Origin of the sequence: Streptomyces sp. NRRL WC-3626, assembly GCF_000718785.1 — a bacterium.
GTDB lineage: Bacteria > Actinomycetota > Actinomycetes > Streptomycetales > Streptomycetaceae > Streptomyces > Streptomyces edwardsiae.
In genome coordinates, this window is the sequence record NZ_JOCA01000006.1 from 459,303 (window position 1) to 516,973 (window position 57,671).

Consider the following 57,671-nt stretch of genomic DNA (forward strand, 5'->3'; position numbering starts at 1 on the left):
CCTCGCAGTGCACCACGTCCACGTGGTCGGCGCTGGTGTGCAGGGCGAAGCCGTGGGAGAGCGTCGCCAGCACGCCGGGTCCCAGGGCGTCGCGCAGCCGGGACGCCGTCACGCCCAGGACCGCCATGGCGTTGTCCGGTTCGTCGGGGGCGCTCCACATGCCTCGTCTGAGGTCGTCGTGCGTCACGGTACGGCCGTGCTTGAGCAGCAGCACGGCCAGCATGGCGCGCTCGTGCGGTCCCAGTGCGGGGAAGCGGCCGGCCAGTTCGACGCGGAACGGGCCGAGGGCGTGGTAGCGGCGCCGTTCCTCGTACGTCGCTTCGGCGAGGCGCGGCAGTTCCGGGTCGAGGAGCAGGTCCCGGCCCCGGGTCTGTGCCTCGGCGGAGGGGGACATCAGCAGTTCGAGTGCGCGCGCGTACTTCTCCCGCAGGTCCTGCGGGAGATGGCCGAGGTTGCGCGGATCGAGGGGAACCGTCAGCCGCGCGGTCCCCCACGCCAGCATCAGCAGCATCTCGCACAGGGCCCTCAGGTCCTCCGACCGTCCCGCCGGGCCCGAGGTCCGGCCGGGTTCGAAGAGGCTGAGCCGCACCGTTCCGTCGGGCAGCAGCACCACCCGGGACAGACCGAGCCCGCCGTGCGTCAGGCCCGCCGCGTGCATCGCTGTGAGGGCGTGCGCGAGCTGGGCGCCGACCGACACCAGCAGGGGAGCGGGCAGGCGGTAACCGTTGGGTGCGGCGAGGGAGTTGAGGGCCACGCCGTCCAGGTGCTCCATGACGACGTACGGAATGTCGCCGTCGAAGCCGGCCGCGTGGACCCGCACCACGTTCGGGTGGCCGAGCCCGGCCAGCAGGCGGGCGTCACGCCGGAACGCCCCACGCCACATGGGGTCGGTGGTCCTGCCGTGCAGCCGCAGGACCACCGTCCTGCCCTCCTCCGTGTCCTCGGCCTGCCACACCGTCCCGGTCGGTGTGATCCGTCGCACCAGCCGGTACCGGCCGCCCACCACCCGCGGGGGCCCTTCGGAGCCGGGCGGCGACGCCGCCACGTCCCCGCCCGTCAGCCGCCGTGCGCTGTCCGCGCTGACCGACGCGATCTCCTCGCCGCCCACGGCGGTCCCGGTGCCGGACCGGGCCGGTACCGACGCCCGGAAGTCTCCCGGTGCCCGGCCCGCCCGGTCGTCGATCAGGGCGCCGACGCGGTGCAGCAGGGCGCTGGTGTCGTGCCGGGCCGAGCGGGGCAGGCCGCGCAGCAGGAGCTCCCGTACGCCGGGACGGAAGGTGTAGGAACCGGGTGGCCCGGGGACGGTGGTGAGCATGCCGCTGAGGATCACCTCGGCGAGGTGCTGGGGGCGCGGGTCCGGGTCGGTGGCGGCCTGTACCAGACGCATGACCGGCAGATCGGGACGGCTCAGGGCCAGATGACCGGCCAGGCGGAAGGCCTCGGGGGAGGCGCTGCCGCGGAAGCGGAGGACCAGCTCCTCCGGGGGAAGGCGGCCCAGGTCCGTGCGGCCGTCGACGTCCTCCGGGAAGGGCGGGCACAGGTCGGCCACTGCCGCCGGGACCTCCGTGCCGCCCGGGGCGGCGATCAGCCGTGCCCAGTTCGCCAGCCAGCCCGGAGCCGGTTCCAGCACGGGCAGCGGCAGCGTCTCGTCCGGTGCGGGCCGCACCGTCGTGCCGGGGGTGTCGTAGGGCGCGAACGTGAGCGTGGCGGAGGGCGCGGCGGGGCGCGGGGCCGAAAGCCGGCCCGGGACGGTGGGCAGGGCGGTGTCCCGCCACAGGTGTTCCGGGAGCGGCTGGACGATGGCCAGGGGCATGCGGTGGGCCCAGCGGCGGAGGACGCCGTACCACCGCTCGCCGCCGGGGCCCGGGCGCCACTGCGGGCCCATGCAGTCGCTGATCACCAGGGTGACGCAGCGGCCGTCGGACGGGGCGTGCGCGCCGGGGCCGCGCACCGTGCCGTCGGGGCCGACGGAGAGCGTGCCCACCGTGCGGAAGATGCCCGACTGGGCGAGTGCGGTGTGCAGTTCGCGGATCAGCGGGCGCCACACCGGCATCGTCGGGCCGGTGTCGTGCACCAGGTTCAGCCGCAGCCAGCGTTCCCGGGCGGGCCGCATGACGGGCAGCCACCAGTCGGGAGCGGCGCCGAGACGGGCGATGCGGTCGGCGGTCGCCCTCTCGTCCAGTTCCCTGCCCACGGGTGCGTCCACCCGGCGTTTGAGCGGACGCAGGGACCGCTGCAGTGCCAGGGGGCGGCGCAGCATCGGAGGCGCCGGGGCCAACAGGGCGGCGTGGGGCTCGCCCGGCATGTCGCGCGAGGGGGCCGGGGACGGCAGACGGAGGGGGGTGCGCGAAGACCCGGAGGGAGAAGCGGGCGGCGTGGACGCGGGCGGAGGCGGCGGGGGAGGCACGGACGACGGCGAGGGCCCGGCGGGCCGTGCGGGGGCGGCGGGCTCCGGCGCGTGCGGGCCGGTGCCGGGCTCCCGGTCCATGGTCCGCGCCAGCCACAGCAGTTCGGCCAGTTCCCGCGGGGCCGGGCGTGGGCCCCCGGCCGCCTCGGCCAGTACGTCGGCCAGGCGGGCCAGGGCGTCCGGAGACCCGGAGCCCTCCGGAGACCGGTCAGAAGGCATCGGCCGACGGGGTCTGCCCCAGGTACGGCATCAACTGCTCCGCCAGGTCGTCGAGGGACTCCGCGCCGAGTCCGGAGGCGCCGGCCAGGTAGATCGCGTTGAGGAGCTGGTCCGTGGCCAGGTCCCCGGTGCCCGCCCGTGCCAGGAAGCGCTCGATCAGGCCCTGCGCGTACGCGTCGGGCTCCCCGAGGTGCGCGCGGACGATGTCGGCGAGTTGCCGGTCGTCCGGCTGCCGCAGGCGGAGCGTGACACAGCGGCGCAGAAAGGCGGGCGGGAACTCGCGTTCGCCGTTGCTGGTGAGGACGACGAAGGGGAAGGACCGGCAGCGGACGCGGCCGTGCTCGACCGGCACCCGTTCCCCGGTGCCGTCGACCATCACCTCAGCCCTCCCGTGGCGGCGGTGCCGGGCGGTGCGCACCAGCTCGGGAATCTCGTACTGGCCCTCCTCCAGCACGTTCAGCAGGTCGTTGGGCAGGTCGAGGTCGCTCTTGTCGATCTCGTCGATGAGCAGGGCGCGCGGGCGGGCGTAGGGGAGGAGCGCGGTGCCCAGGGGACCGAGGCGCAGATGGTTCTCCACCCCCGACTCGTCGCCGGCTCCCTCACCGGAGGAATCGCCGCGTGCCCCCTCGGGCCCCTCGGCGGGGAGTTGGGCCGTCCGCCGTGCCGCGTACAGACGGGAGAGCGGGTCGTATTGGTAGAGGCCGTCGTGCAGCGTGCTGCGGCTGGTGATGTTCCAGCGCAGCACCGGGCCGAGGCGCAGCTCGCGGGCGACCGCGTAGGCGAGCGAGGATTTGCCGGTGCCGGGCGGGCCGGTGACCAGCAGCGGGCGGCGCAGATACAGGGCCGCGTTGACCAGCTGGACCGTCCGCGGCGTCGCCCGGTAGGTCGCCGCGCGGTGACTGCGGTCGGGGGAGACGGCGGCGGCGTCGGCGTCCTCGTCGGGCGGGTCGAGCGCGGGACGGCCGTCGAAGGCCCGCCAGGGCGGGGGCGGCGGCAACCGGGTGATGCCGTCGTGCGGCTCCTCGGTGCCGGTGTAGACGGGCCACAGGGGCATGGGCTCTTCTCCGTGGGGCTCGGCGGGCGGATCAGGCGACGGGGGAGTGCAGGGGCGCGGCGGTCTCGGGGAAGCAGCGCGGGTCGTCCCACAGCAGCTGTACGTCCCTCGCCCAGTGCCGGTCCGCCTCGTCGGCGGCGTCCGCGGTCAGGCGTAACGACAGGACGTGGTGCGGAAGATCGGCGGGCGGGACACCGGCGACGGACTCGGTGAGCTCGTCGAGGAACGCCTCGCCCGAGCAGGGGCCCTCGTGGCCGGCCTCCGGGCAGCCCGTGCGGGACCACAGCAGTACGGGAACGGGGACGGTCAGGCCGACCTCGAAGTGCTGTCGTGCGGCCGCGGGGGACGCGGCGAAGCCGATCAGGTCCGCGCCGTCGTCCCACAGCCGCTTGCGCAGACTCTGCGGCCGTTCCGGCGTGCCGCACCCGATGCGGTGCACGGCCGCCGCCGCACCCCCGTCCAGCTTCCGCCACTTCTTGTGGAGCTGGTGGCGCAGCCGGCCACCGCGGTGGCGGATGTGGTCCGTCACCACCAGCGGGTAGGCGCAGCCGAGCGGAGTAGGGTCGTCCGCGCCGCATTCCCAGCGCGCCACCGGTTCGTTCAGTCGGCCGCGCGGCAGGACGAAGGTGAGCAGCTCGTCGGCTCCGGGGGCGAGCTGCGTGACGGCCTCGTCGATGTGCTCCTGCACATAGGCCCGCACCCCGGACCACGGCAGCCGGCGGGCGCCCACGGGGCGGCGCCGTCCGTCGCGGTACGCGGACACCTCGACGGTGACCTGGTCGGGGCCGGCCCCGCTGTGCTCGATGTCCACGACGATGGGCGACCAGGCGACGGGCCGTCCGGGCGATCCGTCCGGGGCCGCGTCACCCGGGCCGCCCCGCTCGCCGGGGCCGTCCAGCAGCTCCCGCACTCGCGCGGTGAACCGGGAGAGCGCCTCCGGCGCGGACACCTCCCACTGCACGTACGCCGCCGCCGACGCCAGGGAGCCGAACCCGCCCTTCGGCAGGGCGGGGCCGAAGGCACCCACGGCGTCGACGTACAGCCGGTCGTGGTCGAGCGTCCGCCCGTTTTGCTCGGCCCGCCGCACGAGGCCGTACAGCTCCCTCAGCTCGTCCGGGGTGTGGCCCGGGGTCGGCACCAGCTCGCCCAGACCGCTCCAGTAACGGGCCATGACCTCGGTGGGCAGCATGCGGCCCGCGCGTACGTCCCGGCCACCCGCGACGGCCGTGACCATGCCGACCACGGCACCGTCGGCCAGCGTCACCGCCGCCCCGCTGAATCCGTCGGCCAGCGGCTGTCCGTGCCCGGAGGCCGCCTCCAACTGCACCCATTCGCCGGCGATCAGGGGGCCGGGCACCGCTCGGTACAGCGCGAGGGCGCCCTCGTCGTAGCCCCGGGGGAAGCCGTACGCGACCAGCTCGGGCGAGGGGATGTCGCGCTCCGCGCCGGGCGACGCGAAGACGGCCGGGGCGAGCGGCACCTCCCGCTCCAGCTCCAGTACGGCCACGTCGCCGGGGTCGGTGCCGCCGCCGCGCCAGCCGCCGTGGACCGCCACCGTCGCGGCGACCACGCCCAGTTCGGCGCGGTTGGGAAAGCTCACGGACACCGCCGACGTGCCGCTCCCCGCTACGACGTGGGCGCAGGTGAGTACCTGACGCGCCGAGACGAGGAAGCCCGCGCCGACCGCGTTCCCGCACTCGATCCGGGTGTGCCAGGCAGCGCTGCTCATCGACGGCCGGCGACCTCGTGGTCCGGCTCGGGCACCCAGCTCAGCTTGACGACCAGATGCCCCTCCGCCGAGCCCTTGGCGATGACGGCACCGGCTTCCGCGGTCAGTTTCACTCCGAACTCCAGTTCCACCGCGTCCGGTCTGAGGGAGCCGTCGCGGAACACCCGCAGCGCGGACTCGGCCGCCGCCCGTACGCCCTCCAGGGAGCCCTCGAAGGTGCGCGCCGCCTGCGCCGGGCCGTTGCCGCGCGAGACGAGCCGGGCCCCGGACGCGTCCTGCACCCCCTCCACCACGACCATCGCGCCGCTTTCGGTCGTGAACTGCATCAATCCGTCCATGGCGCGACGCCCCCCGTGGTGTGCGACTGTGGTGAACTCCTATGCTACGCGCGGTGGTTGCCGTGTCACGAGGTCAGTCGGCCGGTTGCTCCTCCGTGCGGACCGCCGCTCCCGCCACTCCCCGGACCACCCCCAGCTCCACCAGATCCTGTGGGCGGACGCGGAGCCGGTCCGCCGTGCTTTCCACCTCCTCCGCGGGTCGTTTCAGGATGGCCGCGGCGAGTTCCGGGGCGATCACCGAGAAGTAGCTGTCGGGGGTGGCCCAGGTGTTGCCGGGGGCCGCCAGGGCGAGGGCGCCGCCGGAGCCGCCCTCGCCGATGACCAGTGTGGTGAGCGGTGTGCGGGCCTCGGCCACCGCGGTGAACAGGTCGGCGATGGCGGCGCCCGCGCCCTGGCGTTCCGCCTCCGCGTCGTTCGCCGCGCCCGGGGTGTCCACCAGCGTCAGCACCGGGATGCCCAGCCGGTCCGCGAGCCGGATCAGCCGGGCAGCGGTGCGGTACCCGGCGGGACGGGTGGCCGCCCCGGTCTGCGCCGCGTAGGCGACCGTACGGCCCTCGTGCTCGCCGAAGCCGCACAGCATGCCGTCGGGATCCGTGCCGCCGCGGCGGTCGCCGGAGATGCTGAGGCGGGAGGTGAGAAACGCGTCCAAGTAGGCCCCGGCGCGCGGCCGTTCGGGTGCGCGGGCGCGGCGGACCGCGTCCCGGCCGGTGGCCGGGAGGTCCGCCCTGCCCAGCGCGGGCGGTGGCGGGACCGGGGCCGTGGACGGGCGGGTCAGCAGCCGCAGCCAGCGGCCCAGTGTCTCCCGCAGCTCCTCCGGCCGCACCAGCGCGTCCGCCGCGCCCGCCGCCACCTGCGCCTCGGCCGTGTACGCCGCCGGGTCCGCGTCCGCCGGACGGACCCGGGAGCCGGCGAAACCTACCTGCGCGCCGGGCAGGGCGAGGACGATGTCGGCGCCCGCGCCCAGGGTGGCCCAGCCGCCCCCGGTCGTCGGGTCGCGCACCACCGCGACCTGCGCCAGTCCGGCCCGGCGGGTGAGCGCCGACTCGCGGGCCACCCGCTGGAGTTGGGTGAGCGCGAGCATGCCCTCCTGCATCCTGCTCCCGCCCGTGGCGACCAGCGGCACCACCGGCAGCCGGTGCACCCGCGCATGCGCGTACGCCGCCTCCAGCCGGTCGCCGGTGCGTTCGCCGAGCGAGCCGCCGAGGAACCCGAACTCGAACACGACGAGCACGGCCCGTGTCCCCCCGACGCACGCGGTGCCGCAGATCACCGACTCCCGCTCCCCGGTGCGCTCGGCGGCGCGGGCGTGGGCGGCGCCGTAACCCGGCCAGCCGAGCGGGCCGTCGGGGGCGGACTCCCGTGACGGGTACGGGAGTTCGGTGAAGGTGCCGGGGTCCGCGAGGAGGGCGACGACCTCCCGCGCGGACAGCCGGTCAGCCATGTCCCAGCGCCCGCTTCATGATCTTGCCCATGTCGTTGCGGGGCAGCGCGTCCAGATGGTGCAGCACGCGCGGCCGCTTGTGCGGGGCGAGCCGCCCGGCGACGTGCCCGGCCAGCTCCTCCAGACCGGGCGGTGACTGCGGATCCGCCGGCACCACCCACGCCACGATCCGCTCGCCCAGATCGGCGTCCGGCTCCCCGGTGACCGCGGCCTCCCGCACCCCCGGATGCTCCAGCAGCGCGTTCTCGATCTCCCCCGCCCCGATCTTGTACCCGCCGCTCTTGATCAGGTCGGTGGCCTTGCGGCCGACGATCCGGACACAGCCGTCGGCGTCCCGCACCGCCATGTCCCCGGTGCGGAACCAGCCGTCGGCGGTGAACGCGGAGGCCGTGGCGTCCGGCCGGTTGAGGTACTCCGTGAACAGGTTCGGCCCGCGCACCTGGATCTCACCGACCGTCTCGCCGTCGTACGACGTCACCGGCGACCCGTCCTCCTCCACCAGCCGCAGCTCCACCCCCGGCAGCGGCACCCCCACCGTGCCCGGACGGGCCTCGCCGTCCGCGCGGACGCCGGACCGTGGGTCCGGGGGTGTCCACCGGGACGAGCACAGCATCAGCGTCTCCGTCATGCCGTACCGCTCGATGACCCGGCGTCCGGTCGCCGCCCCGATCCGCTCGTGGTCGTGCACCGGGAGGGCGGCGGAGCCGGACACCAGCAGGCGCGCCCCGGCCAGCGCCCTCACCAGTTCGGGTTCGGCGGGCAGGGCCTCCGCGAGGCGGTGGTACATCGTCGGCACCCCGAACAGCATGGTCGCGCCGCCGTTCAGCTCGCGCGCCACACCCTCCGTGGTGAGCCTGCCCAGGTGCCGGACGGAGCCGCCGCGCCGCAGCGGGCCGAGCGTGCCGAGCACGAGACCGTGCACGTGGAACAGCGGCAGCCCGTGCACCAGCACGTCGTCGCCGGTCCACCCCCAGGCGTCGGCGAGGGCGTCCAGGGTGGAGGCGATCGCACGGCGCGGGATGACGGCGCCCTTGGGCGGTCCGGTCGTACCGGAGGTGTAGACGATCAGCGCGGGGTCCTCCGGGCCGCGCGCGCGGTCGTCCGGGAGCGCGCCGCGGGCCGCCGGGTCCACGTCGAGGCGGGGCAACCCGGCAAGCGGGCCGGGGAGTTGTGAGCCGGGCGCGGTGAGCACCAGGTCCGGGGCGCTGTCGGTCAGGATGTGGCCGAGTTCTTGCCCGCCCGACTTCGGGTTGAGCGGTACGACGGTCACCCCGGCGACCAGCGCCGCCGTGACCGCCACCGCCGTCTCCAGCGCCGGCGCGGCCCACACCGCGACCCGGCGCGCCCCCTTCAGTTCCCCGGCCACCGCTCCGGCCGCCGGGGCGAGCTCCCCGTACGTCAGTGAGCGCTCGCCGAAGCGCAGGGCGGGCCGGTCGGCGGCAGGGCCGTCGGTCAGGGCCGGGAAGAGAGAGGACACGCGTCGTACTCCTTAACCATCCGTCGTGCTTGCCAGGCTGCCAGGTACTCGTCCCGCCCGGGACCTACCCCCACCCGGGCACGACCATCACCAGCCACACCACCGCCGGCACCGTCGCGACCACGATCCCGCCGTACGCCATCAGCTGCCGGAAGAAGCGCTCGCGGTCGACGTCCGGCGCGGCGGCCAGCACCAGTGCGCCGTTCGTGGAGAACGGGCTCACGTCCACCACCGTCGCGGACACCGCCAGCGCGGTCACCATGCCCACCGCCCCGATCTCGCCCTGTGCCAGGAACGGCACCGCCAGCGGGATCAGCGCGCCCATGATGCCGACGGAGGAGGCGAACGCGGACACGATCCCGCCGATGTAGCAGAGCAGCACCGCCGCGAGCAGCGGGACCCCGATGCCGCCGACGCCCTCACCGGCCCAGGTGATGGTGCCCATCTCGTCCAGGACACCGACATAGGTCAGCACACCGCAGATCAGCAGGACCGTGGGCCAGGCGATCTCGGAGACCGCCCTGCGGCTGTCGTCCGGCCAGGCGGTGCTCAGGACGACCGCGAGGGTGATCGCGGTGAGACCGGCGTCCAGGTCGAAGCCGAGGACGGCGACGACGAGGGCGGTCAGGGAGACGAGGGTGGCGATGACGGGAGGGGTGAGCCGTACGCCGTCGGGCCGGGTGGTGACGGCGGTGGGGGCGGGGGCGGTACGGGTGGTGCCACCGCCCTCGCCGCCCTTGACGCCCTCGCCGGTCGTGCCGGTCGGGGCACCGGAGACGTCGCCCCCGTCGCCGTCCTCCGTCACCGCCCCCTGGCGCCACAGCTTCAGCCCGCCGCAGACGACGAACACCACCCCCGCGATCACGAGGTTCACCAGCAGCGAGCCGAGGAACAGCGTGATCTCGCTGCCCGGGAGCTTCTCCCGCTCGACGATGCCGTTGACGATCGAGCCGTAGATGCTGATCGGGGAGAAGCCGCCGGCCTGGGCGCCGTGCACCACCATCGCCCCCATCAGCAGCGGGCTGATGCGGTACCGGGCGGCGAAGCTCAGCGCGATCGGCGCGACGATCGCGACCGCCGCGGGGCTGACCGCGCCGATCGCGGTGAGCGCGCCGGTGAGGGCGAACATCACCCAGGGGATCAGCGCGACCCGCCCCCGCACCAGCCGTACGGCCGCGTGCACCAGCCAGTCGGTGGTGCCGTTGGCGCGGGCGATGGCGAACAGATACGTGACGCCGACCAGGACGACGAAGAGATCGCCGGGGAATCCGGCGAAGACGCCGTCCGCGTCGAGGTCGGCGACGAGGGTGCCGACCCCGAAGGCGGCGGCGAAGGCCAGCGCGCCCATGTTGACGGAGCGGGTGGTGGCGATGACGAACACCACCGCCAGGACGAGGATCGAGATGAGTTCGGGGGACATGCGAGGGCTCCCGAGTGGCTGAGTGGCTGAACCACTTGTCCACTGGAGTGGCGTGGTCCGTTTGGTCGGACAGCGTGCGGCCCCGGACGGGAGCCGTCAAGGGGTCGCACAGGAATTGGCTCAGCCACTCGTCCACCGTGCGGGCGCCGGTGCTAGTCTCCCGACGAGAGGGGGACCTTCGTGACCGACGCCCTGCGCCCCATGACGAAACAGCGCCTGTACGAACAGGTGCTGGACCGCTTGCGCCAGTACGTCACCGAGGGCGGCCTGCGATCCGGTGACCGTCTCCCGCCCGAGCGGGACCTGGCCCAGCGGCTCGGTGTCAGCCGCGCCTCGGTCAAGCAGGCGATCGTGGTCCTGGAGGTCCAGGGCCTGGTGGAGGCCCGCCACGGGGGCGGCACCTACCTCGTACGGGACAGCCTCGACGTCGAGCCGGTCGAGCGGATGGTGGAACGCCGCCGGCGCCTGCCCGACGTACTGGAGGCGCGGGAGGCGCTGGAGACGAAGCTCGCCGAACTGGCCGCCGAACGCCGCACCGACGACGACCTCGCGGCGATGCGGTCGGCGCTCGCCCACATGGCCGAGGAGATCGAGGCGGGTGGCGGGGGAGTGGAGGGCGACCGGCTGTTCCACGCGGCGGTGACGGCGGCCGCCCACAGCGGTCTGCTCGCGGAGTTCATGCGCTCCATCGCCGAGCAGATCGCCGAGAGCCGCACCGAGTCCCTGCGCCAGCCCGGCCGCCCGCACCGCTCCCTGGCCCAGCATCAGGCCATCCTCGACGCCATCGCCGACGGTCTCCCGCGTCAGGCGGCCACCGCGATGCGCCGCCATGTCCGTACGGTCGCCAAGGTCCGCCTCCTGGACTGGGACCCGGAGGCGGACCGCTGACCCGTCAGGCCGCCGCCTTTACGACGTCCGCCGTCACACAGGCGATGTTGTCCGGGCCGCCGGCCTCGTTCGCCGCGGCGATCAGGGCGAGGACCGCCTCGTCCGGGGTCGGTGAGACGGTGAGGACCTCCTTGATCGTGCCGTCGTCGACGACGGCCGGCAGGCCGTCGGAGCAGAGCAGATAGCGGTCGCCCGGGTGGGCGTCGTGCAGGCGGAGGTCGGGGGCGGACGTCGTGGCCGCGGTGCCGGTCAGCGCCTTCAGCAGCAGGGTGCGCTCGGGGTGCGAGGCCGCCTCCTCGGGGGTCAGCCGGCCCTCGTCGAGCATCGACTGGACCACCGTGTGGTCGTGCGTGATGCGGAACAGCTCGCCGTCGCGCAGCAGATACGCGCGGGAGTCCCCGATGTGCACCAGCGCCAGCCGGGAGCCCGTCCAGAGCAGGGCGGTCAGCGTGGTGCCCGCCTCCTCCGCCCCGCCCGCCGCGTCCCGTACCGCCCGCGTCGCCCCCTGCACCGCCTCCTCCAGCACATTGAGCACCCCGCCCGCCGGTATCTCCCGCGTGTCCAGGAACCGCAGCGCCTCCACCGCCGCGCTGCTCGCCGGCGCGCCCGCCGGACCGAACCCGTCGGCCACGGCCAGCAGCCGCCCGCCCGCGTACGCCGTGTCCTGGTTGGCGGGGCGGACGCGGCCCCGGTCGGAGTGGGCGCAGTAACGCAGCTCCAGCGTGTTCATGGTGGTGTCCCTTCCCGGTTCTTCCGTGAGGTGATCGACAAGGAACGCGGCGAGGTCCCGACGAAGCGCCGTCTCCGCCTCCACCCGGGCCCAGTACGCCCGGATCTCCACGGCGGCCGCGGCGGCGTCGAGGGAGCACACCCGGCGGATGCCGGCCAGCGGCATGCCCACCCGCCGCAGCCACGCCACCAGCCGGGCCCGCTCCAACTGCTCCGCCGCGTAGTAGCGGTACCCCGTGTGCGGGTCCACCCGGGCGGGGCGCAGCAGGTCCAGCTCGTCGTACAGACGCAGTGCCTTCGGCGACAGCCGGCACGCCTTCGCGAAGGCGCCGATCGTCAGCATGTCCATCTCCCGCTCCCTTCCGCGTTCCGCCACCGATGCTGAGGCTTCACCGAAGGTGAAGGTCAAGCGGCCTGTCGCGGTTCCCGACCGGGTTGTTAGCCTGCTCATCGCTCAGCTGTTCGTGCGAGAGGTGAGACATCGTGCCCCGAATCGCCCTGGTGACCTGCCGGCCCGGCCCCGACATCTCCGAGGACCGGGATCTGCCGGGGCTGGTGCGCGCGCTCCGGGAGGCGGGGGCGCAGGCGTCCGCCGAGGTGTGGGACGACGACGGCGTCGACTGGGCCCGCTTCGACCTCGTCGTGATCCGCTCCACCTGGGACTACAGCTGGCGGTCGGCGGAGTTCACCGCCTGGGCCGAGCGGTGCGGCGCGCTCACCCGGCTGGCCAATCCGGCGGACGTGGTGCGCTGGAACACCGACAAACGGTATCTGGGGGACCTCGCGAAGGCCGGGGTGCCGGTGGTGGACACCCGGTACATCGCGGCGGGCGACCCGCTCGACCTCCCCGGCGACCGCGAGTACGTCGTCAAGCCCACCTCCGGCGCCGGCGCCCGGTTCGCCGCCCGCTACACCCCCGACGAGCACGACACGGCCGTACGGCAGCTGCGGCGGATGCACGCGGAGGGGTTCACCGCGATGGTGCAGCCGTACATGCGGGGCATCGAGACGGCCGGTGAGCGGGCGCTGCAGTTCTTCGGGGGGAATCTTCTGCACGCGAGCCGCAAGGGTCCGGTCCTCGCGCCCGGCACGCCGTACGACCAGCGCAAGGTGGCCCATCCCGGGCTGACCGACTGGACCCCGTCCCTCGCCGACACCGCCCTCGCGAGAAGGGCCCTCGCCTCCGTGCCGGGGCGGCCCGAGCTGCTGTACGCGCGCGTCGACGTCGTGGACGACGAGGACGGGCAGCCGCGCGTGATGGAGCTGGAACTGGTCGAGCCGAACCTGTTCCTGTGGCTGCACCCGGAGTCGGTGCCGCGCGTGGTGGAGGAACTCCTCAAGAACGCGGCCGGCTGACCTCAGGCGGCGTGGAAGCCGTCCCCGTACCCCGATACGCAGACCGGGCGGAAGCCCAGGGCGTTCAGTTCGTCGAAGGTCTGCTGGTACGCCGCCGCGTCCAGGCCGTGCCGGGCGTGCCAGGGGCCGCCCTCCGCCCGGTGCCACAGGGCGGCGTAGCGGGCGATGCCGGTGTCGCTGTAGCCGCTGACCCAGGCGAGCCGGTGCCCGGCGTTCACCAACTCGTCGAACGTCTTCTGGTATCCGCCGCCGGTGAGGCCGTGCCGGGCCTCGAAGGCGACACCGCCCTGCTTCTCCCAGAGGGCGGCGAACCGGACGTCCACGTTGACCCGGTAGCCACTGACCTGCCGCAGGACGAAACCCTGTGCGGTGAGCTCGTCGAACGTCCGCTGGTACTCCACCCGGGACAGGCCGTGCCGGGCCTGCCACTCGGGGCCCTCGCGCTGCTCCCAGATCGCCGCGTACCGTGCCTCGCCGTCGATCGCGTAGCCGCTCACGGTCCGCAGCCGGAAGCCGCGTGCCGTGAGGTCGTCGAAGACGGCCTGGTACTCGGCGCCGGTCAGGCCGTGCCGGGCCTCCCAGGGAGGTCCGTCGGTCTGCTCCCAGACCGCGTTGTAGCGGGCGCCGCGGCCCTCGCTGTACCCGTTGACCGAGGTGAGGCGGAATCCCTGCGCCGTCAGCTCGTCGAAGGTGCGCTGATAGGTCTCCCCGTCGATCCCGTGCCGGGCCTGCCAGGCGCCGCCGCCGTCGCGGTGTTCGAACAGGGCGGCGAACCGGGTCCGGAAGCGTGACATCGTCACGGGAGTGCCGCCGGCGAGCGCCCCGGCGGCGTTGTAGATGTCGGTGAAGTCGAGGTGCACGTCGATCTGGGTGCCGACGGTGGCGCCGGCCGGGGTCGGGGCCGGCCCCGGTGCCACGAACAGCCGCAGGTGGCCGCCGCCGTCCAGGAACATGCCGTTCACGTCGTGCCGTCCGTCGGAGAGGTAGGCCGAGCCGAGGCGGGTCGGCTGCCCCGGCCGGACGAAGTCCTCGCTGCGGCGCAGCAGTACGCGGAACGTGTTGCCCCGGACGTCCATCCACCAGTTCCCCAGCCAGCACGCCTCGTTCTGCACGAACGCCGGGTCGACGACGTCCGTGATGTACCAGGCGGAGGCGATCCGCCAGGTCGGGTCGTTCTCGTACCGGATCTCGATGAAGTGGTTCTCGCCCCAGTGGTTCTTCGCGAGGAACACCCGGCGGGTGCGGTCGTAGCCGATCAGCAGCAGGACATGGCCGCCCTGCGGGGGCGGGAGATGGGTGACGTCGCAGACGACTTCGCGCCCGGACGCGAGCGTGTTCTCGATGGCCTCGACGGTCGGGTCGGTGTTGAACCAGCCCGCGGCCCGGTACCTGGCGTTCACGCGGGCGAGGAGCGGGATGTGCTGTTCGCAGAACTCCAGTGCGTCGAAGTCCTCCTGGCCGGCCAGCGCCTGCTCGCCGGGCAGGCCGAGCACGGGGAGGATGTCGAGCAGTGCCTGCTGACTGGGCAGGTACGGCGCGGCGCCCTCGGGCGGAGCGGCGTTCTCCGTCAGTTTCTTGACGATGTCACCGCTGCCCTGGAAGCCGGTCAGCGACGAGTTGTTCTCGACCGGCTGGGCGACGTTGCCCTGCTCGTCGCGGCTGAGCGCGAACGCCTTGCCCATGTGGAAGACGTACTCCTCGGACACGTCGACGGACGTGCCGAACTTGCGCCGGTAGGCGGCCTCCAGCGCGGCCGCGCCCGCGAACGCCCAGCAGGTTCCCCGGTCGTTCTGCTGTTTGAACGGGGACTGGAACTCCGCCAGCGAGACGACGTCCGGAGTCGGCGCGGGCGGGGTGGGCCCAAGTGGCTCGACCCGGTCGAGACGTGCCGCCAGGTCCCGGGTCCTGGCCATGAGGGTGGCGTGGGCATCGAGGGGCAGTACGGGAGACCTCAGCAGAGGCGATCGCGGCGGTTCGGTGGCCAGCGAGAGTTCATCGGTGCGAGGCATGGGGAACCCCTCGTGGTGGTGCGGGAGATGACGAGTGCCGACGAGTCGTTGTCCGCCGGACGCGTCCGCGGAGTGCGCGCGTGCACGATGGGCCGCCTCCATCATCTCCCCTGCTACGGCGCGCTGCCACTCGGTCCCCGGCGCTCAACGGTGGAGACCGCCGCCCCCGCGCCGGGTCATGCCACCGTCGTACGCTGCAGCAGTCCCCAGGTGAACTCCGCGACCACCTCGTGGTGTGCGCCGGTCGTGTCCGGGGCGGTGAAGGCCAGTCCCCAGCGGGTCGGGGCCGTGCCCTCCAGGGGGCGGGCGGGGGCGAAGGCGCGGGCCGCCTCGTCGACCGTGCAGGACCAGGGGGTGAGGTCCTCCAGCGTGCGGAGGGCGGGGGGTTCGGCGTTCGGCGCGCGGACCAGCCACTCGTTCCACACCGCCCCACCCGCCGCCGGAGTCAGTACCTCGAAGCGCAGATCGGGCCAGAGCGGGACCGGCCACCGCCACGCCTCGCAGTCCAGGTCACCGATCCGGCGCGGGGTGCGGGACTCCGGCTCGCCGAGGACGGAACGGTACCGGGCCAGGGCCGGGCGGGGACGCGGCGAGCGGACCATCGCCTGCCAGCGCCGGTTGGCCTCCCGCATCCGGGCGAGGGAGACGCCCAGCCGGTGCCGTGCCTCCTCCACCGGGCCGGGATTGTGATCGGCCATGCGGCGCAGCAGCACGAGCTGGAAGTCGAGCGGGGTGAAGGGGGACGGGGTGGTGGAGGGCACGCCGTCCATCATCGGGCCTTCCGGCCGGTGAGGAAGCGAAACCCCTGCGGGGCGGGGTACGGAGCATCACCGCCGGAGGGCGCGGGGGCGAGGCCGCCGCGTCAGGGTCCCGCGGGCGGCGTCGACGGTGTCAGGGCGCTGGTGACCGCGTTCCCGGTGGAGGCGTCGAGGGTGCCGTGGTGCGGTATGCCGAGGCTGTCGGCGAGGTCCGTACCGTGCAGGCGCACCGTGGCGTCGAGGAGCCGCGCGTAGGTCGCCGCTGTCGTCCGGCCGCGGTGCCGGGCGGCCGCGGCGAGGCACGCCGCGAGGAGGAAGGCCGGCCAGGACAGGATCCCGGCAAGGGCGTAGAGGACGCTCCAGCCCGCCAGGCGGGCGGCGCCGGACAGCTCGCTCCTGACGGCGACGATCTCCGTGCGCGCCGTCTCGGGCAGGACGACCCACAGATACGGCCAGGCCAGGTCCAGGTCGAGGCCGTGCTCGCGCCGTGCGCGCACCGCCACCGCGTTGACCCGGTCACCGATCCAGGTCGGTGTGGCCGGGTGTTCCGGTGCGATGCGGAGCAGTCTCCGGTGGGCCGCGTCCAGGCCGTCGGGGTCGCGCGGCCGCCCGTACCGCACCGCGTCCACCTCGCGGTCGTGCGCCCGCTGGAAGTTCCGGCGTCGTTCCTCCCACGTACGGCGCCGGTGGCCGACGCGTCCTCGCACCAGCCTCCTGAGCGGACCGAGCCGGGTCCGCCGGCCGTCGGCGAACCAGAACGACTCGACGAGCGCGGCGATCACCCCGACGGCCATGCCGATCACGGCCGCAGCGGCGGTGGCGGCCGCCAGGAGGATGACGAGCCCGCCCGTCGAGCGCAGCCGGCGGGACTCGGACCAGGCTGTGAGCCGGCCGTCCAGCCGGTCGAAACCGAAGGGGTGGCTCCATCCCCAGGTGTGCGCCACGGCCAGGGCCACCAGATACAGGGCGCCGGGGACCACCAGCAGCTCGAACCAGCGTCCGGCGACCCGTTTGGCGAACTCACTCAGCACACTGCCCAAGTCAGTACAGCCTTTCCTGCTTCAGCCGCACGCCGAAGACGGCGCAGTCGGGGACCGGGCCGTCACCGTCGTGCGGGAGCCAGAGGCGGGAGCAACGGCCCTGTGGGCAGAGGTGGACCACGGAGGCGGGCCGGGGGTCGTCCCCGCCGGGGAGCCTGCCGTTGTCCACCCCGCGGACGGCGCCGTAGATGCCGCGGCCCTCGTGGGCCAGGACCGTGCGGTGAATGGTGAGGACGTCGTCGGCGACCGCCTCCTCGCCGTCGCGCAGACGCTCCGTCAGCCGGTTCAGGGACTCGGTGTCTCCGTACCGCCGCAGCCTGTCCCTCAGGTCGTCGAGCCGTTCGCAGACGTGTGCCAGACCGTCCCGGACCTGGTCACCGGACGGCCGTGTACGGCGGGCGGACGGGGAACGGCCGTCGCCGCGCAGGGGCGGAGTGCTCACGGCGCCTCCTGATATGGATCGGGCAATACCGATCGGAATACCCAAAGCATCCTGTTTTCATGTGAGTTGAGGGATGGGCAGGGGAAGTGATGAGTGTGGTGATCCGCGACGGGGAGGAGCATCATGATCGAGGACGGCACGTCCGATGTGGCCGAAAGGCTGAGGGGGATCCTCACGAGCGGGGATCCGGCCGGAGCGCCGGGCCCGGAGGCTCTCGCGGACGCCGAGTGGCTGGAGGGCCGCCTCCGCGAACTCGACGGTGAAACGCTCGAGGCCTGTGCGGACGCGCTCCTGCCGTATTTCCTGAGGGGGGACGGGAACATCCCCGGGCCCTTGCTCCCCCTGCTGGCCGACGCGGCGGAGCCGGTGGCGCGGGAGTGGCTGGCACAGGCCGGGAGCACGAAGGACCCGGTCCTCCACGGGCGGGTGGCCGATGTGTGGCAGCGCGTCGTGGCGGCCACCGGCGCCGGCCATCCGCGGTGTCCGGAGCGTCGTGTGCTCCTGGCCCTGGCCCGGTGGGGGCTCTACGGCGCCACGCGGTCGGGCGATGCGCTGGACGGCAGTGTGGAGGCCGCCCGGCAGGCGTTGGAGGTGCTGCCGGAACCGGGGGAAGGACGAGCGGCGATGCTGTCCCTCCTGCGCATGGCGCTGTGGGACCGCCACCGTTCGGCGAGGGGCGCCGGGGGGCAGTGGGCCGCCGGGTCCCGCGCGGACCTCGACGAGGTGATCGAGACGGGACGGCAGGTCCTGGACCTCGCCGACGCCCTGGATGCCTCCTCCGCCCATGTCCGGGCGCTGCTGGCGGATCAGTGGGAAGTGCTGCGGACGCGTTACGGCGCGACCGGGACCGCGGCGGACCTGGCCGAACTGACGGCCGTGGCCCGGCGGCTGGCCGAACTGACCGCCCCCGGCACCCCGGAACACGCCGATCGGCTGGCGGACCTCGGGGTCTGCCTGCGCATCCGCCTCCTGCGCACCGGGGAGCCCGGCGTGCTGGACGAATCCATCGAGGTCGACCGCCGGGCCGCCCGGTCCACCGCGGACGGGAGCCCGCGACGGGCCCACCGGTTCTCCTATCTCGGCATCTCGTTGTTCACCCGCTTCGAGAACGGGGGCGAGGTGCGTGACCTCGAGGAGGCGGTGGACGCGAGCCGGACCGCCCTGGCCGCGCTGCCCGCCGCGCACGCGGAGCGCCCCGTCTTCCGGGAGAACCTGCTGGTCGCCCTGCGGGCGCGCTCCGCACGGTCGTCCGGCACGGCCGACCACGACGAGATCATCGGCCTCCTGCGGCAGGGGGCGGACGAGGAGAGCGCGGGACCCGGCCGGACGCACGCCGCCCGCGCCGGGGAAACACACGGGCAGTTGGCGGAGCTCCTCCTGGCGCGTCATCTCCGTACCGGCGCGGTCGACGACCTCGCCCGCTCGATTACCGACGGCCGTGAGGCGCTCCGGTGGCTTCCCGGGGACCACGCCGGCCGCCCGGTCGCGGCGCACGTCCTGGCCCGGGCGCTGACCGCCCAAGCCTGGCTCTCCGGGGAACTGGTCCTTCTCGACGAGGCCGTCGGGATCTACCGGCACCTCTCCGGACTGCCCACCGCCACCGACGGTTTCCGCCGGACGGCCCAGGCGTCGCTGGCGGCGGTCCTGTGGACCCGCCACGACTGGACCGGCGACCGGGCGGACCTCGACGAGGCCGTCACCCTGTGGGAGGAGGTCACCCGGGAGCGGATACGGCCGGTCGTCGGGGACGAACTCTTCGCCGAGTGGCTGTCCGCCTTCGCCGAACCCCTGCGCAAGCGCTTCGAGCGATACGGCGCCGACACGGACCTGACCAGGGCGATCGCCCTGGACGAACGCGCGCTGGACATCATGCCCGCCGGGAGCACGCGGCGCCCCGGCGTCCTGGTCTCCCTCGGCGCCTCCCTGCGGGCGCGTTTCGAGCGTACGGGGCGGACCGCCGACCTGGACCGGGCGCTCGCCCTCGGCCGGGAAGGTGTACGGGACTCCACACCGGCCGGGCCGTCCGACCGCGCCGGTGCTCTGGGGGAACTCGGCATCACCCACCAGGTCAGGTTCCGCCGGTTCGGCGACCTGGGGGATCTCGACGCGAGCGTCGAGCGGCTGCGGGCCGCCCTCGCGGCCGACGAGGACGCCCCGCGGCGCAGACCCCTCCTGTTCTCCGCCCTCTCTACAGCCCTGAGCACCCGCTACGCCCACACAGGGTCGACGGCGGACCTGGACGACGCCATCGACGCCGGACACCGGGCGGTGCGGGCACTGCCGGAAGGCCACCCCAGCCGCGGCATCCGGCTGAGCCATCTGGGCGTCGCCCTGCAGGAGCACTCCGAGCGCCACGACCGGGTCGCCGGGCTGGAGGCGGCCGTGGCCCTGCAGCGGCAGGCCGTCGAGGAACTGACCGAAGGGCATCCCGGCGCGCCGGGAGTGCTCTCCAACCACGGCACCGCCCTGCTGGCGCTCCACCAGCGCACCGGGGCGGTCGCCGACCTGGACGAAGCCGTCACGGTCTACCGGCGTTCACTGGACCGGGCACCGGAGGACGACCCCGGGCGGGCGGGCACGCTCTCCAACCTGGGCGGAGCCCTGCGTGCCCGGTACGCCCTGACCGCCGTCCCGCGGGACCTGGACGACGCGGTCTCCGTGCAGCGAGAGGCGCTCGCTCTGACCCCCGAGAACCACTACGAGCGCGTGACCCGTCTGCACAACCTCGCCCACCCGCTGCTCGAACGCCACGCGCGCACCCGCGATCCGCGGGATCTGGGTGAGGCCGTCGGCCTGTTCGTGGACATGGTGTCCTTGCGGACCGCCCCCGCGGCGGTCCGGATACGCGCCGCGTGGACGGCGGCCGCGATGACGTCCCGCTGGAGCAGGCGCCACGCCGCGCGTCTCCTGGAGGCCGCGGTGCGGCTGCTGCCCGAGGTGGCACCCCGACGCCTGGACCGCGACGACCAGCAGCACGGACTCGGGCAGTTCGCCGGGCTGGCCGCCGACGCCGCGGCGCTTGTGCTGGGCGGACCGGGCAGCGACCTCATGGCCTCCCTGGGCGTCGGGAACGGAGAACCGGCCCTGATCACCTTCGCCGGTCGCAGTCCCCTGATCCTGGCGGGAACGGACGGGAGCGACGAGGGCGAGGGCACCGACGGGCAACGACGCGCGGCCCGGGCACTGGGGCTCCTGGAACTCGGCCGGGGTGTTCTCCTGGGCCAGGCCCTCGACACCCGGGACGACGCCCTGACCCTGCTGTACGCCCGCAAGCGCGGACTGGCCAGGAGGTACGTGGCGCTGCGCGGCGCCCTCGGGCGCGAGCCCATACGGCGCGAGGGCCCCACCGGGCTGTTCGCCGGCCCCGTGCGCCACGAACCGCCGCGCCGCGAAGAGGCGGCCGCGGCCTCCCCCGACCGGCAGGAACTGGCGCGGGCGTTCGCGGCGGTCCAGGACCGGATCCGTGCTCTCGGAGGGGAATTCGAGCGGTTCGGACTGCCCCCTACCGAGGAGCGGTTGAGGGACGCGGCCCGTCACGGACCGGTGGTGATCGTGAACGTCAGCCGGTTCGGCAGCCACGCGCTGCTGTTGACCGGCGGCGACGTCAGGAGCCTGCCGCTGACCGGGCTGACGCCCGAGGCGGTCACCGACCGGGCCACGGCCTTCCACCAGGCCCTGAGCGATGTCGGCGATCCGGACCACCCGGATCCGGTCGCGGCGCAGGCGGTGCTGCACCGGACCCTGGAGTGGCTGTGGGACACCGTGGCCGAACCCGTGCTCGACGACCTCGGGATCATCGGGGGATCCGGTGACGTCCCGCCGCCGGCCGGCGAACTGCCGCGCGTCTGGTGGGTACCCGGTGGAGCCCTTAGCCGGCTGCCGCTGCACGCGGCGGGACATCACCGGGACCGGGCGGACGGCACGACGCCGCGCACCGTGATGGACCGGACCGTCAGTTCCTACACACCGACCGTGCGGGCACTGCACCACGCGCTCGGGCGAGCCGAAGCGCCGCCCGTCCCCGAGCCGCGCACGCTCGTCGTCGCGGTGCCGGGGCAGCCGGGACCGCGGTATCTGTCCACCGCGGACGACGAGGCCGCCCTGGTGGCGGAGCACGCGCCGGGGACCACGCTGCTGACCGGCCGGGACGCACCGGCCGGCGAACCCGCGGCTCTCCCCACCGTGGCCAACGTCCTGCGCCGGCTGCCCGAGGCCACGGTCGCGCACTTCGCCTGTCACGGCCTGACCGATTCCCGCAATCCCTCGCACAGCCACCTCGTGCTGCGGGAGGACCCTCCGGGCACGTCCGGCGCGTTCACCGTCGCGGACCTTGCCGCCGTCGACCTCTCCCGCGCGCGCCTGGCCTACCTTTCCGCGTGCCGGACCGCCGTCGTCGACATCGCCGGACTCCAGGACGAGTCGATCCATCTGACCTCGGCTTTCCTCATAGCGGGCTTCCCGCACGTGATCGGGACGCTCTGGCAGGTCCAGGACGACGTCGCGTACGACATGGCGGACACCTTCTACCGGGAGCTACGGGTCCGGACGGCGTCCGGCCTCGCGCTCCCCGAGTCCGCACGCGCTCTGCGTGCCGCCGCCGTGGCGGCGCGGGACTCCCTGCAGGCCCCCTCCCTGTGGGCGGCGCACATCCACACGGGAGCCTGAGCCCGGCCTGCCGGGGCGCTGTCCGCATTCATGCCGTTGCCCACGGCGACCCGGATGGCTAGCCTGTGTGTTCGCCATTCCGATCGCCTGTTGAAATCTCGAACGACCGCAGGCGCCTGAGACACATTAGGGAGGGGGCCGGTCGTGGGACGCCTCGTACCAGCCGTGACCCGGGCTCTCGACATTCTCGAGCTCTTCCTCGACGGGGACGGCACGCTCTCCGCCCCCGACATCGTGCGCCGGCTCCAGCTGCCGCGCACCACCGTGCACGAGCTGGTGACCACGCTCGCCGCCCGGAAGTACATCGTCCCGGTGGCGGGCCAGCCCGGCCGCTACCGGCTCGGCGTACGCCCGTACCAGCTCGGCGCCCGCTACGCCGAACACCTCGACCTCGCCGCCGAGGGCCAGCAGGTCGCCCGCTCGGTCGCCGAGACCTGCGACGAGACGGTGCACGTGGCGATACTGGAGGACACCGACGTCATCTACATCGCCAAGGTGGACTCCACCCACGCGGTGCGGATGGTGTCGGCGGCCGGCCGCAGACTGCCCGCCCACTGCACCTCCGTCGGCAAGATGCTCCTGGCCTCCCTTCCCGAGCACGAACTCACCGCGCGCATCCCCGGCGACGCCGAGCTGGAAGCGATGACCCCCAACAGCATCACCGACGTGGCCGCCCTGCGCGAGACCCTTGCGGAGATCCGCGCCCGGGGCGTCGCCGTGGAGAGCCGCGAGTCCAATCCGGACGTGTCCTGCGTCGCCGCCCCGGTGCGCGACCGCACGGGGCAGGTGGTGGCCGCGCTGTCCATCTCCGTACCGATGATCCGCTGGAGCGACGAGCGGCTGGGCGAGCTGGAGCAACTGGCCGTCAAGGGCGCCGCCGAACTGTCCGAGCGGCTGGGCCACAGGAGCGTGGCATGACACACACCTTCGACGTCGCCGTCCGCGCGGAGGCGGCCCTCGGCGAGGGCCCCACCTGGGACCCGGCCACCGGCCGCCTGCTGTGGATCGACATCCTCGGCTCCCGCGTCCACACCTACGACCCCGCCACCGGCCGGCGCACCGTGCTCCGCACCGACCAGCACGTGGGCGCGGTCAAGCCCCGCGCGGGCGGCGGACTCGTCCTCAACCTGCGGGACGGCGTCGGGCTGCTCGACCCGGACGGCACCTTCCGCTGGCTGCACCGGGAGGTCGTTCCCGGCCGCCGCGCGAACGACGCGGCGGTCGCGCCGGACGGGAGCCTGTTCGCGGGCACGATGCGGTACGACGAGGCGCCCGGCGGGGGCACGCTGTCCCGTGTCGCGGGGGACGGCGCGGTGCATGTCCTGCTGGACGACGTGGCCGTCAGCAACGGGACGGGCTGGAGTCCGGACGGGCGGCTGATGTACTACATCGACTCGCCGACCCGCCGTATCGACGTCTTCGACGTGGGGGCGGCGGACGGCCGTATCACGAACCGGCGTTCGTTCGCCGCGATCGAGGAGGGGGCGGGGTTTCCCGACGGGCTGTGCGTCGACGCGGACGGCTGTGTGTGGGTGGCGCTGTGGGACGGTGGCGCGGTGCGCCGGTACACCCCGGCCGGGGAGCTGGAGCGGGTCGTGCCGCTGCCGGTTCCGTTGGTCACGGCGTGTGCGTTCGGGGGGCCGGATCTGACGGATCTGTACATCACCACGGCTCGCGTGGGCCTCGAGTCCCCGCATCCCCTTTCGGGGTCCCTGCTGGTGGTCCGGGGCGCCGGCAAGGGTGTGGCCCAGCCTTCGTTCCGGGGCTGACTTTCGCCCCCGCCGCCCCTTCCCGTTCCCGTCCCCCGGGGGCGCTGCCCCCGGACCCCCGCTCCTCAAACGCCGGAGGGGCTGACACATGGCCCCTCCGGAGGGAACTGCCGGTTCACACCCCCGTGCGGTCCAGGCGCCGCAGGACCTCGCGTTCGCCCTCCGTCAGCGGGGGGTCGGCCGACGGGGGGAGGGGGGAGCCCGCCGCGGCCGCCACCAGCGCCGTCGGGTGGAACACGCGGGCCGGCGACGCGCGCAGACTGCTGATCGACCAGATCACCGACGCCGCCGCGTACGACCCCGTCGCCACGCGGGTCAGCCGACGGGTGTAGGCCGTCAGCGCGCGGTCGGCGAGGGGCGGCGGGGCGGCGCCCCGGGTGCCCGGGTAGCGGGCGTCCTGGCTCACCGCCAGGGTCCACGCCGGGTCCGCCGCCCGCGCGGCGGACCGGACCACCCGGCGGCCCAGTCCCGGCGCGCCCGGGCCGCCCCGCGCCAGTTCCCGGCTGAGGGCCCGCGCTCCGAACGCCGCCACCGACATCCCGTGGCCGTACGCCGGGTTGAACGTGGCGAGCGCGTCGCCGAGGACGGTGAAGCCCTCCGGCCAGTGCGGCAGGCGTTCCAGACGGCGGCGTACGTTGCTGGTCGAGCGGCTCAGATGGACGTCGGAGAGGGGTTCGGCGCCGGAGATCAGGCGGCCGACGATCGGGTCCGGGAGGCCGAGGGTGTAGCGCAGGAAGCCGTCCGGGTCCGCCGGGGGTTCGCCGCCGCGGGACCCGCCGCAGCTGACCAGCCAGCGGCCGCCCTCGATCGGCATGACCATCGCGCTGCGGGCCGGGCGGGACAGGTACGGGTTGGCCTGCACGATCGTCAGGGGGAACCGTTCGGCACCGGGCGGGACCCGGTACAGGCGTGACGCGTTGACCAGGCCCGAGTCGACCGCCTGCTCCTGGACGCCGGTCAGTCCGAGACCGTTCAGCCAGCCGGTGACCCGCGTTCCGCGGCCGCTGGCGTCGACGACCAGGTCCGCGTCGAGGTCCGTGTCGCCGCCGGGCGTCGCCACGCGTACCCCGCGCACCCGCGCCGCCGTGCCCGTCAGGCCCACCACCGTCGCCCTGCGGATCTCCAGCGGCACCTGTTCCCGTACGGCCGTACGCACCACCCAGTCCAGCAGCGCCCGGCTGCAGGTGAACATCGCCGGGCCCTCGCGCCGCCACCGCCGCAGCCAGCCCTCGGACGTGAGCGCCAGCATGCCCGAGGTGAGCGGGATCTCGTGCGCCCCGGCGGCCAGCAGCCGGGCCCGCAGTCCGGCGCCCGGCAGCAGTTCCTCCATGGCGTCCATGCCGCCCGCCATCAGCAGATGCGCGTGCCGCCCCTGCGGAAGTCCCTTGCGGTGCTCGGGGCCGTCCGGCAGTTCGTCGCGGTCCAGGACGATCACCTCGTCCACTCCCGCGCGGGACAGCACCGCCGCGGCCAGCAGACCCGCCAGACCGGCACCGATGACGACAGCTCTACGCGACATGGGGCTCCTCGGGTTCGGTCACGGTTCGGGTCAGGGAGGACGGTGCGCCGTGCAGGGCCCGCGCCAGCTCCACCAGCCCGCTGGTGCCGGAGACCTCGGTGGCGTGCAGCCGGTAGCCGCCGTCGGTGTCGGGCGGTTCCTCGCGGGCGGCGGCCCGGCGCGCCGCGTCGGCCAGCATGGCCGCCTCCGCGGCGAGCCGCGCCTCGTGCGGGGAGCGGCCCGCGCGCAGGGCCGTGTCCCGGGCCCGCTCACGGACCCGGCGGTCGAAGTACGGTGCCAGCGCGAGCAGCCCGTCGTGGATGGACACCTCGCGCCACTGGAGCCGCGCCTGCGGCAGCTGCCACCAGGACGCCCCCGGCCGGGGCGCGGTCGACGCCGGCCGCACCAGATACCACAGCGGGCCCAGCCGCCGGTAGTCGCCGAACCCCCGCCACTGCGCGCGGGCGGCCGGCAGCAGCCTCGGCAGCGCGAACCCCGCCGAGCAGAGCAGCGCGGCCAGTGACGCCATCGGCGGGGCCACCGTGGTGGACAGGAAGTCCAGATCGTGACCGTACCAACGGGCCACGACCGCCGTGTACTTGGTGAGCTGGAACCCCACCACGTCGAGGAGTGCCCCCACGAGGATCAGCCGCAGCCCGACCCGCAGCAGACCCCGGACCTCGCGCCCCCACTTGACGCAGACGGCGCACATCACCAGCATCGCCGCGCTGTGCCCGACCAGGTAGAGCAGGATCATCTCCCGCATGAACGGGGTGTTGGCGTAGTAGGTGTCGAGGTCGGTGAGCCGTTCGGTGTCCGCGTCGGCGAGCAGGAACAGGACGACGATGACGGCCACCAGCAGCCCGTAGGCGGCGACACTGCGCAGCACCATGCGCCGCACCCGCTCCCGGGACCCGCCCCGCCAGTTGATCAGCAGCACCAGCACCGCGCAGCTGTACGCGCAGAGCATTCCGTAGGTGAGCGGGGCCCCGAAGTTGGGGACACCGGTGAGGGAGTTGACGGTGGCCAGGGTGGCCGGGGCGGCGCATACGAGCACGAGGGCGCCCAGGATGATCGCCGCGCAGGTGGACAGCGTCAGCGGGTCCGCGAGGGTGGCCCTGCGCGGGCGGCGGAACAGCAGCACGGACGTCATGCCGAACACGAAGGCGGCCAGGTAGACGACGAGACTCACAGCGGCCGGGTCCTCTCGTCCGGGGCCCGGTTCACGCGGTCCGCGCCGTGGTCGTGACCGAGGCGGCCGCCGGTGCCGGGGCGGCCAGCGCGTCGGCGATCCGGACCAGGGCGGCCGGGTCCGGCACCCGGTCCGGGAGACGGCCGCCGTCGCCGCGCGCCGGCATCCGGGCCGGGTCCGCCTCGTCGCGCACCGCCCCGCGGATCACCGCCGCCCAGGCGGCCGCCTCCGCCAGCTCCGGGTCCCCCGTCGCCTCCCGCACTTCGGCACGGGTGCGGTCGTACAGATCCCGGTCGACGTACGGCTCGAGGTGGCTCAGCGCGTTGTGGACGCTGGTCTGCCGCCACATCAGCCGGGTCGTGGCGGAGGCGACCCTGGGCCGGGGCAGCCGCAGCGCCCGGCGGGTGAGGAGGTCGTCCAGCGTCCGCTCCAGCGGTTCGAGACGGGCGTACGTCCGCCGCGCCCGCCGCCACTCGGCGATCCGGGGCGCCGCCAGCGGTACCAGCACCCCGACGACCGTCAGCAGGGCGCCCAGTCCGGCGGCGGCCGGGGAGACGGTGGTGCCGAGCCCCGACCAGTCCCGTCCGGTCCAGCGCGCGCCCACCGCGGCCAGCTTGGCCACGCTGTACCCGCCCCCGCACAGCGACCCGGCGCCGAGCAGGATCAGCCCCGCCCGCAGCCCGCCCCGCACCCGGCGTGCCCAGTGCAGCGCCATGACGGAGGTGACGGTCACGGCGGTGAGGTGCGCCAGCAGGTACAGCACGATCATCTGGGCGATGAACGGGGTCGTCGCGTAGTAGGTGTCCAGGTCGGTACGGCGCTCCACGGGCGCCTCGCCGAGGACGAACATCACCGCGATGCCGAGGACGACGACGGCGTAGGCGAGCATCCAGCGGCGGGCGGTGCGCCGCACCCGGGGTCCGCCGCGCCAGTGCACGACCAGGACCTGGGACGCCGCGCAGTATCCGGTGATCGCCGCGTAGGTGACGGGCGCCGCGAGGTTCGGCACCCCGCTGACGTCGTTGACGGCGCCGACCGTGGGCGGCGCCCCCAGGAAGAAGCACAGCCCCGCGAGGCCCAGCACCGCGCAGAGCGACCGCAGATACGGGTCGCGCCGGTGCCGCAGCAGATCGGGCGCCCTGACCAGCAGTCCGAGCCACAGCGCCCCGCAGCTGACGTAGTTGAGCAGACCGCTCACCCTTTCGTCCCGCGGTAGTTGAGGGCGGCCCCGATCCGTCCGGCGAGGTCCCGCGGATGGCCGGGGTCGCCGCCCTCCGCGGCGTACACGGAGTCGGTGGAGGCCTCCAGCCAGGTGCGCAGCCGGCGGCCCATCAGCATGGCGAAGCGGTCGGCCTCCTGTTCCTCCAGCAGGCTGAAGTCGGTGCGGGCGGCGACCGGTCCCGGCCGTCCGGCGCCGGCGTCCGCGGCGCGGCGGTTCATGTGCCACACCTCGTGGCAGAGGATCACGATCTGGTGCCATACGGCGGCCCGTTCGTCGACCACCACGTCGTCATGGCTCTCGCGCTCCAGCCACAGCCCGCTCGCGGTGTGCGGCGGGAACGCCGCCCGGTGGACCCGTACGTCCCGTCCGCGCCATGCGCCGACGGAGGCGACGAGCGCCTCGAACAGCACCTCGGGTTCGGCCGGCACCGCCACCCGGATGGGGTCGATGAGGGCGTCAGCGAGACGACGCATCTCCTTCCTGGTCCGCACCGCTGTCTCCCTGTTCCCCTGGGTGTTGCCCGGTCACCAGTGCAATATGCCAAGTCCGGGGCCGTCCCGGCCAGTTCCCTGTGCGACACATTCACTCGGTGACGGCGGTCCCTCCCCCCGACCGGCACCGGACGGGGAGGTCCCGCTGTGAGTTCTTGTGCGAACCATTGACGCGTCCGCTCATCACCCTTACCTTCCGTTCGAAGTTACGGGCGTTATTCGATATATCGAACGACAGATGGGGCAGGGCATGGGACGACCTGGCCTGGATCGCAGGCAACTTCTCGCCGCACTGGGCGGGTTGACCGTCGCCGGAAGCTTCGGCTTCGCGGCGCTCGGAACCGGGGCCGACGCGCTCGCCTCCGGCGCGGACACCCGGGTGCGCTACTGGAACCTCTTCAGCGGCGGCGACGGCTACAACATGATCGCGATGCTGGACTCCTTCCGGAAGGACAACCCCGGCATCGATGTGAAGGACTCCACCCTCCAGTGGGGCAGCCCCTTCTACACCAAGCTCGCCATGGCGGCCGCGGGCAACCGCGCCCCCGAGCTCGGTGTCATGCACCTGGGCCGCGTCACCGGCTTCTCACCGGGCCGCCTCCTCGACCCGTGGGACGTCGAACTGCTCGCCGGATACGGCGTGAAGGAAGCCGACTTCAACCCCGAGCTGTGGAAACGCGCCGTCGTCGACGGCAGGCTCTACGCCCTCCCGCTCGACATCCACGTCCAGCTCTGCTTCTACCGCAAGGACGTGCTGAAGAAGGCCCGACTGCTCGACGACGACGGCCGGATGGTGCCCGTGACGTCCACCGACGAGTGGTTCGACGTGCTGAAGGAGGCCAAGAAGGCCACCGGCAAGGGCCTGCAGACCATCGGCCTGTGGCACAACGACCAGAACTTCCAGTGGTGGTTCTTCGTCGCCTTCTACACCCAGCTCGGCGGCACCTGGTTCGACGACACCCGCACCGAGGTCACCTTCGACACCGAGAAGGCCACCCAGGTACTGGAGTTCCTGCGCCGGCACATCACCGACGGGTACGCCGACCCGAACTTCGGCGGCGGCGCGGGCGCCGAACAGTTCGTCAACGGCGCACCGTTCGTCTGGGAGGGCAACTGGTCGGTGCCGGTCTTCGACGCCGCGAAGATCGAGTACGGGGCCACACCCCTGCCGCCCGTCTTCGGCAGGCCGGCCACCCACGCCGAGTCGCACGCCTTCGTGCTCCCGCACCAGTCGGGCCGCGGCGGCGCCGCCAACGAGGGCGCCCATCGACTCGCCGCGTACATCGTCCGGCACGCCCGGCAGTGGGCCGCCGGCGGACACATCCCCGCCTACACACCCACCCTGTCCACGGACGCGTACCGGAGGATGCGGCCGCAGAGCGAGTACGTCTCCGCCATGGACCACCAGGCCACCGAGCCCAAGGTGTGGTTCGCCGGCTCCACCGGCATCCTCGCCCAGCGCATCGGACCCGTCGTGGTCTCCTCCACCACCGGCTCCGCCGGGCCCGACGCCGTCGCCCGCCGGATGAAGAGCGAACTCGGCCGGCTCCTCGCCTCGAAGAACCCCATGGACGGCCGCACCGCCGCGCAGGGAGGTGCCGTCGCATGACGACGACCAGCGCGGAGACCGTCCTCCGCCCGGCCCGCGTCCGCGCCGCCGCCGACAGCGCGGTCCCGCGCCGCGGACAGGGCTTCCAGCACGGCGGCTGGTTCGTCGCCCCGTTCCTCGCCCTGTTCGCGCTCTTCATCGTCTGGCCGCTGCTGCGCGGCCTCTACCTCAGCTTCACCGACGCCAACATCTCCGGCGACGGCGCGAGCTTCATCGGCCTCGACAACTACCGCGAGGCCCTGGACGACCCCCTGGTATGGGAATCCCTGGGCCACAGCGCCTGGTTCACGCTCCTCGTCGTCCCCTGCATCACCGTCCTCGCGTTCCTCCTCGCGATGCTCGCCCATCACATCGAGCGCGGGAAGTGGCTGTGGCGGCTCTGCTTCTTCATGCCGTTCCTGCTGCCGTCCACCGTCGCCGCCAACCTCTGGCAGTGGCTGTTCAACCCCGGCACCGGCATGGTCAATCACGTCCTCGGAATCGACACACCCTGGCTGACCGACAAGTCGTACGCGATGCTCGCCATCGTCATCGCCACCCTGTGGTGGACGGTCGGCTTCAGCTTTTTGCTTTACCTCGCCGCCCTCCAGGGCATCCCCGCCCACCTCTACGAGGCCGCCAAGCTCGACGGCGCGAACGCCTGGCACCGCATGGCCCACATCACCCTGCCGATGCTGCGCAACATCACCGGCCTGGTGATCGCCCTGCAGATCCTCGCCTCGCTCCAGGTCTTCGACCAGGCCGTCGTCATGCAGGACTTCCTCCCCGGCCCGGAGGGCTCGACCCGCACCTTCGTGCAGTACACCCTCGAACAGGGCTTCACCAGCTACCGCGTGGGCTACGCCTCCGCCATCTCCATCATCTTCTTCGTGCTCATCGCGGCCGTCGCCCTCGCCCGGATGTGGCTGCTGCGCAACCGTGAGGAGGGCGGCCGATGACCACCGCCGCACAGCAGCGCACACGGAGCGGGCCGCCGCGCCGCGCCTGGACACCCAGCCAGATCGTGCTCACCCTCCTCGGCGCCGCCGTCTCCGTGGTGTTCCTCGCCCCGCTCGCCTGGGCCCTGTTCACCTCCCTCAAGTCGGAGACCGAGGCCGTCGAGGTACCGACGCACTGGCTGCCGAAGGAGTGGACCGGGCAGGCCTGGACGGCCATCTTCGAGACCGGCAACATCACCAACTGGTTCGTGAACTCCCTGGTGGTGTCCGTCTGTGTGACCGCGATCGTGCTGGTGACCAGCGCCCTCGCGGGATACGGCTTCGCCCGGACGGAGTTCCGCGGCAAGCACGTCCTGTTGGGGGTCGTCATGGCCGGCCTCATGGTCTCCCCGGCCGTGCTCGGCGTTCCCCTGTTCACCACCGTGCAGCAGATGGGCATGGTCGACACCTACTGGGGCATGATCCTGCCGCAGTGCGCGCCCGCCGCGATGGTGTACATCCTCTACAAGTTCTTCCAGGGCGTCCCGCGCGAACTGGAGGAGGCCGCCTTCATCGACGGCGCCGGCCGCTGGCGCGTCTTCCTCACCATCATCGTGCCGCTGTCCCGCCCCTCCCTCGCGGCGGTCGGCATCTTCACCTTCATCAGCTCCTGGAACAACTTCCTGTGGCCCTACATGGTCACCAACAACCCCGACCTGATGACCATGCCGAACGGCATCGCGACCGTCATGAACTCCTACGGCATCCAATGGGCCCAGCTCATGGCCGGCGGCCTGATGGCGGGCCTCCCGCTGATCATCGTCTTCGTCTTCTTCCAACGCCAGATCGTGGCGGGCGTGGCCCACACGGGCCTGGCCGGCCAGTGAGCCGGGCCGGCCCGCCCCCCACGGCCCGCAGCCGTGACCGCACGGAAACCCCCTCTTCGGAAGGCGCACATGCGAACCGCCCGTTTCACCCTGGACCCCGCGTTCACCATCGGTGAAGTGAACCCCCGCCTCTTCGGATCGTTCGTGGAACACCTCGGCCGCTGCGTGTACACCGGCATCTTCGAACCGGACCACCCCACCGCGGACGAGGCGGGCCTCCGCCAGGACGTCCTCGACCTGGTCAGGGAGCTGGGCGTCACCACCATCCGCTACCCCGGCGGCAACTTCGTCTCGGGCTACAAGTGGGAGGACTCCGTAGGCCCCGTGGACGCCCGCCCCCGCCGCCTCGACCTCGCCTGGCGCTCCACGGAGACCAACCGCTTCGGCCTCTCCGAGTACATCGCGTTCCTGCGGAAGGTCGGCCCCCAGGCCGAGCCCATGATGGCCCTCAACCTCGGCACCCGGGGCGTCGCGGAGGCCCTGGAGCTCCAGGAGTACGCCAACCACCCCTCCGGCACGGCCCTTTCGGACCTGCGCGTCGAGCACGGCGACAAGGACCCGTTCGGCATCCGCCTGTGGTGTCTCGGCAACGAGATGGACGGCCCCTGGCAGACCGGTCACAAGACCGCCGAGGAGTACGGCCGTGTCGCCGCCGAGACGGCCCGCGCCATGCGCCAGATCGACCCGGACGTCGAACTCGTCGCCTGCGGCTCCTCCGGCCAGTCCATGGAGACGTTCGCCGCGTGGGAGGCGACGGTCCTCGAGGAGACGTACGACCTGGTCGACCACATCTCCCTGCACGCCTACTACGAGCCGCTCGACGGTGACGTCGACTCCTTCCTCGCCTCCGCCGTCGACATGGAGTCCTTCATCGAGAACGTGGTCGCCACCTGCGACCACGTCGGTGCCCGCCTCAAGTCGAAGAAGAGGATCGACCTCTCCTTCGACGAGTGGAACGTCTGGTATCTGTCCCGGACACAGGCCCAGGTCAGCGCCCTGGACTGGCCCGAGGCCCCGCGTCTGCTGGAGGACAACTACAGCGTCACCGACGCCGTCGTCTTCGGCTCGCTGCTCATCGCGCTGCTCCGGCACGCGGACCGGGTCACCGTCGCCTGCCTCGCCCAGCTCGTCAACGTGATCGCCCCGATCATGACGGAACCGGGCGGCCCGGCCTGGCGGCAGACGACGTTCTTCCCCTTCTCCCAGGCCTCGCGGTACGGCCGGGGCGAGGTGCTCGACGTCCGGGTGGACTCACCGACGTACGAGACGAGGAAGTACGGTGCGGCCGACCTGCTGCACGCCACCGCCGTACGCGCCGAGGACGGCACGGTCACGGTGTTCGCCGTCAACCGCTCGCGTACGCGGGCCCTGCCGCTGGAGGTCGCGCTGAGCGGTCTGCGGCTGACGGAGGTCGTCGAGCACAGTGCCCTCGCGGACGACGACCCCGACGCCCGCAACACCCTCGCCGAGCCCGAGCGGGTCACCCCGCACCCGGTCGACGGCACCACGCTGGAGAACGGACGGCTCGGCGCCGTACTGGAGCCGCTGTCGTGGAACGTGATCCGGCTGGCGTAGCCGGCCGGCGGTGGGCTCACCCCCTCCCCGGTGAGTCCACCGCCTTCACCGGAACTCCGCCCCGCGCGGCGCCGAGCAGCGTCAGGCGCACCTCGCGCGGGCCCGAGAGGGTGGTGCCGTCGGCCAGTACCGCCAGGGCCAGTGTGTTGGCGCCCCGTGTGCGCAGAATCCCGTTCGGCAGGACGAAGGTGTGCTGCGGGCCCACATCGTTGAGGTACTGGCCCAGGTTCCAGCCGTTGAGGAAGATCTGGGCCCGGTAGGCGCGCTCCGGTTCGTCGTCGAGGGTGAGCCCGATCGACGCGTCCACGTCGGCGGGTACGTCCAGCCGGAACTCCGTCCGGTACCAGGCCACCCCCTGCCGCCGCTCCCGTCGGGGGAACTCCACGGCCCGCCAGCCGCGGTCGTCGAAGCCGGGCAGATGCCAGCCGTTCCGTTCGCCGTGCAGGCCGCCGTTGTTGAGCGGTCCGCGCACCCGGTCCGGTGCGGTGGCGCCCTGGATCCGCCACTCGACGCTCCGGGAGCGGCCCCCGAACCTCACGGCCACAAGGCCCCGCGCGGCCTTGTGGGGGTCCTTCGCCCGCGCGTCCCCGTCGTGCCCCATCGGCCGTACGAGCACGGACAGCACATGCCCGCCCCGCCCGCGCCGCTTCCCGGGCACCTCGAAGACGGCCGTCGCCGTCCGGGTGCCCTCGCCCTTCTCCGGCGCCGGCATACGGTGTGAGCCCAGCGGGCGCCCGTCCAGCCAGGCCATCAGCAGCCCGTGCGTACCGGCGCCGTAGGACAGGGACACGGACGTGACATCGCGGGTGTCCGTGAGCCGCCCCCGGTACCAGACGTCGCCGTAGTGGAAGCCGTAGTCGTCCGCGAAGAGCACGGGGGAGCCCTCGGGCACGGGCGTGGTGCCGTGCGACGAGGTGCGGTCGGCCACCGTCCACTCCGAGTCGTCGAAGTCCGGCTCGGACTCCGGGCTGCCGCCCCGCCGCCGCCAGCCGTCCAGCGCGGGCAGGGTCACGGTGGGCGCGTCCGGCATCATCCCCTCCATCACCAGGCTGCCGGACCGGCCGAGATAGGTGCGCACCGGCTCCCCGTTCCAGGTGACGGAGGTGATCCCGCGCGGCCCCCACACCTCCACACCGGTCTCGGCCACGACGTCGCCGACGAGGTGGACGGTGGAACCGTGCAGGGTGGCCGAGCGCAGCATCGCCGGACCGTAGACCAGCAGGGAGCCGGACGGGGTCTCGTACGGCCACAGGCGCAGCGCGGTCGCGTCGTCGGCGAACAGCAGCACCAGGGGGACGTCGGAGTCCCCGCCCTTGACCAGGACCCTGCTCAGCCCGCCCACGCCGAGCGGTGCGACGAGGTTCAGCCTGCCCCGGTCGTAGGACCACGCGGGTTCGGTGTCCGCGCGCAGGACCTCCGGCTGGACGTCGCAGTCCAGCGCCAGCTGTGCCTGCTCGCCGCTCCGGCCGACGAACACGGCGACGTCCAGCCGCCCGGCGGCCATGCTCAGCATCGGCTGCGCGGTGGTGTACGCCAGCGTGCGCCGGCCCAGTTCCAACCCGGAGACGAGCAGTTTGGCGTCGTGCGGTGCCACCGTGACCGGCACCTCGATGCCGCTGTCCGGCAGCATCGAGCGCACCTCGTCGGAGGAGTCGTTGCGCACCACGTACACCTGGGCGCCGGTGTCCGGGTTGGTGAGGTGGCGGACCGTCAGCCGGCCGTCCGCCGCCCGGATCCCGCCCGCCGGGTCCAGCCGGGCGAGGTCGGGCACGGTCCGCACCAGATGCCCGAACTGCTGGAGCGGGGCCATGTCCGCCGTGGGCCGGCGGCCCTCGTCGACGGGGGCACCGAGGCCGTACGACGCGGGGGCGCCGGTTCCCGGCAGCCACCCCCACGACGTGCCGCCGAAGACCGTACGGACGTTCTGCGCGGTGATCCCCCCGGCGAGGGCGGTCAGGTGGCCCGGCCGCTCGTACCCGGCGTCGGAGTCGAAACCCGGCGTCCGCGTGCCGTCCTCGGCGAGGCCGAAGCGCCCGTCCCCGTGGAACAGCGGTACGTCGATGCGGTCGGCGCGCGCCTTGGCGTACAGGCGGGCCAGATAGGCCTGCCCGGCCGGGTCGCCGTCGGGGATGCCGTCCTCGAGCCGGTAGAGCAGTACGGTGCCGCCGCCCGCGGTGAACAGATGCCGGACGGCGATGGTGTTGACGGCGGTCAGCCATTCCTCGGCATGCCGCAGATACTCCGGATCGTCGGTCCGCGCGGTCCCGTCGACGGCCGTCAGCCATCCGGGGAGGCCCCCGGCGTCCACATCGGGGCCCAGGTACGGACCGGGGCTCAGGATGACGTACAGCCGCTCCTCGGCGGCCGTGTCGAGGAACAGCCGCAGATCCCGTACGCCGGTGAAGTCGTACCGGCCGGGCTCGGGGGAGTGGTGGTTCCACGGCACCGACACGCTCACCGCGTTGTGCCCGTGGGCCCGCAGCTTCTGCAGGACGTCCCGCCACAGGGACGGGCTGGGCAGCCGGAAGGGGTCCATTCCGGCGGACCACAGCACCAGCCGGCGGCCGTCGACCAGCAGCGAGTGCCCGTCGAAGCCGATCCGGTGCCGCCTTCCGTCCGCCCGTGGCGGAGGGGGCGGCGGGCCGGTCGGCACGCTGCGCGGTCCGCGCGGGCCGGTCGCCGCCCCGCCGCTGCCGGCCAGCGCGAGACCGAGCGCCGCCGTGCCGGCCAGGGTGGTGAAGGTACGCCTGCTGAGCTCCAAGGGAGCGCCTCCTGCCGTGGTGCCGGTGGGCCATTGTCCATGAACCGGAACCCTCGCGTTCACACGGCGGTCCCGGTACGTCCGCTTGTGTCCCGGCGGTGCATGGCGGGAGTGAATGGCCGGAGTTCACCCTGTGCGCCGGTCGCGCCGCTCCCTACGATGCGGAACGCTCCCGGCCTTCACCTCGCCTCCATGCCTCCTTCACACGGCCGGGAGCGCACACGCCCGCATTGTTGGCATGTGCATGACGTTTCAACCAACCCCCCACCGAAGGACGGAGAACCATGGCTGGTGCACTGTTCCTGAGTGCGGCGGCGGCCGCGCTCCTCGCCGCCGCGTTACCCGCGCACAACCCGGCGACCGGTTTCGAGGACCCGCCGCCGGACAAGATCGTCATCAAGGTCGCCACGGTGAACGGTTCCGGTTGCCCCCAGGGCACCGCCGCGGTCGCCGTCTCCGCGGACAACACCGCGTTCACCGTGACGTACAGCAACTACCTCGCCCAGGCCGGCGGGAACTCCAATCCCACGGACTTCCGCAAGAACTGCCAGCTCAGCCTGCTCGTGCACGTCCCCGCGGGCTTCACCTACGCCATCGCCAGCGCCGACTACCGCGGCTTCGCCTCGCTCCAGTCCGGCGCGAAGGGCACACAGAGAGCGTCGTACTACTTCCAGGGCTCCCCGAACACCGAGTACCGCAGCCATCCGTTCACGGGCCCGTACGACGACAACTGGCAGGCCACGGACGAGACCGACTGGGCCCAACTGGTCTACGCGCCCTGTGGAGTCCAGCGCAACTTCAACATCAACACGGAACTGCGCGTGAGCGCCGGCTCCACGTCCCCGGACGACGTCAGTTTCATGACGATGGACTCCACGGACGGCGACATCAGCACGGTGTACCACCTCGCCTGGCAGGAGTGCCCGGAGGAGTGACAGCCGACTGAGCGGCACGCGGGGCGGGCGGGCCGGCGGGTCCGTCCGCCCCGTGGGTCTCCGGCCGGCCGGCGGGTGCCGGCCCGCACGGGTCATTGACGCGCAACCGGTTCGATTCTACGGTCCGTTCGAACTTGCGATCGCCGTTCGGGATACCGAACGGAACCGTCACCCCCACCGCAAGGAGAACCCCGTATGCGCCGCATCCTCCGAAAGCGCACCGCGCTGCTCGCGCTCCCCACGGCCGCGCTGCTCGCCCTGATGCCGACCACCGCCTCGGCGTACCCCAACCCGGGCCGGGTCACCGGGTCCGTCGTCACCCACGACCCGTCGATGATCCGGACCTCCTCCGGGCAGTACCTGCTCTACGCGACCGGCGGCGGCATCTCCAGCAAGACCTCCACCGACCGCGTCGCCTTCAACGCCGGCGCCGACGCGTTCTCGTCCCGCCCGGGCTGGTGGCGGACCTACTCCTCCGTGCCGGAGGCCTGGGCGCCGGACATCTCGTACCACGGCGGCAAGTACCTCATGTACTACTCCGTCTCGAAGTTCGGCTCCAACACCTCCGCCATCGGCCTGGCGGGCTCGACCACCGGAGCGCCGGGCAGCTGGACCGACTACGGCACCGTCTACACCTCGAGCTCCTCCAGCGACTACAACGCCATCGACCCCAACCTCTTCGTCGACGACGACGGCAAGTGGTGGCTGTCCTTCGGCAGCTGGTGGACCGGGATCAAGATGATCCAGATCAACCCCTCCACCGGGAAGCAGCTCTCCTCCAACACCACCCGCTACCCGCTCGCCTCCCGCCCCACCGGGACGAAGGCCGTCGAGGCGCCGTTCGTCGTCAAGCGCAACGGCTACTACTACCTCTTCGCCTCGTACGACACCTGCTGCGCCGGCACGAGCTCCACCTACAAGGTCAAGGTCGGCCGCGCCACCGGCGTCACCGGGCCCTACCGCGACAGGAACGGCGTCGCGATGACGAACAACGGCGGCACGCCCGTCCTCGAATCGCACGGCAGCGTCATCGGCCCCGGCGGCCAGTCGATCATGAACGACGTCGACGGGGACCTGATCGTCTACCACTACTACGACGGCAACGACAACGGCACCCCCAAGCTCGGCATCAACCTCCTGAACTGGAGCAGCGGATGGCCCGTCGCCTACTGACCCTGCTGGCCGCGCTGCTGCTCGCCCTCTCGCTCGGGCAGTCCTCCGCGCAGGCGGCCTCCTTCGCCAACCCCGTCAAGGCCCAGAAGGGCGCCGACCCCTGGATCGTCCACCACGACGGGAACTACTACCTGATCAGCACGTCCTGGACCGACGTCATCACCGTCCGCAAGTCGCCCACCCTCGGCGGCCTCGCCACCGCCCCCAGCGTGCAGGTGTGGAAGGGCGACGCGGCCTCCCGGTGCTGCAACATCTGGGCACCGGAGCTGCACTACCTGGGCGGGCGCTGGTACCTGTACTACGTGGCCGGGCAGAACATCGCCGACTACAACCCCACCCAGCGCAGCCACGTCCTGGAGAGCGCCGGCTCCGACCCGATGGGGCCGTACAGCTACAAGGGGCAGCTCAACAGCGCCTGGATGCTGGACCCGACGGTCGCGACGATCAACGGGCAGCTGTATCTCTTCGGCAGCGTGAACGGCGGCACACAGAACATCGTCGCCGCGCGCATGTCGAACCCGTACACGGTGAGTTCGTCCTTCTCCACCGTCTCCACGCCCACCTACGACTGGGAACGGCAGGGCGGCACCGTCAACGAGGGCCCGGAGATCCTGCAACGCGACGGCCGCACCTTCCTCGTCTACTCGGCGAGCGGCTGCTGGACCCCCGACTACAAGCTCGGACAGCTCACCCTCACCGGGTCCAACCCGGCCGCGGCCTCCTCCTGGACCAAGAAGTCCGCACCCGTCTTCCAGCGCAGCGACGGCAACGGGGTCTACGGTCCCGGCCACAACGGCTTCTTCACCTCGCCGGACGGCAAGGAGAGCTGGATCGTCTACCACGCCAACGACTCCGCGTCCGAGGGCTGCGACAACGGGCGTACGGCACGGGCGCAGAAGTTCACGTGGAACGCGGACGGTTCACCGAACCTCGGTACGCCCGTACGGCTCGGGGCGAGCCAGAGCGGACCCTCGGGCGAGCCGTCCGCCGTCTCCACCACCTACACCGTCACCAACCGCAACAGCGGCAAGTGCCTGGACCTGGCCGGAAGTTCCACCGCGGACGGCGCCGCTGTGCGGCAGTACGCCTGCAACGGCGGGGCCAATCAGCGGTGGCGGCTCGAAGACCTCGGCGACGACACCCACCGGCTGGTCAACGTGGCCTCAGGCAAGGTGCTCGACACCGAGAACTGTTCGTCCGCCGACGGCGCCGATCTGCGCCAGTGGTCGTGGCTCAACAACACCTGCCAGCGCTTCCGCTTCATCGCGACGGACGGCGGTCACGTCCGGATCGTCAACCAGGCCACCGGAAAGGTCGCCGACGTCGCCGACTGCTCCACCGCCGACGGCGCCGACGTACGCCAGTGGTCATGGCTGGGGAACGCCTGCCAGCAGTGGCGGCTGAACCCGGCCTGAGACCCGTGATCCGAGGTCTCACTCCACTCCTGCGGGGTCACTCGGGGCTGTCGTGGCCCCGCAGGTGGAGGGAGCGCAGCGCCACCTCGATGGCGAACCGGTGCTCGGGGTCGGCGAGCCGGTCGCCCAGATAGGTGTCCAGCATCCGCAGCCGGTAGCGGACGGTCTGGGCGTGCACGCCCAGGATCTCGCCGACCTGTTCGGCCGGCGCCCGGGTGGAGACGTGCACCCGCAGGGTCTCGACGAGCCGGTCGCGCCGGCGGGCCGGGAGTTCGTCGAGCGCGGCCAGTTCACGTGCCGCGACCCGGTCGACGAGGGCGTTGTCGGAGAGCAGCCACAGCGTCGTCAGATGGTCCTCGCAGCGGATCAGCGGGGCGTCGGCGATGACGTCGTCGTCGGCGAGCTGAAGCACCCGGCGGGCCCAGCGGACGGAGTCGGCCGCCTGGTTGAGCGGCACGGTCAGACCGATCGCGGCACGCGTGCCGGTCAGGGCCGTACGGAGCATGTCGAGGCGCTGCGGGGTGAGGTCCCCGGGGACGAGCAGATGCGGCTGCGGAATGTCCAGGTCGGCGAGGACGTCCCGGTCGAGTCCCGCCAGGATGTGCTCGGACGCCGGAGGCCGCAGGGCGACGAGGAAGCAGGAGCGGGGCAGCTCCCAGGCGGCGGTCTTGCAGAGCTCGGAGACGGTCGTGCGGGGCGGCGGCGAGGAGGAGAGCAGGGAGTGCAGTAACTGTCTGCGTAACGCGGACTCCTCGGAGGCGGCGCGCTCCCGTACCTCCGCGTATCCCTCGCGGGTGACCGACTCGAGTTCCTCGACATAGGCGAAGAGGGCGTCGGCGAAGGCGAGGATCAGGGCGGGGGAGAGGCTGTGCTGGCGGCCCACCGTCCTGGCCCGGCGCAGGGCGATACGGGCACCGAGCCGGTAGGCGCCCTGGAGGACCTCCAGGTCCCGGCCCTCGTAGGCCTCCACCCGGCCGAATCTGCGCAGCAGTTCGTCCCGCAGCTCCGAGCTGCTGGCGGGGTCGGCCACCCGGTCCACGAAGGCGGTCAGCGCCTGCTCGACGCCCTGCCGGATCGCGTCCCCGTCGGGGCCGTTGAGCAGCCTGCCGTACACCGGGTAGGTGCGGGTGACCTCGGTCCGTATCTCGTTCAGCAGCCCGGGAAGCTGCGGGCGCATGAAGGCCGCGAACTGCCTGGGAAGCGGGTCGAGCGGTTCACCGAGCACCGGGGGACGCGCGCTTGAGGGCATGAGTGATCCCTTGCTCTCCGACATGTCCGGTGGGGCGGGCCGGCCGGGCCCCGCCCTTGTCGGGGCGGAACCCGGACCGGTCCGCCGGGGTTCACCGGCTTGGCAACCTGACGGTAAATCAACTTTGTTGTGTTGTACATCACTTGTGGAGGAATCGCGTCATGGTTGTGAGAGCCGGCTGCCGGGGCGGCCGCACGGTGCCGGTGCCGGGGTGGTCAGCGGTTCGCGGAGTGCCAGTTCTCCGAGAGGACCTTGCCGGCGTCGGGGGCGGCGGTTCCGGGGGCGTTGAGGCCGGTGAGGCTGGTTTGGGTGTTCTCCAGGGTCAGACTGTTGTTCCCGGCGGCGGAGGGCAGTCCGGTCTTCGCGTTGACGGCGGCGTTGATCAGGCCGATGTTCAGGCCGCAGCCACTGGCGGCCGGGACCGCGAAGGTGCTGTCGTTCTGGGGGGCGCCGGTGAGGTCGATCCTGCTCATCTCGCCGGCCGGGTCGACGGTGCCGTCGCCGTCGAAGAAGCTCATGCCGAACGCCGGGAAGTCACGGTTCTCGGGGCGCAGCACGATCGGCTTGGCGGCCGTGCCGATGTAGCACTTGCTGCCGAGGAGCGGGTTCTCCAGGTGGATGCGGACCGGCAGGGCGACGATGGGCGTGTCCGTGAGGACGCCCGCGGTCTGGTCGAAGGCGTAGGGCGCGCCGACGGACTCCATGGTCGCGGTGATCTTGTTGAGGCTGGAGTTCTCCAGCGACTCGCACAGGCCCGTGATGACGAGGATGTCGCTCGGGCACATCAGGCCGAGCAGTCCGCCGGGCACGGTGGCGGGCTCGGCGACCAGCGCGCCGGAGGCCGGGGCGACCACCGTGCTGGTGCCGTCCGCGTTCTGCACGACACCGATCTGCAGATTGGTCTTCCCGGTCGTCACGACGGTGTCGCCCAGCTTGATGGAGCCGCTCGCCGAGGTGGAGACCACACACTGCGGGGTCCGCTCGAAGCCATCGGCGGCCAGCATCGCCGGGGCGTCCACGGGACAGCGGGTGAAGGGGGCCCACTCGCCGTTCAGCGCCGGGCCGGCGGCGGTCGCCGTGCCCAGGGAGGCGAAGGCGCCGAGCGCGGTCAGCGCGGAGACGGTGGCGAGCCGGGTGCGGGTACGGTTCGGGCGCATGGTGGTGGCCTTCCGTGAAGGGGGAGAGGGATCAGCGTTCGGCGGCCGGGATCTCGTAGGGCTGGAGGTCCTCGGTGCACTGGCCTTCGTTGGTGGGGCTCGGGAAGACGGGGGCGGCGATCGCGCACGTCTGGCCCTGGACCTGCTTGATGTAGTTGTCGGGACCGGAGACGGAGGCGGTGAGCAGGCGGTCCAGGTCCTCGACGCCGTTGCCGCAGCCGGTGAAGGCCGGGATGGTCGCCTTGCCGGACAGCACACCGCCGCTGAGGAGCAGATAGCCGGTGGCCGGCTCGCCGAGGATCTGCTCGCCCCGGCCGTACAGGACGAGGTGGTCGCCCGGGAAGGTCTGGGGGTCCGGGTCCTCGGACACGAGGGACGTCTCGGTCCGGCACTCGGGACCGACGTCCAGGGGTGTCCCGTTGACCTCGAGGTCCAGCACGTGCAGGACCACCGGGGCCCGGACATAGGTGTCCGTGACCGTGGTGAAGTCGATCATGCTCATCTTCATACGGGAGTCGATCCGTATGACGTCCGTCTGCTCCAGCACCATGGTGGCCGTCACCGGGGCGAAGTCGAAGGACAGGAAGGTCGCCTTGAACGGCGGTGTCTGCTTCCGCTCCTGATAGTGGAAGTTCGCCCACGACAGGGTGTCGAAGATCAGGTACTCGGGGTCGGGGGGACCCATCTCGGGCAGCCCCTGCTCGATCAGGACGCAGGACGGCGGCAGATACGCGGCGCCCTTCAGCTTCTTCACGTTGGCGTAGCCGGTGACATAGGCGTTGAGCGACACGTCCGTGGGCGGGTGCTGCTCGTCGTAGCGGCACGGCGGTACGTCGTCGCGGTCGGGGGCGGTGCCGGGGGCGGGCTCCACCAGCTTCGGCGAGCGGTCGCCCTGGCGCTCCGGTGCTTCGTCCGCCGGTGCGCTCGGGGTCCCTGCCGGCCCGGACGGCGAGGGCGAGGCGCTCGCCCCGGGGGTCTGCGCGCCGACCGGTACGGTGGCCAGCAGGCCCTCCTTTGGCGCGTCTTCGGCGAGGACGCAGTCGACGGTCAGTGAGCCGGGGCCGGTGGCGGCCGGGTCCGCCGCGCCGAGCGCCAGGTCGAGGGCGAGGGCGCCGGCGGTGAAGGTCAGGTCGCCGTCGCTCTGCCCGGCCACCGAGGGGACGTCGCCCGTCGTGGTCAGGGTCAGCGGCCCGGACGCGGGAAGGGCGGCCGGTTCGGCGCTGCCGCGCCAGGTCGCCGTGGCCGTCGCCTCGTTCTGGGCGACACCGACCGCGAGCCGGGTCGCGGGCCGTACCTCCGCCGCGTCGCGCGCGACGAGATCCGCGACCGCCGCCTCCGGCAGTTCCACCGTGGTGGTGACGCCGTCCGGCGTGAACGCCTCCCCCTTGTCCGCCCGTTGGGGGAAGTCCGCCGAGATCCGTACCGTCGCCGGCTGCTGACCCGAGGGGAGGGCGCAGACGTAGGGGAGTTCGGCCTCGATCTCCTGAGGGCCCGTGGCGGAGGCCGTCGTCGGGATCAGGGCGGCCAGGACGACGAAGGCGGCGATCGACGTCGTACGGACCCGGGGCGGCCGGGGGGCGGCGGTGCGGTGGACCTTCATGCGACTCCGCTCGGACGGGATGCTGATGTCTGAGGACGCGGTACGGAGCCCGCGAACGCCCGGCCGGGGTCACCGGCCGGGCGGAACGGGGCGGGCTCTACGGGTTGGAGCCGACGATCGTCGGGATGGCGCCGGTGCCCGACTCCGTGACGGCGTAGTTGCCCTTGAAGGTGGGCTTGGTGTTGACGGTGACGATCGCCCCGCAGTTGACGGGGTTGCTGACCGTCAGCTCGCCCGCGGTGCTGTTGACCGCGAGGACGCCGCTGGAGTTGGTGTAGGTGGCCGAGGCCTTGCCGGACACGGTGAACTTGCAGGCGCCGGCCGTCACATTGGCCGTGACGTTGCCGACGTGGCCCTTGGTGACACCGGTCGACGCGTTGTAGTCCACGGCGATGACGTCCCACGGGGTGACCGAGGTGGTGGTGACGTTGCCCAGCACACTGGTGCACGGCGAGCCGGAGGCACCGAAGTTCATGGTGTCGATGTCGGCGACGTCCCCGGGGTTGCCGGTGGCGCTGTTCATCACGCCGTCCGCGGTGGAGGTCGTGCAGGTCATCGGGATGGTGGCGGTCAGCACGATGTTGCCCACGTTCACGGCGTCGAACGAGGACGGCGAGGGGGTGACGGTCCACACGGTGGAGGGCACCGCGGTGGACGGGCCGGCGGCGAGACCCAGCGCGGACGCGGCCGCACACACCACGATCGCTGACCTTCTCATGCTCTTCTTCATGACTAGGGCTCCTTGAGGGTTGGCCTGCGGTGAGCCGTGACGTTACTCGCCGGAAACTTAGCCGAACAATGCGGCGGCCCATGATTCTTTGAAAAGGGGAACAAGCTGTTCCCGCCGTGAGTGATTCGCGGTTCCCGTTAGTCACGAGCTGCCAAGGCCGAAACTGTACGGCGAAGTCGGCCACTTTCTCCGGAAGTCGCCCGCGGTGGGGGTCGTCCGCTCACTCGGTGACAACATCGGGAGGGTTTTTTGTGTCCGCGGTGACAGGTTCCGGATGGCTGGAGTCGGTATCCCGGAAAACCTTGATTCCGGTGTTGCCCGCCGAGGTTACCCGGCCGTAACGTGCCGGTGTGGTGCTCGGTTCCAGGTCGGTGGCCCCCGTCGGCCGGAGCCATGACGGGCGCTTTCCGGCCCCACCCTCCATCGGGTCCGGCCGTCCGTCGGCGGGGTCTCACGGGTCCACACCCCCCGGAGCCGCGGGACCCTGCCCTGTCTCCCCGGAGACAAGTACGGGGCCGGTGGGTTGTGTGCGCGGTGACAAGTTCGGCGGGGCCGGCGGAGATCGCCGCCGCACCCGTTGTCAGTGCGCTCCGCACCGACTTAACGTGCGCCCGCGGCACCTGGCCGACCGACGTCCGCTGGAGGTGATATGGGAATCGAAGTAGTGGTCGAGGGTCTGACCAAGTCTTTCGGTAAGCAGAGCATCTGGCGGGACGTGTCACTCACTCTTCCGGCCGGCGAGGTCAGCGTGATGCTGGGCCCGTCCGGTACCGGGAAGACCGTTTTCCTGAAGTCGCTCATAGGGCTGCTCAAACCCGAGAAGGGCCGTGTCCTCATCAACGGGGTGGACATGGTGAACAGTCCCGAAAAGGATATCTACGAGACCCGTAAATTGTTCGGTCTCATGTTCCAGGACGGCGCCCTCTTCGGGTCGATGTCGCTATTCGACAACATCGCCTTCCCGCTGCGGGAACACACCCGCAAGAAGGAGTCCGAGATCCGCCGTATCGTCATGGAGCGGATCGAGGTCGTCGGGCTGCTGGGCGCGGAGGGAAAGCTTCCGGGAGAGATCAGCGGCGGTATGCGCAAGCGGGCCGGACTGGCCCGCGCGCTCGTCCTCGACCCGCAGATCATCCTGTGCGACGAACCGGACTCCGGGCTCGACCCGGTCCGTACCGCCTACATCTCCCAGCTGCTGATCGACCTGAACGCACAGCTCGACGCGACGATGCTGATCGTCACCCACAACCTCGACATCGCCGCCACCGTGCCCGACAACATGGGGATGCTCTTCCTGCGCCGACTCGTCACCTTCGGCCCGCGCGAGGTGCTGCTCACCAGCGACGAGCCGGTCGTGGCCCAGTTCCTGGGCGGCCGGCGCGAGGGACCCATCGGGATGTCCGAGGAGAAGGACGCGGCCACCCTCGCCGCCGAGGCGGGCGCCCTCGTCCCCGCCGCACCGCGGGTGATCGTGCCGCAGCTGGAGCCGTCGCCGGGCCTGCCGCCGCGTCAGGCCGTCACCCGCCGGCGTCAGCGTGTCATGGGAATGATCGACTCGTTGCCGCCGGCCGCGCGGTCCGCCATCCGGGACACCTACGCGAAGAACGCGCGGGCGGCCACCCTCACGATGCCCCCCGCCGGGAGCGGCGCGTGATCACCGGTGCCCTGCGGCAGACCGGCCGGCTCTTCGCGCTCGCCGCCGAGGTCACCCGTGCCGTCTTCCGAAGACCCTTCCAGTTCCGGGAGTTCGTGGAGCAGTTCTGGTTCGTGGCGAGCGTGACCATCCTGCCCGCCGCACTCGTGTCGATCCCCTTCGGCGCCGTGATCGCCCTCCAGGTCGGTTCCCTCACCGAGCAGCTGGGCGCCCAGTCGTTCACCGGGGGCGCCAGCGTCCTCGCCGTCGTCCAGCAGGCCAGCCCGCTCATCGTCGCCCTGCTGATCGCGGGCGCGGGCGGCTCGGCCATCTGCGCCGACCTCGGCTCCCGCAAGATCCGCGAGGAACTCGACGCCATGGAGGTCATGGGCGTATCGCCCGTGCAACGCCTGGTCGTGCCCCGGGTGCTGGCCGCCATGGGGGTCGCGGTGCTGCTCAACGGGCTGGTGTCCGTCGTCGGCATCCTCGGCGGCTACTTCTTCAACGTCATCATGCAGGGCGGCACCCCCGGCGCCTACCTCTCCAGCTTCTCCGCCCTCGCCCAGCTGCCCGACCTGTACATCAGCGAACTCAAGGCGCTGGTCTTCGGGTTCATCGCGGGGATCGTCGCCGCCTACCGGGGGCTCAACCCGCGCGGCGGCCCCAAGGGCGTCGGCGACGCCGTGAACCAGTCCGTCGTCATCACGTTCCTGCTGCTCTTCTTCGTCAACATGGTGATGACGGCCGTCTACCTCCAGATCGTCCCGCCGAAGGGAGGCTGAGGTCCGATGGCCTCCCCGCTCGTCTGGCTCGACCGCTCCGGTGACCAACTCCTTTTCTACGTCCGGGCCCTGCTGTGGATCCCGCGGACCCTGCGCCGCTATCTCAAGGAGGTGCAGCGCCTGCTCGCCGAGGTCGCCTTCGGCTCCGGCGGGCTCGGCGTCATCGGCGGCACCATCGGCGTGATGATCGCGATGACGCTCTTCACCGGGACCGTCGTCGGACTCCAGGGCTACGCGGCCCTCGACCAGATCGGCACCGCCGCGTTCACCGGATTCGTCTCCGCCTACTTCAACACCCGCGAGATCGCCCCCCTCGTCGCCGGACTCGCCCTCTCCGCGACCGTCGGCGCCGGCTTCACCGCCCAACTCGGCGCCATGCGCATCAACGAGGAGGTCGACGCGCTGGAGGGCATGGGCATCCGCTCCATGCCCTACCTCGTCACCACCCGCATCATCGCCGGGGTCGTCGCCATCATCCCGCTCTACGCCATCGGGCTGCTCTCCTCCTACGTCGCCTCCCGCTATGTGACCGTCCTGTTCAACGGGCAGTCCCGGGGGACGTACGACCACTACTTCAACCTCTTCCTCTCCCCGACGGACGTCCTGCTCTCCGTGCTGAAGGTACTGATCTTCAGCGTGATGGTGATCCTCGCCCACTGCTACTACGGCTTCCGCGCCTCGGGCGGCCCCGCCGGCGTCGGAGTCGCCGTCGGCCGCTCCGTGCGCAACGCGATCGTGCTGATCAGCGTCACCGACTTCTTCCTGTCGCTCGCCCTGTGGGGCGCGACCACGACCGTGAAGGTGGCGGGGTGAGATGAGCGGCCCCCGAGGAGAGACACTGCGCCACCGGCTGGCCGGGGTGGTGTTCGTCCTGGTTCCGGTCCTGCTGATCTGGCTGGCCGTCGCCGTCTACGACAAGGAGTTCACCGACTCCGACCCGGTGGTCGTCGAGACCGGCAGCGTCGGCAACCAGATGCACCCCGGCGCCGAGGTGAAGCTGCGCGGAGTCGTCGTCGGCGAGGTCCGCGCCATCGACGCCACCGGCGACGGGGCCCGCCTCACCCTCGCCATGAAGCCCGGCGCGCTGGACGACGTACCGTCCGACGTCCGCGCGCAGATGCTGCCGACCACGCTGTTCGGCGAGCGGTTCGTGGCCCTCGTACCGCCACCGGACCCGTCGGCCGAGACCCTGGCCGCCGGGGCCGTCGTCCCCCAGGACCGCTCCGAGAACGCCATCGAACTGCAGCAGGTCCTCGACGACGTCCTGCCGATGCTCACCGCCGTCCAGCCGCAGAAGCTCTCCGCCACCCTGTCGGCCGTCTCCCAGGCCCTGGAGGGCCGCGGGGACGAACTCGGCGAGACGCTGGCCCGCCTCGACCAGCACCTGGGGGAGTTCAACCCCCAGCTGCCCGCCCTCAACCGTGACCTCAAGGAACTCGTGAAGGTCAGCCATGTCTACGCGGACGCCGCGCCCGACATCATCACGGCGCTCACCGACTTCACCACCACCAGCGGCACCCTCGCCGAGCAGGAGGCCCGGCTCGCCGGCACCCTCGGCGCCACCACCCGGACGGCCGAGGACATGACGGCGTTCCTGCGGAAGAACGAGGACAACATCATCCGGCTCGGCGCCACGAGCCGGCCCACGCTGGAACTCCTCGCCGAGTACTCCGCCGCCTTCCCCTGCACCCTGCGCACCCTCGCCGAGTTCGTACCCGCGATGGACAAGGCCCTCGGCAAGGGCACCGGCCGGCCCGGCATCCACGTCGACCTCACCACCGTCCCCTCGCGCGGCGCCTACCGGCCCGGCGGCGACACCCCGGTCTACGGCTCCGGAGGCGGCCCCCGCTGCCCGTCGGTGCCCTACGTCGGCTCACTGCCCCGGCCCGCCGCGCCGGCCGCCACCCCGGCGGCCGGGCAGGACCTCGGACCCGCCAACTCCCCGTCCGAGAACGACCTCGTCAACGAACTCCTCGCCCCCGCCGCCGGGAAGAGCCCCGGCGACCTGCCCGACTGGAGCAGCCTCCTGGTCGGCCCCGTCTACCGCGGTACGGAGGTGACCCTCGGATGACCGCCGGCGACCACGCGCACACCCGGCGCCGCCCGCTGACCGGACCGCTGCTCAAGTCCCTCGCCTTCGTGGTGGTCACCGTCCTCGCCACCACCGTCCTGGGCCTGAGCGTCGCCGGCACCGGAGTCGACTCCGGTACCGGCACCACCACCTACAAGGCACTGTTCACCGACGTCACCGGACTCGTCGACGGCGACAGCGTACGGATCTCCGGGGTGGAGGTCGGCGAGGTCACCGACGTACGGGTGGTGCGACGGCGCACCGCCCAGGTCACGTTCACGGTCCGCGACGACCGCACCCTGCCCCGCTCGACCACGGCGGCCGTGAAGTACCTCAACATGGTCGGCCAGCGGTACGTCTCCCTCGACCGCGGCAGCGGCGACCTCACCGGCACCCTGGAGGCGGGCGGCACCGTCCCGCTGGACCGCACCACGCCCGCCCTCGACCTGACCCTGCTGTTCAACGGCTTCAAGCCGCTGTTCGAGGGGCTGTCGCCGAAGGACGTCAACGAACTCGCCGGTTCGATCGTGCAGGTGCTCCAGGGCGAGGGTGCCACCGTGGACAGCCTGATGCGCCACATCGGCTCCCTCGGTACGACGGTCGCCGCCAAGGACAAGGTGATCGGCGAGGTCGTGGAGAACCTCGGCACCGTCCTGGACACCCTCAACGACCGCGAGGACGGCTTCGACGACCTCGTCGTCACCCTCCAGGAACTCGTCAGCGGCTTCAACGAGGACCGCGAACCCCTCGGTAAGGCCGTCACCGCCATGAGCGAACTCACCACGGTCACCGCCGATCTCCTCGACGACGGACGCGAGCCCCTGAAGCAGGACATCCGCGAACTGGGCCGGCTCTCGACGAACCTCGGCGAACACACGCCGCAGATCGAGGACTTCCTCGAGAAGACCCCCGCGAAGATGACCGCGCTGGCCCGTCTGTCGTCGTACGGATCGTGGTTCAACCTCTACCTGTGCGAGGCGCGCGTGAGCGGAGTGACCACCTCCGACGGCTCCGAGCCGCCGACCGGGATCGCGGTCACCGAAGCGAGGTGCCGCGGATGAGACGCCCGCACATCAAGCCCGTGAAGGAACGCAACCCCGTCGCCGTCGGCGTCGTGGGGCTGGTCCTGATCACCCTGATCGGCCTGCTCGCCTACCACGTGGACCGGCTGCCGTTCGGCGGCGGCACCACCTACAGCGCCGACTTCTCCGAGGCCGCGGGACTGGGCGAGGGCGACGAGGTACGCATCGCGGGCGTCAAGGTCGGCAAGGTCACCGGCGTCGCGCTCGACGGCGCCAAGGTGAAGGTCACCTTCGAGGTCGAGGACGCCTGGCTCGGCGACCGCACCACCGCCGCCATCGCCATCAAGACCGTCCTCGGCGACAAGTACCTGGCCCTGGACCCGCTCGGCTCCGGCCGCCAGGACCCCGGCAGCCGCATCCCGCTCACCCGCACCACCTCCCCGTACGACGTCACGCAGGCGTTCCAGGATCTCAGCGGCACCGTCGACGACATCGACACCCGGCGGCTCGCGGAGAGCTTCGAGACCATCTCCGACACCTTCGAGAACTCCCCGCCGCACGTCCGTAAGGCCGCCACCGGACTGTCCGACCTGTCGACGACCATCTCCGAACGCGACGCGAAACTCGCCGAACTCCTCAAGGGCAGCGCCACGTTCACCAAGACGCTGGAGAACAACAAGTCCGGCTTCGAGACCCTCATCGAGGACAGCGGCCCCCTGCTCGGCGAACTCCGCGACCGCCGCAGCGCCATCCGCGCCCTGCTCAAGGGCAGCCGCGACCTCGGCAGCGAACTCGGCGGCCTCGTCGAGGACAACGAGAAGCAGCTCGGCCCCACCCTCAAGGCCCTCGGCCGCGTCACCACCGTCCTGGAGAAGAACAACACCCAGCTCGGCAGGACCCTCGCACTGGTCGGCCCGTACTACCGCCTGGTCGGCAACACCGTCGGCAACGGGCGCTGGTTCGACAGCTATCTGTGCGGTGTCGTACCCCGCGACTACCTGCCCGCGGCCTCCCGGCCCGAGACCGGATGCCTGCCGCCGAAACAGCCGGCCACGGCCCAGGGGAGCGGTGAGTGATGGCCCGACGCCGAAAGATCCTCACCGGGGTCCTCGCCCTCCTGGTGCTCGTCACCGGCGGCCTGGCCGCCGCCCGCGCGCTCGAGGCCGACGGCACCCGCCTCACCGCCTACTTCGACCGCGCCACCGGCGTCTACGCCGGCTCCGATCTGCGCATCCTCGGCGTACGCGTCGGCGAGGTGGAGTCGGTGCACCCGCGGGGCACCACCGTCCGCGTCGGCCTGCGCCTCGACGAGGGGGTGAAGGTCCCCGAGGGCGCGCGGGCCGTCGTCGTCGCGCCCAGCGTCGTCGCCGACCGCTATGTGCAGCTCACCCCCGCCTACAGCGAGGGCCCCGCCCTCGCCGACGGCGCCGTACTGCCCGCCTCCCGCAACCACCTCCCCGTCGAGATCGACCAGATCTACGACTCCCTCACCGACCTCAGCGACGCCCTCGGCCCCGACGGCGCCAACTCCGACGGCGCCCTGTCCGACCTGCTGAGGACCGGCGCCGACAACCTCGACGGCAACGGCGACGCCATCGGCGACAGCGTCGAGGAGTTCGGCAAGGCGGCCAAGACCCTCGACGGCAGCAGCGGCGACCTGTTCAAGACCCTCGGCAGCCTGCAGACCTTCACCACCATGCTCAAGGACAAGGACACCGACGTACGCACCGCGCAGGAACGCCTGGACGAGGTCGTCGGCTTCTTCGCCGACAACAAGGACGATCTCACCGGCGCGCTGGAGGAACTCGGCAAGGCCCTCGGCCGGGTCAAGACCTTCATCGAGGACAACCGGGGCGAACTGAAGGACAACGTCGACCGGCTCGTCCCCATCACCCGCACCCTGGTCGAGCAACGCGCCTCGCTGGCCGAGGCGCTGGACGTGGCCCCGCTGGCCGCGGGCAACATCGTGAGTGCCTACGACCCCGACACCCGCACCATCGACGGCCGCGCCAACCTCAACGAGATCAGCATGGGCGGCCCGCTGCTGCCGCTGCCCGTGACCGGTGCCGGTGACGGGACGAAGGGGGACGGCCGATGAAGCGCGTCGCGTTCACCGGCCGGGTGGCCGGCCTCACCGTGGGCGGACTGATCGCCCTCGGCCTCGGCTTCACCCTCGCCCTCGGCGCGGTCGCCGTGGGACCGCCGCGCTTCGACGGCATCGAGGACCTGCCACTGCCCGGCGGCGCCGACCTCGGCGACCACCCCTACACCGTCACCGCCGAACTCCAGGACGTGCTCAGCCTGGTCCCGCACGCCGCCGTGAAGGTCGGCGACGTCGACGTCGGCCGGATCACCCGTGTCGAACTCGGCCGCGACGACTGGTCCGCCCGCGTCACCATGGAGATCAACGGCGATGTACGGCTGCCCGCCGACGCCACCGCAAGGCTCGAACAGTCCAGCCTGCTGGGCGAGAAGTACGTCCAGCTCGCCGCCCCCGCCGAGGAGACCGGAGCGGGGAGGCTGACCGACGGCAGCGTCATCCCGCTGGACCGCACCAGCCGCACCACCGAGGTCGAGGAGGTGTTCGGCGCGCTGTCCCTGCTCCTCAACGGCGGCGGAGTCGGCCAGCTCAGGACCATCACCCGGGAGCTCAACGCGGCCCTCGGCGGCCGCGAACCCCGCATCCGCTCCGTGCTCAAGCGGATCGACGTCCTGGTGACCGACCTCGACGAGCACCGCGGGGACATCACCGACGCCCTCGACGCCGTCAACCGGCTCTCCTCCACCCTCGCCACCCGCAAGGACGACGTCGGCACCGTCCTCACCGGCCTCTCGCCCGGACTGAAGACGCTGGAGAAGCAGCGCGGCTCCCTGCTGACCATGCTGCGCTCCCTCGACACGCTCTCCGGCGTCGCCGTCACCACGATCAACGCGAGCAAGGACGACATGATCGCCGACCTCAAGGCCCTCGCGCCGACGCTGAAGGCGCTCGCCGACGCGGGCACGGACCTGCCCGACTCGCTCCAGGTGCTGATGACGTACCCGTTCACCGACGAGGTGCTGAACGGGGTGAAGGGCGACTACCTCAACGCGTATCTGAACATCGCCGCCGTACCGGGGACGCGGGTGATCCCGCCGGTCGTGGACGAGGAGACACCTGCTCCGACCGCGACCGCCACACCGCCGGGCGAGACGGGCAGGGGCGCGAAGAAGCGGCCCCCCTCGCCGCTGCCACTGCCCTCCGTCTCCGTCTCCGGGTCCGTGTCCGGGTCCGGGGGTGAACGCGGGTGATCACCCTCGCCGTACGGCTGAAGAACGTCGCCTTCCTCCTCATCGCCGTCCTCACCCTGTCGTTCCTCGGCATCCGGTACGCCGATCTCGGGCGGTACGTGGGCGTCGCCGACTACTACACGGTGGACGTCCACCTTCCGCGCACCGGCGGGCTCTTCACCCACTCCGACGTGACGTACCGGGGCGTCTCCGTGGGCCGGGTCGGTCCGATCGGGCTGACCGACGAGGGGGTCGTCGCCGAACTCCGTATCAAGAAGTCCGCGCCGCGTATCCCCGCCGACACCAAGGCCGTGGTCGCCGGGCTGTCCGCCGTGGGCGAGCAGTACATCGATCTGCGGCCCGAGAGCGACGGCTCCCCCTACCTCACCGACGGCACCCGCATCGAACAGGCCGACACCCAGGTGCCGGCCCCCGTCACCGACGTCCTCAGCAGCGTCGACGAGCTCGTGAGCTCCATGCCGCTGGAGGATCTGCGCACGGTCGTCGACGAGTTCGGCACAGCGTTCGACGGGCACGGCGACGACCTCCAGGCACTGATCGACAGCGGCGGCGACTTCGTCGAGGCCGCCGACCGCGCCCTGCCCTCCACCACGCTGCTCATCAACGACGGCGAGACCGTCCTGCGCACCCAGGCCCAGGAGGCCAAGGCCATCCGCGACTTCGCCACCGGGGCGGAGGAACTGGCCCGCGCCCTCAAGGGCTCCGACGCCGACCTGCGCCGCCTCCTCGCCGTCACCCCCGAGGCCGCCACCCAGGTCAGCGGACTGCTCCGGGACCTCGACCCGAGCCTCGGCGTCGTCCTCGCCAACCTCCTCACCACCTCCGAGGTCGCCGTCACCCGGCAGCGCGGCATCGAGGAACTCCTGGTGAAGTACCCGGCGGCCGTCTCCGCCGGAGCCACCGCCGTCGACGGAGGGAAGCTGAACCTCGGCATGGCCGTCACCTTCTTCGCCCCCCTGCCCTGCACCGACGGATACGGCGCCACCCGCTACCGCAACGGCCTCGACCTCGGCACCGCCCCCGCCCTCAACACCGGCGCGGCCTGCACCGCGCCCGCCTCCACCGGGGCGAACGTCCGCGGCTCGGGGAACGCCCCGAAGGGCGGCGCGGTACCCGAACCGGCCAGACCCGGCTCCCTGCCCTCGGGCAGCGGCGGGGCTGCCGGCCTTCCCGGCGCCCTCGCCCTGCCCGGACAGAGCGGCGAGGCACCGGACGACCTGTCCGGCCTCCTCCCCATCGGCGGTACGCGATGAGAAGGGCCCGGATCCTCACCGGAGCGGCGCTGGCGCTGGCGGTCGGTTTCTGCGGTACGGGAGCGTGGACGTACGCGCAGGCCCGTACCGACGACTCGCTCGCCTACGGCAGGGAGCGGGACGCCGCGCTCGCCGACGGGCGCGCGGGCATCGCGGCCCTCACCACGCTCGACGCCTCCACCCGGCAGCGCGCGGAGCAGGGCATTCGCGCCTGGCGCGCCGCCGCCACCGGGCCGCTGCGCGAGGAACTGGGCGGCACCGACGCCAAGGCCGGCACCTCGGCGCGCGGCACGGTCACCGAGGCCGCCGTCACCGCGCTCGACACCCGGTCCGGCACGGCCAAGCTCATCGCCACCGTCCGCGTCGAGATCACACCCGCCGGCACCGGGCGGCCGGCCACCGACCGCAAACGCCTGGAGGCGGTCCTGGCCCGCACGGGCGACGGCGAGTGGAAGGTCAGGGCGCTGAACGCCGTACCGGTCGAGGCCGAGAAGGAGGGCGGGGACCGATGACGCCGACACGACTGCCGGGCGAGGACGTGCCGGTGGAGACCGAGACCGTCGAGACGGAGAACGGGCGGGAGCCGGCCGCGGAGGTGCCGGCCGGGCGGTTACGGCGGGCAGGTCTCGGCGTCCTGATCGCCGCGCTCGTCCTCGGCGGCGGCGGATTCCTGTACGGCGCCCACCAGCTGAGGTCGTCCGCGCCCGCACAGAACCGGGCGCTCACCGACACCGGGGCCACCACCCGAGTCGCCGGCGACGTCGGCAGCGCCCTCGCCCGGATCTTCTCCTACACACCGGAGGGCACCGCCGCCGCCGAACGGTCCGCACGCACCGTCCTCGACGGCCGCGCCGCCCGCCAGTACGAAACCCTCTTCGCCCGGGTCCGCGACGACCTCACCGAACAGCGCGTCACCCTCAGCACCCGCGCCGTCCGCACCGGAGTGATCGAACTCGACGGCGACGAGGCCCACTTGCTGGTCTTCCTCGACCAGACCTCCCACAAGGGCGGCAGCAAGGCCGAGGTCACCACCGCGGCGGCCCAACTCAGCGTCACGGCACGGCTCGAGGGCGACCGGTGGCGGATCGTCGACATCAAGGCCCGCTGACCATGCGCGGCAGACTGGAGCACCCCATGAAACGCGCGGTCCGCGCCCTCGCCGGTACCCGGCCGCTGCCGGCCCTGGCCCTCGCCCTCACCCTCGTCGCGGGCGGCTTCGCCGTTTGGGCGGGACAGGACTGGTACGACGCGGCCCACGACGACCGGGCGGCCTACGCCGGGCAGCGGGACGCGGTCCTCGCCGCCGGGGAGCAGGCCGTGCAGAACCTCAACACGCTCGACCACCGCGATGTGAACCGGGGTCTCGACCTCTGGGAGTCGTCCACCACCGGCGAACTGCACGAACAACTCATCACCGGCCGCACCGAGTTCGCCGATCAGGTGAAGGCGGCGAAGACGGTCACCACGGCCCGGGTGCTGTCCGGCGCGGTCACCGAACTTGACGACCGGGCGGGCCGCGCCCGGGTGCTGGTCGCCCTGCGCGTCACCGTGAAGGCGGACGACGGGGCGAAGACCGACAAGGACAGCCGCATGCTCGGCGAACTCACCCGGACCGACGGCCGGTGGAAGCTCAGCGCCCTCGGCCAGGCGCCCGTGGGCGGCACATCGGACGGCTGACCCGGTCCCGTACCGCAGCAGCCGGCCGCACCGAGGAGGACACCGCACCATGTCGACGACCCGCCACCACATCAACCGCCAGCGCCGCCGCCAGGCCCGCGAGACCCGGCCGGCCGGGCCGCCGCAGGGCGCGCCGGGCGAGGCCCACGAGCCCCGTCCGACCGCGTCCGCCGGGCCGGCGCGGGGTGCAGGGGGCCGGGGCCGTGCGTCCGGCACCGCGGTGCCGTCCGGGCGCGCGACGGATCCGGACGCGGGCGGCGACGAGAAGGGCGCCCGCGTACGGGCGCGCCGCCCGGCGGGCCTCCTCGTGCTCTGTGCGCTGACCCTGCTCCTCGGCGGCTTCGCCGGCTGGGCGCACGCGAAGGCCGGGGCGCTGCGGGACGAACCGGCGCGGCGGAACACCGCCCTCTCCGATCCGGCCCGCACCGGAGAGATCAAGGGACAGACCGCCGAGGCCGTCGACGCGCTCTTCTCCTACGACCACACCGACCCCGGCGCCCTCGAGAAGGCCGCGGACGGCCTCCTCACCGGCCAGGCCGTCGAGCAGCACAGGACTTTGCTCGCCGACGTCCGCGAGCGGGCCGACGCACAGAAGGCCGTGATCACCACGACGGTCACCGACAGCGCGGTCGAGCGGATCGACGGCGACCGCGCCCGGGTCCTCGTCTACGCCGACCAGAGCAGCGTGAGCACCGCCGGGAGCACGAAGAAGGCCAAGGGCGCGAAGGACGCGCAGGACGAGGGCGTGTACGCGGGGGCCATGCTCGCCGTCGACGTCGTGCGCCGCGACGGGCGCTGGCTCGTCTCCGGCATCGACACCTTCGGCCGCTGAGGCCCGGACGACCGTACGACCCGCCCCGACACCGACGGATCCGACAGGAGCGACAGCCATGCCCGTACGCCGCGCCCGACGCCCGTATGCAGGGCGGACCCGCAGGGGACTGCGGACGACCGCCGTCGCCGTGGCGGCCATGGCGGCCCTCACCGCCTCCCAGGCGCCCGGCCTCACCGGGGACCGCCACGCCGACCCGTTCGCCGACGACGTCCTCGTACCGGTGGGGGACGGCCCGTACGCCGGGCCCGCCGCTCCGGACGACGGCTCGTACCACACCGAACTCCCGCCCCTGGACACGGCGGAGGCGGCCCAGGCCGCGTCGGCGCCCCCCGCGCTGGTGCGGGACCTGCGGTCCCAGTCGGGCATCCCGGCGACCGTGCTGCGCGCCTACCGTGCCGCCGAGACCTCCGTCGGCGCCTCCGACCCCGGCTGCCGGCTGCCGTGGGAGCTGCTCGCGGCGATCGGCAAGGTCGAGTCGGGGCAGGCGCGCGGCGGCGCCGTCGACCGGAACGGCACGACGCTGGGCCGGATCACCGGCCCGCCGCTCGACGGCCGGGGGTTCGCCCTGATCCGGGACACCGACGGGGGCGTCCACGACGGGGACACGGTCTACGACCGCGCGGTGGGGCCGATGCAGTTCCTGCCGTCCACCTGGGCCCGCTGGGGCGCGGACGGCAACGGGGACGGCCGCGCCGACCCGAACAACATCTTCGACGCGGCCCTCGCGGCCGGCCACTATCTGTGCGCCGGCGACCGGGACCTGGGGCGGGCGGCCGACCTGGACCGGGCGATCCTCAGCTACAACCACTCGGAGGCGTATCTGCGGCTGGTCCGGCACTGGCTGGAGTTCTACGGCCGCGGGGTCCACACCGTCCCCGACGGCAAGGGCGTCATCCCGAGGAGCCCCGGCGCCGGCGGCGACACCCCGGCGACCGAACCCGTCGACGGCGGGAGC

The 57,671-nt window shown here is 72.6% G+C and carries 47 protein-coding genes (2 of these 47 cut by a window edge); 26 read left to right on the forward strand and 21 right to left on the reverse strand.

All coding sequences use genetic code 11. The features are described from left to right. From IF28_RS37035 to IF28_RS0112695, 7 genes are all read right to left on the reverse strand, one after another. A protein-coding gene (locus IF28_RS37035; RefSeq protein ID WP_078621095.1) for an SAV_2336 N-terminal domain-related protein crosses the window boundary here: on the reverse strand, positions 1-2,626 show its 5' portion. 2,351 nt of this gene lie to the left of the window's left edge; only the first 2,626 of its 4,977 coding nucleotides appear in the window; it begins with the start codon at positions 2,624-2,626; its stop codon lies off the left edge, out of view. Further along, positions 2,616-3,680 carry an AAA family ATPase gene (locus IF28_RS0112670; protein ID WP_030218126.1) on the reverse strand — a complete coding sequence of 355 codons (1,065 nt, stop codon included), beginning with the start codon at positions 3,678-3,680 and terminating at the stop codon, positions 2,616-2,618. The genes IF28_RS37035 and IF28_RS0112670 overlap by 11 nt, the downstream gene beginning before the upstream one ends. Before the next feature lie 31 nt (positions 3,681-3,711). After that, positions 3,712-5,409, reverse strand: a complete 1,698-nt coding sequence (locus IF28_RS0112675; RefSeq protein ID WP_030218128.1) for a trypsin-like peptidase domain-containing protein — start codon at positions 5,407-5,409, stop codon at positions 3,712-3,714. Next, positions 5,406-5,747, reverse strand: a complete 342-nt coding sequence (locus tag IF28_RS0112680; RefSeq protein ID WP_037893058.1) for a CU044_2847 family protein — start codon at positions 5,745-5,747, stop codon at positions 5,406-5,408. The genes IF28_RS0112675 and IF28_RS0112680 overlap by 4 nt, the downstream gene beginning before the upstream one ends. Positions 5,748-5,820: 73 nt before the next feature. Further along, positions 5,821-7,188, reverse strand: a complete 1,368-nt coding sequence (locus IF28_RS0112685) for a carboxyl transferase domain-containing protein (protein WP_037893060.1) — start codon at positions 7,186-7,188, stop codon at positions 5,821-5,823. After that, positions 7,181-8,665 (reverse strand): acyl-CoA synthetase, encoded by a 1,485-nt coding sequence (locus tag IF28_RS0112690; protein WP_030218134.1) that lies wholly within the window; start codon positions 8,663-8,665, stop codon positions 7,181-7,183. The genes IF28_RS0112685 and IF28_RS0112690 overlap by 8 nt, the downstream gene beginning before the upstream one ends. A gap of 64 nt (positions 8,666-8,729) precedes the next feature. Further along, positions 8,730-10,085 carry an SLC13 family permease gene (locus IF28_RS0112695; protein ID WP_030218137.1) on the reverse strand — a complete coding sequence of 452 codons (1,356 nt, stop codon included), beginning with the start codon at positions 10,083-10,085 and terminating at the stop codon, positions 8,730-8,732. A gap of 180 nt (positions 10,086-10,265) precedes the next feature. Here IF28_RS0112695 and IF28_RS0112700 point away from each other — a divergent pair, with 180 nt between their 5' ends. Beyond that, a complete protein-coding gene (locus tag IF28_RS0112700; protein WP_030218140.1) occupies positions 10,266-10,973 on the forward strand; it encodes a FadR/GntR family transcriptional regulator in 708 nt (235 codons plus the stop codon). A 4-nt stretch (positions 10,974-10,977) separates the two neighbouring features. Here the strand turns inward: IF28_RS0112700 and IF28_RS0112705 are convergent, their stop codons facing one another. Continuing rightward, positions 10,978-12,051 carry a MerR family transcriptional regulator gene (locus IF28_RS0112705; protein WP_030218143.1) on the reverse strand — a complete coding sequence of 358 codons (1,074 nt, stop codon included), beginning with the start codon at positions 12,049-12,051 and terminating at the stop codon, positions 10,978-10,980. Positions 12,052-12,185: 134 nt separating this feature from the next. Here IF28_RS0112705 and IF28_RS0112710 point away from each other — a divergent pair, with 134 nt between their 5' ends. Further along, positions 12,186-13,058, forward strand: coding sequence for an ATP-grasp domain-containing protein (locus tag IF28_RS0112710; protein ID WP_030218145.1), 873 nt, complete (start codon positions 12,186-12,188; stop codon positions 13,056-13,058). A gap of 2 nt (positions 13,059-13,060) precedes the next feature. Here IF28_RS0112710 and IF28_RS37040 read toward each other — a convergent pair whose 3' ends face one another. From IF28_RS37040 to IF28_RS0112730, 4 genes are all read right to left on the reverse strand, one after another. After that, positions 13,061-15,067, reverse strand: a complete 2,007-nt coding sequence (locus tag IF28_RS37040) for a hypothetical protein (protein ID WP_051713723.1) — start codon at positions 15,065-15,067, stop codon at positions 13,061-13,063. 176 nt (positions 15,068-15,243) lie between these two features. After that, complete coding sequence (locus tag IF28_RS0112720; RefSeq protein WP_199808984.1) at positions 15,244-15,837, reverse strand: hypothetical protein; 594 nt, start codon at positions 15,835-15,837, stop codon at positions 15,244-15,246. Between the two features lie 92 nt (positions 15,838-15,929). Further along, a complete protein-coding gene (locus IF28_RS37045; RefSeq protein ID WP_051713724.1) occupies positions 15,930-16,865 on the reverse strand; it encodes a hypothetical protein in 936 nt (311 codons plus the stop codon). Position 16,866: 1 nt separating this feature from the next. Then, positions 16,867-17,307, reverse strand: a complete 441-nt coding sequence (locus IF28_RS0112730; protein ID WP_030218158.1) for a hypothetical protein — start codon at positions 17,305-17,307, stop codon at positions 16,867-16,869. Between the two features lie 123 nt (positions 17,308-17,430). Between IF28_RS0112730 and IF28_RS40180 the strand changes: the two genes are divergently transcribed. The 3 genes from IF28_RS40180 to IF28_RS0112745 all read left to right on the forward strand — a co-directional run bounded on the left by IF28_RS40180 (position 17,431) and on the right by IF28_RS0112745 (position 23,741). Continuing rightward, a complete protein-coding gene (locus IF28_RS40180) occupies positions 17,431-21,972 on the forward strand; it encodes a CHAT domain-containing protein (RefSeq protein WP_051713725.1) in 4,542 nt (1,513 codons plus the stop codon). A gap of 144 nt (positions 21,973-22,116) precedes the next feature. Then, positions 22,117-22,890, forward strand: coding sequence for an IclR family transcriptional regulator (locus IF28_RS0112740; protein WP_030218164.1), 774 nt, complete (start codon positions 22,117-22,119; stop codon positions 22,888-22,890). Next, entirely contained in the window at positions 22,887-23,741 is an 855-nt protein-coding gene (locus IF28_RS0112745; RefSeq protein ID WP_030218166.1) for an SMP-30/gluconolactonase/LRE family protein, read from the forward strand. The genes IF28_RS0112740 and IF28_RS0112745 overlap by 4 nt, the downstream gene beginning before the upstream one ends. A gap of 115 nt (positions 23,742-23,856) precedes the next feature. On the opposite strand, the gene IF28_RS0112750 is transcribed toward IF28_RS0112745, so the two are convergent. From IF28_RS0112750 to IF28_RS0112765, 4 genes are read right to left on the reverse strand one after another with little or no spacing between them, the layout of a single operon-like run. Then, positions 23,857-25,260: an FAD-dependent oxidoreductase gene (locus IF28_RS0112750; RefSeq protein WP_030218168.1), complete on the reverse strand. Its 1,404-nt coding sequence runs from the start codon at positions 25,258-25,260 to the stop codon at positions 23,857-23,859. Then, entirely contained in the window at positions 25,250-26,431 is a 1,182-nt protein-coding gene (locus tag IF28_RS0112755) for an MAB_1171c family putative transporter (protein WP_030218170.1), read from the reverse strand. The genes IF28_RS0112750 and IF28_RS0112755 overlap by 11 nt, the downstream gene beginning before the upstream one ends. Before the next feature lie 31 nt (positions 26,432-26,462). Beyond that, positions 26,463-27,629, reverse strand: coding sequence for an MAB_1171c family putative transporter (locus tag IF28_RS0112760; RefSeq protein WP_030218173.1), 1,167 nt, complete (start codon positions 27,627-27,629; stop codon positions 26,463-26,465). Further along, positions 27,626-28,126 carry a toxin gene (locus IF28_RS0112765; protein ID WP_234325121.1) on the reverse strand — a complete coding sequence of 167 codons (501 nt, stop codon included), beginning with the start codon at positions 28,124-28,126 and terminating at the stop codon, positions 27,626-27,628. Before IF28_RS0112765 ends, IF28_RS0112760 begins: the two co-directional genes overlap by 4 nt. 268 nt (positions 28,127-28,394) lie before the next feature. On the opposite strand from IF28_RS0112765, the gene IF28_RS0112770 reads away from it, so the two are divergent. The 4 genes from IF28_RS0112770 (at position 28,395) to IF28_RS0112785 (ending at position 33,132) form a co-directional block, all read left to right on the forward strand. Continuing rightward, positions 28,395-29,753 (forward strand): extracellular solute-binding protein, encoded by a 1,359-nt coding sequence (locus tag IF28_RS0112770; RefSeq protein ID WP_030218179.1) that lies wholly within the window; start codon positions 28,395-28,397, stop codon positions 29,751-29,753. After that, positions 29,750-30,691, forward strand: coding sequence for a carbohydrate ABC transporter permease (locus tag IF28_RS0112775; RefSeq protein ID WP_030218181.1), 942 nt, complete (start codon positions 29,750-29,752; stop codon positions 30,689-30,691). The genes IF28_RS0112770 and IF28_RS0112775 overlap by 4 nt, the downstream gene beginning before the upstream one ends. Continuing rightward, positions 30,688-31,557, forward strand: coding sequence for a carbohydrate ABC transporter permease (locus IF28_RS0112780; RefSeq protein ID WP_030218182.1), 870 nt, complete (start codon positions 30,688-30,690; stop codon positions 31,555-31,557). The genes IF28_RS0112775 and IF28_RS0112780 overlap by 4 nt, the downstream gene beginning before the upstream one ends. Positions 31,558-31,626: 69 nt before the next feature. Next, a complete protein-coding gene (locus tag IF28_RS0112785; protein ID WP_030218183.1) occupies positions 31,627-33,132 on the forward strand; it encodes an alpha-N-arabinofuranosidase in 1,506 nt (501 codons plus the stop codon). 16 nt (positions 33,133-33,148) lie between these two features. Here the strand turns inward: IF28_RS0112785 and IF28_RS0112790 are convergent, their stop codons facing one another. After that, entirely contained in the window at positions 33,149-35,893 is a 2,745-nt protein-coding gene (locus IF28_RS0112790; protein WP_030218184.1) for a glycoside hydrolase family 35 protein, read from the reverse strand. 284 nt (positions 35,894-36,177) lie between these two features. Here IF28_RS0112790 and IF28_RS0112795 point away from each other — a divergent pair, with 284 nt between their 5' ends. The 3 genes from IF28_RS0112795 to IF28_RS0112805 all read left to right on the forward strand — a co-directional run bounded on the left by IF28_RS0112795 (position 36,178) and on the right by IF28_RS0112805 (position 39,416). Further along, positions 36,178-36,828: a DUF4360 domain-containing protein gene (locus tag IF28_RS0112795; protein WP_030218185.1), complete on the forward strand. Its 651-nt coding sequence runs from the start codon at positions 36,178-36,180 to the stop codon at positions 36,826-36,828. A gap of 195 nt (positions 36,829-37,023) precedes the next feature. After that, positions 37,024-38,001 carry an arabinan endo-1,5-alpha-L-arabinosidase gene (locus IF28_RS0112800; RefSeq protein ID WP_030218196.1) on the forward strand — a complete coding sequence of 326 codons (978 nt, stop codon included), beginning with the start codon at positions 37,024-37,026 and terminating at the stop codon, positions 37,999-38,001. Next, a complete protein-coding gene (locus IF28_RS0112805) occupies positions 37,983-39,416 on the forward strand; it encodes a family 43 glycosylhydrolase (RefSeq protein ID WP_030218199.1) in 1,434 nt (477 codons plus the stop codon). The genes IF28_RS0112800 and IF28_RS0112805 overlap by 19 nt, the downstream gene beginning before the upstream one ends. 37 nt (positions 39,417-39,453) lie before the next feature. On the opposite strand, the gene IF28_RS0112810 is transcribed toward IF28_RS0112805, so the two are convergent. The 4 genes from IF28_RS0112810 to IF28_RS0112825 all read right to left on the reverse strand — a co-directional run bounded on the left by IF28_RS0112810 (position 39,454) and on the right by IF28_RS0112825 (position 44,152). Beyond that, on the reverse strand, positions 39,454-40,665 hold the full coding sequence (locus IF28_RS0112810; protein WP_030218202.1) for a helix-turn-helix domain-containing protein: 1,212 nt from the start codon (positions 40,663-40,665) through the stop codon (positions 39,454-39,456). A gap of 215 nt (positions 40,666-40,880) precedes the next feature. Further along, complete coding sequence (locus IF28_RS0112815; protein WP_030218204.1) at positions 40,881-41,822, reverse strand: hypothetical protein; 942 nt, start codon at positions 41,820-41,822, stop codon at positions 40,881-40,883. Positions 41,823-41,853: 31 nt separating this feature from the next. Further along, the gene (locus IF28_RS0112820) at positions 41,854-43,422 is read right to left on the reverse strand and encodes a DUF6801 domain-containing protein (RefSeq protein WP_030218206.1); all 1,569 of its coding nucleotides are present in this window, start codon (positions 43,420-43,422) and stop codon (positions 41,854-41,856) included. A 97-nt stretch (positions 43,423-43,519) separates the two neighbouring features. Further along, a complete protein-coding gene (locus tag IF28_RS0112825) occupies positions 43,520-44,152 on the reverse strand; it encodes a hypothetical protein (protein WP_030218210.1) in 633 nt (210 codons plus the stop codon). Between the two features lie 649 nt (positions 44,153-44,801). Between IF28_RS0112825 and IF28_RS0112830 the strand changes: the two genes are divergently transcribed. The 14 genes in view from IF28_RS0112830 to IF28_RS0112895 are tightly spaced (at most 58 nt apart) and all read left to right on the forward strand, a layout consistent with a single transcriptional unit that may run on beyond the window. Then, entirely contained in the window at positions 44,802-45,806 is a 1,005-nt protein-coding gene (locus tag IF28_RS0112830) for an ABC transporter ATP-binding protein (RefSeq protein WP_030218212.1), read from the forward strand. Then, complete coding sequence (locus tag IF28_RS0112835; protein WP_030218221.1) at positions 45,803-46,567, forward strand: MlaE family ABC transporter permease; 765 nt, start codon at positions 45,803-45,805, stop codon at positions 46,565-46,567. The genes IF28_RS0112830 and IF28_RS0112835 overlap by 4 nt, the downstream gene beginning before the upstream one ends. Before the next feature lie 6 nt (positions 46,568-46,573). Further along, positions 46,574-47,380 carry an MlaE family ABC transporter permease gene (locus IF28_RS0112840; RefSeq protein WP_030218224.1) on the forward strand — a complete coding sequence of 269 codons (807 nt, stop codon included), beginning with the start codon at positions 46,574-46,576 and terminating at the stop codon, positions 47,378-47,380. Between the two features lies 1 nt (position 47,381). Next, a complete protein-coding gene (locus tag IF28_RS0112845) occupies positions 47,382-48,638 on the forward strand; it encodes an MCE family protein (RefSeq protein WP_030218227.1) in 1,257 nt (418 codons plus the stop codon). Further along, a complete protein-coding gene (locus IF28_RS0112850; protein WP_030218230.1) occupies positions 48,635-49,699 on the forward strand; it encodes an MCE family protein in 1,065 nt (354 codons plus the stop codon). Before IF28_RS0112845 ends, IF28_RS0112850 begins: the two co-directional genes overlap by 4 nt. Then, positions 49,696-50,736 (forward strand): MCE family protein, encoded by a 1,041-nt coding sequence (locus IF28_RS0112855; protein WP_030218235.1) that lies wholly within the window; start codon positions 49,696-49,698, stop codon positions 50,734-50,736. The genes IF28_RS0112850 and IF28_RS0112855 overlap by 4 nt, the downstream gene beginning before the upstream one ends. Further along, the gene (locus IF28_RS0112860) at positions 50,736-51,758 is read left to right on the forward strand and encodes an MCE family protein (protein ID WP_030218236.1); all 1,023 of its coding nucleotides are present in this window, start codon (positions 50,736-50,738) and stop codon (positions 51,756-51,758) included. The genes IF28_RS0112855 and IF28_RS0112860 overlap by 1 nt, the downstream gene beginning before the upstream one ends. Next, positions 51,755-52,951 carry an MCE family protein gene (locus IF28_RS0112865; RefSeq protein ID WP_030218237.1) on the forward strand — a complete coding sequence of 399 codons (1,197 nt, stop codon included), beginning with the start codon at positions 51,755-51,757 and terminating at the stop codon, positions 52,949-52,951. The genes IF28_RS0112860 and IF28_RS0112865 overlap by 4 nt, the downstream gene beginning before the upstream one ends. After that, entirely contained in the window at positions 52,948-54,204 is a 1,257-nt protein-coding gene (locus IF28_RS0112870; protein WP_030218238.1) for an MCE family protein, read from the forward strand. The genes IF28_RS0112865 and IF28_RS0112870 overlap by 4 nt, the downstream gene beginning before the upstream one ends. Continuing rightward, positions 54,201-54,716, forward strand: a complete 516-nt coding sequence (locus tag IF28_RS0112875) for a hypothetical protein (protein WP_030218239.1) — start codon at positions 54,201-54,203, stop codon at positions 54,714-54,716. Before IF28_RS0112870 ends, IF28_RS0112875 begins: the two co-directional genes overlap by 4 nt. Next, entirely contained in the window at positions 54,713-55,312 is a 600-nt protein-coding gene (locus IF28_RS0112880) for a nuclear transport factor 2 family protein (RefSeq protein ID WP_030218242.1), read from the forward strand. The genes IF28_RS0112875 and IF28_RS0112880 overlap by 4 nt, the downstream gene beginning before the upstream one ends. A gap of 26 nt (positions 55,313-55,338) precedes the next feature. Beyond that, positions 55,339-55,881, forward strand: a complete 543-nt coding sequence (locus IF28_RS0112885) for a nuclear transport factor 2 family protein (protein WP_030218246.1) — start codon at positions 55,339-55,341, stop codon at positions 55,879-55,881. Positions 55,882-55,930: 49 nt separating this feature from the next. Next, positions 55,931-56,713 carry a hypothetical protein gene (locus IF28_RS0112890; protein ID WP_030218249.1) on the forward strand — a complete coding sequence of 261 codons (783 nt, stop codon included), beginning with the start codon at positions 55,931-55,933 and terminating at the stop codon, positions 56,711-56,713. A gap of 58 nt (positions 56,714-56,771) precedes the next feature. Further along, positions 56,772-57,671 carry the 5' portion of a lytic transglycosylase domain-containing protein gene (locus IF28_RS0112895; protein WP_030218252.1) on the forward strand. Its footprint extends 336 nt past the window's final position, so only the first 900 of its 1,236 coding nucleotides appear in the window; its start codon is at positions 56,772-56,774; its stop codon lies beyond the right edge, outside the window.

What these genes read in the sequence shown, in the direction of transcription:
- IF28_RS0112695 (WP_030218137.1), bottom strand. Translation starts at nt 10,085, where the DNA reads ATGTCCCCCGAACTCATCTCGATCCTCGTCCTGGCGGTGGTGTTCGTC.
- IF28_RS0112840 (WP_030218224.1), top strand. Translation starts at nt 46,574, where the DNA reads ATGGCCTCCCCGCTCGTCTGGCTCGACCGCTCCGGTGACCAACTCCTT.
- IF28_RS0112825 (WP_030218210.1), bottom strand. Translation starts at nt 44,152, where the DNA reads ATGAAGAAGAGCATGAGAAGGTCAGCGATCGTGGTGTGTGCGGCCGCG.
- IF28_RS0112770 (WP_030218179.1), top strand. Translation starts at nt 28,395, where the DNA reads ATGGGACGACCTGGCCTGGATCGCAGGCAACTTCTCGCCGCACTGGGC.
- IF28_RS0112810 (WP_030218202.1), bottom strand. Translation starts at nt 40,665, where the DNA reads ATGCCCTCAAGCGCGCGTCCCCCGGTGCTCGGTGAACCGCTCGACCCG.
- IF28_RS0112675 (WP_030218128.1), bottom strand. Translation starts at nt 5,409, where the DNA reads ATGAGCAGCGCTGCCTGGCACACCCGGATCGAGTGCGGGAACGCGGTC.
- IF28_RS0112815 (WP_030218204.1), bottom strand. Translation starts at nt 41,822, where the DNA reads ATGCGCCCGAACCGTACCCGCACCCGGCTCGCCACCGTCTCCGCGCTG.
- IF28_RS0112795 (WP_030218185.1), top strand. Translation starts at nt 36,178, where the DNA reads ATGGCTGGTGCACTGTTCCTGAGTGCGGCGGCGGCCGCGCTCCTCGCC.
- IF28_RS40180 (WP_051713725.1), top strand. Translation starts at nt 17,431, where the DNA reads ATGATCGAGGACGGCACGTCCGATGTGGCCGAAAGGCTGAGGGGGATC.
- IF28_RS0112830 (WP_030218212.1), top strand. Translation starts at nt 44,802, where the DNA reads ATGGGAATCGAAGTAGTGGTCGAGGGTCTGACCAAGTCTTTCGGTAAG.
- IF28_RS0112765 (WP_234325121.1), bottom strand. Translation starts at nt 28,126, where the DNA reads ATGCGTCGTCTCGCTGACGCCCTCATCGACCCCATCCGGGTGGCGGTG.
- IF28_RS0112865 (WP_030218237.1), top strand. Translation starts at nt 51,755, where the DNA reads ATGAAGCGCGTCGCGTTCACCGGCCGGGTGGCCGGCCTCACCGTGGGC.
- IF28_RS0112680 (WP_037893058.1), bottom strand. Translation starts at nt 5,747, where the DNA reads ATGGACGGATTGATGCAGTTCACGACCGAAAGCGGCGCGATGGTCGTG.
- IF28_RS0112745 (WP_030218166.1), top strand. Translation starts at nt 22,887, where the DNA reads ATGACACACACCTTCGACGTCGCCGTCCGCGCGGAGGCGGCCCTCGGC.
- IF28_RS0112805 (WP_030218199.1), top strand. Translation starts at nt 37,983, where the DNA reads ATGGCCCGTCGCCTACTGACCCTGCTGGCCGCGCTGCTGCTCGCCCTC.
- IF28_RS0112820 (WP_030218206.1), bottom strand. Translation starts at nt 43,422, where the DNA reads ATGAAGGTCCACCGCACCGCCGCCCCCCGGCCGCCCCGGGTCCGTACG.
- IF28_RS0112890 (WP_030218249.1), top strand. Translation starts at nt 55,931, where the DNA reads ATGTCGACGACCCGCCACCACATCAACCGCCAGCGCCGCCGCCAGGCC.
- IF28_RS0112780 (WP_030218182.1), top strand. Translation starts at nt 30,688, where the DNA reads ATGACCACCGCCGCACAGCAGCGCACACGGAGCGGGCCGCCGCGCCGC.
- IF28_RS0112800 (WP_030218196.1), top strand. Translation starts at nt 37,024, where the DNA reads ATGCGCCGCATCCTCCGAAAGCGCACCGCGCTGCTCGCGCTCCCCACG.
- IF28_RS0112785 (WP_030218183.1), top strand. Translation starts at nt 31,627, where the DNA reads ATGCGAACCGCCCGTTTCACCCTGGACCCCGCGTTCACCATCGGTGAA.
- IF28_RS0112720 (WP_199808984.1), bottom strand. Translation starts at nt 15,837, where the DNA reads ATGGACGGCGTGCCCTCCACCACCCCGTCCCCCTTCACCCCGCTCGAC.
- IF28_RS0112880 (WP_030218242.1), top strand. Translation starts at nt 54,713, where the DNA reads ATGACGCCGACACGACTGCCGGGCGAGGACGTGCCGGTGGAGACCGAG.
- IF28_RS0112885 (WP_030218246.1), top strand. Translation starts at nt 55,339, where the DNA reads ATGAAACGCGCGGTCCGCGCCCTCGCCGGTACCCGGCCGCTGCCGGCC.
- IF28_RS0112750 (WP_030218168.1), bottom strand. Translation starts at nt 25,260, where the DNA reads ATGTCGCGTAGAGCTGTCGTCATCGGTGCCGGTCTGGCGGGTCTGCTG.
- IF28_RS0112850 (WP_030218230.1), top strand. Translation starts at nt 48,635, where the DNA reads ATGACCGCCGGCGACCACGCGCACACCCGGCGCCGCCCGCTGACCGGA.
- IF28_RS0112875 (WP_030218239.1), top strand. Translation starts at nt 54,201, where the DNA reads ATGAGAAGGGCCCGGATCCTCACCGGAGCGGCGCTGGCGCTGGCGGTC.
- IF28_RS0112685 (WP_037893060.1), bottom strand. Translation starts at nt 7,188, where the DNA reads ATGGCTGACCGGCTGTCCGCGCGGGAGGTCGTCGCCCTCCTCGCGGAC.
- IF28_RS37040 (WP_051713723.1), bottom strand. Translation starts at nt 15,067, where the DNA reads ATGCCTCGCACCGATGAACTCTCGCTGGCCACCGAACCGCCGCGATCG.
- IF28_RS0112860 (WP_030218236.1), top strand. Translation starts at nt 50,736, where the DNA reads ATGGCCCGACGCCGAAAGATCCTCACCGGGGTCCTCGCCCTCCTGGTG.
- IF28_RS0112855 (WP_030218235.1), top strand. Translation starts at nt 49,696, where the DNA reads ATGAGACGCCCGCACATCAAGCCCGTGAAGGAACGCAACCCCGTCGCC.
- IF28_RS0112705 (WP_030218143.1), bottom strand. Translation starts at nt 12,051, where the DNA reads ATGGACATGCTGACGATCGGCGCCTTCGCGAAGGCGTGCCGGCTGTCG.
- IF28_RS0112670 (WP_030218126.1), bottom strand. Translation starts at nt 3,680, where the DNA reads ATGCCCCTGTGGCCCGTCTACACCGGCACCGAGGAGCCGCACGACGGC.
- IF28_RS0112845 (WP_030218227.1), top strand. Translation starts at nt 47,382, where the DNA reads ATGAGCGGCCCCCGAGGAGAGACACTGCGCCACCGGCTGGCCGGGGTG.
- IF28_RS0112775 (WP_030218181.1), top strand. Translation starts at nt 29,750, where the DNA reads ATGACGACGACCAGCGCGGAGACCGTCCTCCGCCCGGCCCGCGTCCGC.